Genomic DNA, 56,027 nt, shown 5'->3' with positions numbered 1-56,027 from the left:
CGCGCGCGAACTCGATCTGATCGCGTCGAATCAGGCGCATTTCCGCACCGCGTTCGTGTGCGAACGCGTCGGCGCGCGCACGAACTGGCCAGGCGTGACCGGCTTTCTGACTTTACCGCTGCTCAAACTGATTGCGCCAGACTTCATGGAGCGGGAGATTTTCACGTGCGGGCCCGCGCCGTATATGCAGGCGGTACGCACGCTGCTGGACGAGGGCGGTTTCGATCGCAGCCATTATCACGAGGAAAGTTTTTCGTTCGAGACGGTCAGCGAAGTGGCCGCGCAATTGACCACCGCGCATGTCGCGGATGCATTGCAGAAGGCAGGCTCGTTCGTCACGCCGGAGAGTTTCGGCGAAGCGCGCGCTGAAGCGGCAGGCTTCGAACCGGCCATCGTACCGGTGCCCGCCGAAACGGAAACGCGCTTCAAGGTGAGCTTTGTCAAAAGCCATCGCGAGATCGAATGCGGCGGCGGCCAGCATGTGCTCGACGCGGCGAAGAAGGCGGGCGTGCGCTTGCCCGCGTCGTGCACGCAAGGCATGTGCGGCACCTGCAAGGTCAAGCTCGTGTCTGGCGAAGTCGCGATGAAACACGCGGGCGGCATCCGTCAGCGCGAAATCGATCAAGGTATGGTACTGCTGTGCTGCAGCAAGCCGCTGAGCGATCTGGTCGTCGATAAGTAAGATTTAACAAGGCGGAAGCGCCGGCGAAAACGCGCGCGAAGTCGCATGCGGACAACTGGATGTCGCAAAACAACGCTACCCGGTAATTCTGGTTGGCGATTCTAAATGCTCAATGGGTTGGTCGACGGCAAGCGGGCAAGCGGGCAAGCGGGCAAGCGGACAAACGGGCAAAGGGAGAACGGCGATGAGACTGATCAGAAAGATCTTCGTGGCGAGCGCATTGAGCGCGGCGCTGGCGGCAAGCAGTGTGAGCGTGTCGGCCGATACGAAGCCGACCATCAAGATCGGCTACGTGGAAGGCTGGGACGACAGTGTCGCGACCTCCAACGTGGCTGCACGCGTGATCGAAAAACGCCTCGGCTATCAGGTGCAACTCGTGCCGGTCGCGGCGGGCGTGATGTGGCAAGGCGTGGCGCGTGGCGACCTCGATGCGACGCTGTCCGCGTGGCTGCCGGTCACGCACGGTGCGTACTGGAACAACTTCAAGGAGAAGGTCGTCGATCTCGGGCCGAACTTCAACGACGCGAAGATCGGCCTGATCGTGCCGGACAACGCGGACGTGAAGACCGTCGGCGATCTGGAGGCAAAGAAAGCGGAGTTCGGCTCGCGCATCGTCGGCATCGATGCCGGTGCGGGCGTGATGCAGAAAACCTCCGAGGCGATCAAGGCCTATGGGCTCGACTATCAGTTGATGCCGAGTTCGGGCAGCGCGATGACCGCGGAACTCGCGCGCTCGGAAGCGGCGAGCAAGCCGATCATCGTGACCGGCTGGAAACCGCACTGGATGTTCGCGAAGTACAAGCTGAAATTCCTCGACGATCCGAAGAAAGTGTTCGGCGATGCGGAGCACGTGGATAGCGTGGTGAATCCGGAACTGGAGAAGAAGGCGCCGACGGTCGTCGCGTTCCTCAAGAAGTTTCAATGGAAGCCGGGCGAGATCGACAGCGTGATGCTGGCGACGCAGAACGGCGAGAAGCCGACTGCCGCCGCCGATGCGTGGATCGGCGCGCATGGCGATCGCGTGGATAGCTGGGTGAAGTGATGCGCGGTTGAACGTGAAAGCCGTATGAAGGGGTTGCCGCTCGACTGAAGAAGCGGCAGTGCCGCTGCGATTTACACGCATGCCGGGCACAGAGCAAGACGCCGCTTTTCAGCGGCGTCTTGCGTTTACTTCGCGTCGCTCACTGCAACACTACGGTCCGGTCGCCGTTGATAAACACCCGCCGCTCGACGAACGCCTTGACCGCGCGTGCGAGCGTAATGCACTCGACGTCGCGTCCGGTGGCGAGCAGCCGCTCCGGGCTATACGAATGATCGACACGCTCAACGACCTGTTCGATGATCGGCCCTTCGTCGAGATCATCGGTAACGAAATGGGCCGTCGCGCCGATCAGCTTGACGCCGCGCGCGTGGGCCTGGTGATACGGCTTCGCGCCCTTGAAGCCGGGCAGAAACGAATGGTGGATGTTGATCGCGCGGGCCGCGAGCGCGCGGCTCGTGTCGCCGGACAGAATCTGCATGTAGCGCGCGAGGATCATCAGCTCGGCGCCCGACGTGTCGAACAGGTCGAGCAAACGCGCTTCCTGTTGCGGCTTCGTGTCGGCGGTAATCGGCAGATGATGGAACGGCAGGCCGTGCTGACGCGCAAGCGGTTCGAGATCGCGATGATTCGAACCGATGCCGACGATGTCCATTTTCAACTCGCCCATGCGCCAGCGGAACAGCAGGTCGGCGAGACAGTGTTCGAGCTTCGAAACCATGATCAGCACTTTCGGACGCGTGCCGACGTCGTGCATCGCCCATGTCATCCGGAAGCGTTCGGCAATCGGCGCGAATTCGCGCTTGAGCGCGGCGACGTGCAGCGTTTCGTGGCTCTCGACGCCATGAAAGACGCAGCGCACGAAGAAGCGTTTGCTGAGGTCGTCGTCGAATACGGTCAGTTCGTCGATATAGCCATGGTGCCGGTCGAGAAAGCCGACGACGGCGGCGACCTGGCCCGCCGCGCTCGGACACGCGACAGTGAGGACCCGTTGAGCGGGACGAAATTCAGCGGACATGCGCTCTCCATAGACGACAGGGCGACGCCACGGGACGCGGCATCCATCGTTGCAGTAGAGCAAAGCGGCGGGGCGCGCGGATAGAAGCTAACCGCCGTCGCGCTGGAACGGGAGCGTCAGACGCTGGCCAGCCGCCTCTTCAGCGTTTCGATCAGCGCGCGCACTTTCGCCGGTGGATGGCTGGTCGGCGGGAACACGGCCTGAATGCTCGCAGCGGAGGTCGACCATTGCGGCAGCAGGCGGATCAATCGTCCCGTTGCAATATCGCCGCCGATCGAAAAATCCGTCAACAGGCCGAAGCCGCCACCGGCTAGCGTCGCCGCGCGGCACGCGTCGGCCGTGTTGACCAGAAACGCGTTCTCGCAGCGCACGCTGTCCGCTGCGCCGTCGTCGTCACCGCTTCGATCTACGTCACCGCGCCGCAGTTCGAGCGTCAGTGGATGCGGTAACACCGTCAACGCGCAAAACGGCAGCGCCGACAATTCGGCCGGCGTTCGTGGCGAGCCCCACGTATCGACGAACGCCGGGCTCGCGACGATCCACTTGACGAAACTGCCGAGTTTCACCGCCCGGTAATTCGAATCCGCCAGCCGGCCCAGGCGGATCGCGACGTCGATGCCATCGGCGATCAGATCCACGTATTGATCCGTGCATAGCAATTCGACGTCGAGTTGCGGATGTTCGCGGCGTAGTTCGACCAGCGCCGGCGCGACGACCAGCGCGCCGTAATCGATCGGCGAACTGACGCGCAACGTGCCGCGCACCGGCGCCGTGTCTCCGTCTCCGCTGACCGCGTTCAGCGCTTCTTCGGTGGCTCGGAGAATCTTCACGCTCGCTTCGTAGAACGCGCGGCCCGCTTCCGTGACGCCGAGCCGCCGCGTGGTGCGCACCAGCAAGCTCGCGCCGACTTCGGCTTCGAGCCGCTGCATGTGCGTGCTGACCATCGTTTTGGCGAGTCCCAACCGGGCCGCGGCGGCGGTCAACGAGCCCGCGTCGACGACCGCGACGAAGATCGCCAGACGATTCAGATTTACGTCACGTACGTCGGCCATGAGCGATTGTCCATCTTCGATTGAATGTGTTTCCCGGATTATCGGGCTTCCGCCCGACGCCGCGTGCGCATTATCCTCGCTCTGTACCTGCTACGTCCTACCTCATCGAACTCCGGAGCCCGACATGCCTGCTGTCAAACCTGCGCAACCTATCCGACTGTATACGACGCTGCTTTCCGGGCACGGGCATAGGGTGAAGCTGTTTCTATCATTGCTCGACCTGCCGTTCGAAGTCGTCGAGCTGAACATGAAGGCCGGCGACAACCGCAAGCCGGACTATCTGGCGCTCAATCCGTTCGGTCAGGTGCCCACGATCCAGGACGGTGACGTGACGCTGTTCGATTCGAATGCGATTCTCGTCTATCTGGCGAGGCGCTACGGCGACGCGTCGTGGCTGCCGGAGGACCCGCTCGGCGCGGCGGCGGTGCAACGCTGGCTGTCGCTTGCCGCCGGGCAGATCGCTTATGGACCGTGCGCCGCGCGGCTCGTGACCGTGTTCGGCGCCCCGCTCGATCATCAGACGGCGAAGAATATCGCGGTCAAACTGTTCGACGTGATCGAGCAGGAACTGGCCGACAAACCGTTCGCGGCCGGCAATCACGCGACGATCGCCGACATTGCCGCGCATACCTACATCGCCCACGCGCCCGAAGGCGGCGTGTCGTTGCAATCGTATCCGAACATTCGTGCGTGGCTCGGTCGCGTGGAGGTATTACCGCGCTTCATCGCGATGCCGGCCACGAAGGCGGGTCTGCTCGCCGCGTGAACGGCGGCTATGTCGAAGCTGGAGTGTCACCATGTCCGCATTTGTTCCACTGAATGGCTGGGGCGTCGACGCATCGCCGTTTCATCACAGCGAGCTGGACGCGCAGCGGCGCGCCGGCGTGAGCAGCCAGGCGGAGTCGGCCGGGCGTCGCGGGATTCGCCGCTATATGCCCGAGCAGCATCGGCAGTTTTTCGCCGACCTGCCGTTCATGGTGTTCGGCGGCGTCGATGCGAACGGGCAGCCGTGGGCAACGGTGCGCGCGGGTGCGCCGAGCTTCGTGTCATCGCCGGATGCGCGAACGCTGCGTATCGACGGTGGCGTGCTGCCTGGCGATCCGCTCGCGGGACGCTGGAACGAGGGGGCCATGATCGGTGGACTTGGGCTGCAGCCGCAGACCCGGCGTCGTAACCGGATCAACGGCATGGTGAGATCCGTGGAAGGCTCAACGTTGGTCGTCGACGTGACGCAGAGTTTCGGCAATTGCGCGAAGTACATCCAGAGCCGTACGCCGACTTTCGTGGAGCGCAGCGCGTCTTCTTCTTCGACGCCACCCGAGGTGGCGACGCAACTCAGCGACGAGGACCGCGCGCTGCTGAGACGCGCCGATACGTTCTTCATCGCGAGCGCCAATCTCGCGGATGAGGCGGGGCTCGCGCGCGGTTTCGACGTGTCGCATCGCGGCGGTGCGCCGGGCTTCGTTCATGTCGACAACGCGAGTACGCTGACCACTCCGGACTACAGCGGCAATCGCTTCTTCAATACGATCGGCAACCTGATCCATGATCCGCGCGCCGGATTGCTGTTTATCGACTTCGCGACAGGCGATCTGCTTTATCTCGCGGTGCGGGCGGAAGTCGTGTGGGACGGCGCGGAACTGGCCGGGTTCGAAGGCGCCGAACGGCTGGTGCGTTTTCATATCGACGAAGTGCGGCGCAGTCGTGGTGCTTTGCCGTTCCGGTGGTCGGAGGTCGAGTTCGCTCCGCAGTTTGCGTCCACGATCCGGCGGGCGGTCAGCGGCGCTTCATCCTGGCGGCAACTGAAGGTGGCGGAGGTCGTCGATGAAACGCCAACGGTTCGCTCGTTCTACTTCGAAGCGCTCGACGATGCGCCGTTGCCGCCATTCAAGCCCGGCCAATTTCTGCCGCTGCGTATGCCGGTGGCGGGTCTGGGTGCGCCGTTGCTGCGCACCTATACGCTTTCCGATTCGCACGACGCGCGCCGATATCGGATCAGCGTAAAACGCGAGGGCGTCGCGTCGAACTGGATGCACGACAGGCTCGGCGTGGGCATGCAGATCGAAGCGAAACGGCCAAGCGGCACGTTTGTCTACGACGAAGCGAGCCCGCGGCCGGCCGTGTTCATTTCCGCCGGTATCGGCATTACGCCGATGATGGCGATGCTGCATCATGCGTTGCGCTCAACGGACAGCGACAACGCGCGGGCGAAACGCGTGTTCTTTTTTCACGGCGCGCGCAGCGATCGCGAACGGCCGTTCAGCGCGCGTTTGAAAGAGGTCGCGCGGCGTTATCCGGCGGTGTCGATGCATCTGTTCGATAGCGCCGGCGATGGTATCGCGGACGGCGTGTCGGCCGGGCGTGTGAGTATCGATGCATTGAAACGGGTTCTTCCATTCGATGACTACGACTTCTATCTATGCGGACCTGAGCGGTTCATGCGCGAGATGTACGAGGGACTGCGCGGGCTGAATGTCGCCGATGAACGGATTCGGTTCGAGTCGTTTGGGCCCGCAAGCGTCAAGCGTACCGGTGTCGAACGCGAGACGCTGGCAGCGGACTCGGGCGTGAATGAGGCTGACGCGGTGCCCGTGACTTTCGCGCGTTCGATGCGAACGGCTCGATGGACGCCTCGCGACGGCAGCCTGCTGCAGTTCGCCGAGGCTCAGGGCGTCGACGCGCCGTCGAATTGCCGGTCGGGAACGTGCGGTACGTGTTCGACGCGGCTGTTGTCGGGACAGGTTCGCTATGACGGGGAAGTCGACGCGGATATCGAGCCCGGCCACGCGCTTATGTGTGTGGGGCGTCCGGCGAGTGATCGCTCGGGGGCGGAAGCGGGGCTTGTGTTGGACTTGTGATCGTGCCGGTGGTGTTCAGTGCGGTGTATTCGACACGATGAGCGCCGCCACTCGCAACTGCACGATTCGATGTGAACTGGCGACCGGGCCGTAGCGTTCTATTACTGCCAACCGATACGATGCTTCTCATCGGTTTCCTTGTGACGCCGATCATCATCGGCATGCAGGTACTGGCTCGTCGTGGTGAGCGACGCATGCCCGAGGTTGTCCCGCACCAGACGCAGATCGACCTGCTGGTCCGCCATGTTCGATCCGGCGCTATGCCGTAACCAGTGCGCAGACGCGAGTTCGAGTTGATCGGCTCGCTGCGCGTACTCGTCGCCGCGATCACGCAGCGCTTGTGCCGCTGCGCCGAAAACCTGCTTGACGATCCGATGCAGTGCGGCGCGCGTCAGCGGTTTGCGTGACTGACCGATCGGCAGCACGAGCGGCGTGTCTTCATCCGGCGCAGGCAACGCGGGCAATCCCCGCTCGCGGCGATAGTCGGACAGCTCCGCCATCATCTCCGCCGTCGCCGGCACCAGCCGCTCCTTGTTTCCTTTGCCCAGCACCTCAAGCCACCAGCGATCGACTCCGCTCGCATCCCGTCGACAAAAGAAACGTCCCATCGTGTTGCTGCCGACCTCGGTGATCCGCAAGCCGCCCAGGTAGAGCAGGGTGAAGAGCCAACGCACGCGTGCGTAGTGTTCGCGCTCACGGTCAGTGTCTTTCGGCATTGCCTGAATCCACGTTTTGACTTCCAGCCACAGCTCGGGCGAAAGATAACGGGTGACGCGCGGCTTCGCGCGGCGCGCGCGCTGACGGGACAGCGACAACGGATTGCCGGCGAGATAGCCCGCCTGCACGAGCCACGCGAACATCACGTTGAGAATCACCAGCGCCTGACGTTGACTGGTGACGGACAGCGGTCCGTGAAACGGGCGCCAGCGCGGATCGCCGCGCGGATGTTTGCGCCCGCCGTTGGCGCTCCACTGCGCGCTGGGCTGCGGGTCGGCGAGAAAGCGCTGATAGACGAGCAGGTCTTCGTGGGTCAGCGACGACAGCGGCTTGCGCAGTTGAAGTACCGACCACAGCAGCAGACGCTCGGCTTCCTTGCGGTAGTTATCGAAGGTGGTTTTCGTGTCGACGAAGCGGGCGAGCCATGCGCGGATAGCGTCGAGATCGTCATTCGCCGCGATCTGGGCGGTGACGTTGCGCGCGCGATTGGCACCGGTGCGGCCGTCAAGGTCCGGTGGGACGACGAGGGCGTCGATTGGGCAGGGGGGCGGCAGGAGGGTGTTCACGCGGTGGCTTGAGCGGGCTAGAGGTAAGGCGCGTTCGCTGCGCGGGGCCATCATAATATTTCAACATTATAACTGTAATGTCAAAATCTCAAGAGAAGACTATTGTGTATTTAACAAAATACGTTGTATTACCGACGTTTTGCGGGGCGCGTGACGCTCTTTGACCTCTCGACGCGTCCGTCGCCTCTGTGCTCCCGCTTAAGCCTTCAGCAAACGCGGCACCGGCGGCGGCGCCGCTACGCCTCGCGTAACGTGCGCATTTGCGCCGATTTAGTGACGAAAGAGAGCGAGCGTCGCCGCAACTGGGGCACGCGAGCAGGGGAGGGAAGGTCTTCGGAGGAGCGAAGAAAACGACGAACAGAGCCACGCGGCGCGCGAACATCAGCACGAACAGGCCACAACGCGGACTGCGCGCAACTCAAAGAAAACGCGGCCGCGGCGAAAAATCTGGCGGCAAAGAAATCTTGCCGCTCGCTCGCCTCAAAAGACCCGCAAAAAAGACCCGGCTACCGATCCCACACCTCATGCGGCACCGGCAACCCTTCAAGATCGGCCGCGGTCAACGGACCATCGGGCTCGATGCCGTGACTCTCCAGCATCAGCATCACTTGCCGCGTATGCTGCGCAGCGTGCCACGCAGTACGTTCGAGCACCTCGTGAAAAGGCCGCGTGCCGTAATAAGTCTGCACCGTGTAATCGACAGTGGGATCCTTTTCGGCCGCCCACCAGTCCAGAAACCGTGCATGTACGCCTTCACCCCACACGGCAATGTCTTCGCCGCTCCATTCCTCCGGGGGAAGCTCATCGAAGGATTCGAAGCGTAACGGAATGCCCTGGGACGCCTGCATGCCCATCTCTGCCACGCGGAACATATGAAACGCGAGTCCGCCAGGTGTGCGATTGCGGTTGCGAAACGGCGTCTTTAACTGATCGGGCTGGAACTGGCGCACGTAACGGGCATTTGCGCTCATCAGCAGATCCAGTTTCGCGACCAGTTGCGCCGGGGGCAGCGGGTCCATCACGCGGGTCTTCAGATCGAGAAACTTGATGACGTCATGGATGGATTGGCAGAAGGTATAGCGCTTGCCGATCGACACCACCGGCACGCTGCGAGCACCGAGTTCCACGAGTTGCGCGCGCGCGTCGGGATCGTTATGCACGTCGAGCGATTCGAATTCGATGCCCTGCTCGGTGAGGAACTCCTTGGTGCGCAAGCAGGATGAACATCCGGGTTGCCAGAACACCTTGATACGCGCTGCATTCAATGTTTCGGTCATGATCTTCCCCTGAAACCGGCGCCCAAAAAATTCGATCAGTCAGCCTGACTTCGACAGGATTTGATGCCACTTCAACAGCATCAGGTTGACCACGGTTGCAAACACGAACAGCAGGATGGCGAGCGCCATGATGGTCTGCGTATCGTTGCGGCCCATGGCAATCATCAGCATATGACCGATGCCGCTTTGCGACGCGAACATCTCGCCGATCAACGTGCCGAGCAGCGTCAGCGAGAAGCCGATGCGCAATCCCGCGAGCACTTCGGGTACGGCGGCGGGCAGCAGCACGTAACGCGCGTAGGCCACCGGCGACAGCCGGCAGGCCCGGGCCGTACGCCCGAACACGGGACGCATGTTGCGCACGGCGCCCGTCGTGAAGACCGTAATCGGAATGATGCCGTGGATCACGCCGAACGTGACCTTCGCATACAGGCCAAGGCCGAACATCAACAGCACGACCGGATAGAGCGTGATCTTCGGGATCGCGTAGAGCGCCATCAGAATCGGCTCCATCACGTCGCCCGCAAGACGTCTCGCTCCGAGCACCAGGCCGAGACATACGCCGCCGACGCACGAGATTGCGAAGCCCAGCGCAAACGCGACCGCCGTGATGCGCAGGTTCTCGGGGAAATCGTCGTCCCGCAGGATCGAGTTGAGCTTGACGAACGTCAGCCACGGGCCGGGCAGCACGTCGGCGCCCAACAATGAGCTGGCGATCTGCCACAGTCCGAGCAGAACGACGACCAGCAGCACGCTATCGCTCCAGCGCGAGTGCGAACGTTTCGGCTTGAGAGCCGCGGTGGCGATGGAACTCATGTCGTCTTTCTCCGCGTGCGGCTGTACAGACGCATCTCAGCCATATGCAGCAGCATGTTCAGTGTGCCGACAAATATCAGCAGCAACAGCATCAGGCCGTACATGGTCGGGTTGTCGAAGTTGTTGTACGCGTACGCAATGCGGAACCCGAAGCCCGAGCCGGCCAGCACGAACTCGCCGGCGATCACCGCGATGAACGCATACACGACGGTCAGTTTGATGCCGGTAAACACGAACGGCAGACTCGACGGCAATGTGATCAGGCGGATTTCGTCGAGTGGGCTCATGCGCATCGCGCGCGCCGAACGCAGCAGGACGCGCGGTACGCGTTCGAGTCCGTTGAGTGTATTGGCCGCCATGGCGACGACGCCGAACAGAAAGCCGATCGCCACCAGCGGCCAGCGATTCAGCCCGAAGATCACGATCAGCACCGGATACACGACGAAGATCGGCACGGCGTAATAGGAGAGCAGCAACGGGTCGATCACGCGCCGCACGCGCGGCAGTTTGAACAGAGCCACGCCGAAAGCGAAGCCGCCCGTCACCGCCAGTACGACCGCGAGCGTCGCATTGGCAAGCGTCTGCAGGATGTCGCGCGTGTAGTCGCCGGACGCGAGCAGGGTCCACGCGCCTTCGGCCATCTTCGACGGTGGAATGAACGAGACCGGATCGATCCACGCGCGTCGGCTCGCAAATTCCAGCGCCGCGACGAACAACACGACGAGAGCAAGACGCCAGCGCGCGGCGCGATTCATGTCTGGCTCCCCAGCGCCTTTAGCGCTTCGCCGCGCAGCAGTCCCCACACGCGTGCGGTCAATTCGCCGAAACGCGGGTCCAACGCCGTATTGCTGTCGCGTTGCCGTGACCAGCCCGTTTCGATCGTTTCGATGAAGCGTCCCGGGCACGCTGACATTACGCCGATGCGGTCGGACAGCAGCACGGCTTCGTCGATCGAATGGGTGATGAGCATCACGGTCGCGCCCGTTTCGCGCCACAGGTTGAGCATTTCCTCGCCCATCAGCAGACGCGTTTGCTGATCGAGCGCGCCGAAGGGCTCGTCGAGCAGCATCAGGCGAGGGCGCATCACCATCGCGCGCGCAATGCAAACGCGCTGCCGCATGCCGCCCGACAATTGAACCGGGTACGAATGCGTGAACGCCTTGAGTCCCATGAAAGCCAGCGCGTGCTCCACGCGTTCGCGGATCTCGTTCTCCGCGACGCCCGCGCGCCGCGCGCCGAACGCGGCGTTGTCGTACACGTCGAGCCACGGGAAGGTCGCGTCTTCCTGAAACACGACTGAGATACCTTCGGGCACCTTGTCGCGCACGGCCGCGCCTTCGAACGTGACGGTGCCCGCGCTCGCCGCGTTGAGCCCGGCAATCACGTCGAGCAGCGTGGACTTGCCGCAGCCCGACGGCCCGACGACTGAAAAGAACTCTCCCTTCTGAAGACTGAGGCTCACGGGGCCGAGCGCATGATAGGGCGGCTTGCCCCGGTCGCCAGCGTAGATTCGCGTGACGTCGGTAAGGACGGCGTGAATCTCGGGAGAAGCTCGCTCAACAACGCTGCCGGACACCACGGAAAAAGGCACGGGCTTCATCAGTCAACCTCACTTGGAGCGTTCGCTCGCCGGCAGCATGGATTCGTTGACGACCGTATGCCAGTCGAACGGACCCGGTTCGACGGCCTTGATCAACACGAGGCCTTTCGCGACTTCGTCCATGCTCGCGTAGTTGAAGCGGCCGGTGCTCCAGTAGTGCGGGTCGGTATCGAGGCAGTTGTCGATCGCCGACTTCGCCACCGCCGGGTCGATCTTGTAGGCCTTCGCGAGAATCTGCGCGGACTCTTCGCGATGCGCGACGATGTACTCGACGCCTTTTCTGCGTGCCTCGATGATGCCTTTGACGATCTCCGGATGAGCCTTCAGATAATCGGTGCGCACCACGCCGACCGTCTGCGTCTCAGCGGGCACGATATCGGTCGAACGGAACGCGATCTTCAACTGGTCCTTGCGTTGACTGTAGGCAGGCTCGGTCATGTACGCGACGTCGACGGCATGCTGCTGCAACGCGATCATCATCGTGCCCGAGGCGCCGACCGGCTTGCGTTGCACCTGGCCGGTAAGCCCCGCGCGCTCAAGGCCGACGATCGTGATCATCTCGGTCATCGACTTCGGACTGCTGTAGCCGATGGTCTTGCCCTTCATCTGCGCGATGCCGTTGACGTTCGAGTCCTTGAGCTGGACCCATAGCAGATCGGCGACGCTTTGCACGCCGCTATGAACGATGGTGATCGGCAAACCCTGCCTGATCGCGGCAATCGCGGCCGGCAACGCGACTTCGCCATAAGGTATCTCGGAGGCCATGGCGTTGCGCACGGAGGTGCCGCCGCCTTCCGATGTGATGAAGCCGGTGACGTCGACACCATTCTGTTTGAAGTAGCCCTTGTCGAGCGCTACCGCGAAAGGCACCCCGTACATGCCATCGATCCAGTGAGTGACGGTCAGCGTGGCCGCCTGACTGGTCGCGACGCTTGCCGCCAGAAACGGGGAGAGCACCGCCAGCCGCGCGAATCGGTAGATACCCTTCATCAGTTGTCTCCAGAACACCGTTTTGATTGTATGCACAAAGTGTAGGATACTTTTTAGGACACCCTGTGATGCGGCGCTATGGATGTTTACGCGAATCCCTTTGCGTACCGGTCCTATACGGGTGGGCTAAGGGTATTCCTGACGCGTCAAAAGCAAAAAGCTTCTGGTTTTGTCCTACAGTTTTAGCCAATACTAGGTGCAACGGCTATTTGCCCATCTCTCCTGAACCATGTCGACTACGAATGACGAGACCGTCGAGCACTCCGACCGCGCGTTGCAAGCGGTGCTCGAACCAGCGCTGCGCACCGGCGAAACCGTCGATCGAACCGCCGCGCTGATCCGGCAGCAGATCGTCGAAGGGCGCCTCGTGCCCGGCCAGCGTCTGATCGCGCGCGATCTGGTGGAACAGATCGGCATCAGCCGCGGCCCGCTGCGTGAAGCGTTTCGACGGCTCGCGGCCGACGGCCTCGTCGATCTGATTCCGAATCGCGGCGCGACCGTGCGCCGTTTGTCGAATGACGAAATCGCGCAGGTCTACCAGATTCGCGAAGCGCTGGAGGGCTACGCGGCACGGCGCGCCGCGGAGCTGATCGATCACGGCGACAACCGGGCGCGCTTCACCGAGATCGTCGAGCGGGGGCGGCGGCATTTCACGGCGCCGGATTTTCCGGCGTTCATCGTCGACAACCGCCAATTCCATCGGATCATCGTCGACATCTGCGAGAACCCTCAGTTAAGCGAACTGATCGACAAGTATCAGTTGCCGATCTTCATGCTGCAGTTGCGCGAACGCATCGGCGTGGACCAGATAGTGCGCAACTCGCTCGCCGAACATGAACTGATCGCGAGCGGCATCCTCGCGGGCGACCCCGAGCGGGCGGCGCAAGCGATGCGCAACCATCTGCGGCACTCGGCCGACGAACTGATCAAGATGCCGCGTTAGCTGCACCGACGTGTTCCAGCGGAGCGGCAACGCGGCGCAAGCGTTGGCGGTTCGGTGCAAATCGGCTTGTCACCTATCACGACCACGAGGCAGACATGGGAACAACCCTCTTCGACAAAATCTGGAACCAGCATGTGATCACTGAGTTGCCGGGAGGGGAGAGCCTGCTGCACGTGGACCGGCATCTGATGCACGAGCTCACGAGCGTGGCGGCGGTTCGCGCTTTGGAGGCGCGCGGCGCCACCGTCCACGATCCTTCGCTGACGTTCGCCACGGTCGATCACGTGATCTCCACGCGTCCGGGCCGCACGGCGGGCGACGCCGGATGGAGCACGATCGCCATCGACACCTTGCGCGAACAGACGACACGCCTCGGAATCGACCGCTTCGATATCGACGACGGCCGCCAGGGCATCGTCCACGTAATCGGCCCCGAACTCGGGCTGACGTTGCCGGGCCTGCTGCTGGTCTGCGCGGATAGTCACACCTGCACGCACGGCGCGCTCGGCGCGATCGCATTCGGCATCGGCTCGTCGGAGCAGGTGCATGTGCTCGCCACGCAGACGATCCGTCAGAAGCGGCCCCGAACGATGCGGGTGCGCTTTGACGGACAGACGCGGCCGGGCGTGGAAGCGAAAGACATGATCCTGTATCTGATCGGCGTGCTCGGCACCTCGGCGGCAACCGGCTATGCGGTGGAGTACACCGGCCCCGCGATCGAGGCATTGGACATGGAAGGGCGCCTGACGCTCTGCAATCTGTCGATCGAACTCGGCGCGAAGATCGGCATGATCGCGCCGGACGACGTGACGTTCGCCTATGTCGCGGGACGCGAGTACTCGCCCGAAGGCGCGACGCTCGAACGGGCGCTCGACCACTGGCGCTCACTGGCGAGCGACGCCGACGCCGCGTCCGACCGCGAGATCACGATCGACGCCACGCTGATTCGCCCGCAAGTGACGTGGGGCACGAGCCCCGAACAGGTGATGGCGATCGACGGACGCATTCCCGATCCGGCCGACGAGCCCGATCCGACACGCCGGGAAACGCTCGAAAAAGCGCTGTCGTATATGCAATTGCAAGCGGGCGACCGGCTCGACGAAACCTCGATCGACCGCGTCTTTATCGGCTCATGCACGAACAGCCGGCTGAGCGATCTGCGCAACGCGGCGTCGATCGTCAAGGGACATCACGTTGCGCCGCACGTGCAGGCGTGGGTGGTGCCGGGTTCGATCGACGTCAAACGTCACGCCGAGCGGGAAGGGCTGGATCATATTTTCATCGATGCCGGCTTCGAGTGGCGCGAGCCGGGCTGTTCGATGTGCGTCGGCGCGAACGGCGATCTGGTCGGCCGGGGAGAGCGCTGCGTCTCGACGTCGAACCGCAACTTCGTCGGCCGTCAGGGGCCGGGGGCGCTCACGCATCTGGCGAGTCCCAGCGTGGCGGCCGCGAGCGCCATCGCCGGGCGCATCGCGATGCCGTCGACGGAGCGTGCCGCATGAAGGCCTTTACCGTTTGCGAGGGCATCGCCGCGCCGCTCACGCGCGACAACGTCGATACGGACATGATCGTGCGTGTCGAACGCATCGCGCAGCTTAGACGCGGGCAGTTCAAACCGTGGGCGTTCGAGATGCTGCGCTACGACGCCAATGGCGCCGAGAACCCGTCGTTCATTCTGAACCAGCCGCCGTTCCGTGACGCGCGGATCGTGTTGTCGGGTAGCAATTTCGGCTGCGGGAGTTCGCGTGAGATGGCCGTGTGGGCGCTGGAGGAGTTCGGCATACGCTGCGTGATCGCGCAAAGTTTCGGCGATATTTTCTACGCCAATTGTCTGCAAAACGGCTTGCTGCCGGTTCGTTTGAGCGCGGCACAAATCGCGTCGCTGATTCCTGCCGCGAGTCGTGGGGAAGCGCTGCGGGTCGATCTGCATACGCGGACCGTCGCTGCACCCGGCGAGCCGCCCATTGCGTTCGATTTCCCCGACGAGCGGCGCGACGCGCTACTCGAAGGTATCGACGAAATCGATCAGACGCTCAGGCACAACGCGCGCATCCTGGCATTTCAACGCGACGACGCGTCGAAGCGTCCGTGGGTCTACACGCGCAAATAGGGATCAACATTGGAGTTCGACCATGCAGACGACGGTACACGCAGGCGCACGACTCGACCGATTGCCCACCTCGCAGTTTCATCGGCGCATCCTGTGGCTGATCGGCGCGGGCATGTTTCTCGACTCCTTCGATATCTATCTGGCCGGCGGCGTGTTGGGCGCGCTCGCACGCAGCGGCTGGTCGAACATGCAGTTGAACGCGGCGTTTCTTTCGTCGACCTTTGTCGGCATGTTGATCGGCGCGTTCACGGCCGGCATTCTCGGCGACGCCAAAGGCCGCAAGTTTACCTACCAGTTCAACCTGATGATCTTTGGACTCGCGTCGATCGCCGGATCGCTTGCGCCGAGCATGAACTGGCTCATCGTGTGTCGCTTTTTCATGGGGCTCGGACTGGGTGCGGAAATCGTGGTCGGCTATGGGTCGATCGGCGAATTCATTCCGCCGGGCGTGCGCGGCAAATGGTCCGCGTATCTGTCGTTGATCACGAATTCGGCGCTGTTCTTTTCGACCTTCCTCGGCTATCTGATCATTCCGTCGATTGGCTGGCGCGCGATGTTTGCGATCGTCGGCGTCGGCGCGCTCGGCGTTTGGGTGCTGCGTAAGAAGATGCCCGAATCGCCGCGCTGGCTCGAATCGAAAGGGCGCTTCGACGAGGCCGAAGCGATCCTGTCCGGGATCGAAGCGGAGACCGCGCAACGACAACCGTTGCCGCCGATCGTCGAAACGGCGCGCGTGAAGATCATGACCACGACGCTAGGCAGCCTGTTTCGACCACCGCTGTTGCGACGCACGCTGCTCGCCGTGGTGGTGCAGATCGCGGTCAACGTGGTGATCTACGGCTTCATCGTTTGGGTGCCGACTTTCCTGATGAAGCAGGGACACGGCATGGCGTCGTCGCTCGGGTATTCGACGTTGATGGCGCTGGGCGGACCCGCCGGCGCGCTGGTGGGCGTGCTGATCGCGGATCGGGTCGGCCGCAAGAACGGGTTGATCGGCATCGGACTGCTGGCGGCGGTCGTCGGTTGGCTATATGGCAATTCGACCAGCGTGGAAATGTCCACGTTGCTCGGCTTCATCCTGTTCACGCTGACGTATCTGATGGTCGCGCTCGGCATCGCGACGTATATCCCCGAACTGTTCGCTACGGAAAACCGCATGCGCGCCAACGGCATTGCCGGATGCGCGGGCCGATTGTCAGGGATCGTCGCGCCGCAGATCGTCGTGCTGATGTATGCAACCGGCGGCATCAAGAACGTGCTGTCGATGATCATCGGCGCACTGGTCCTGATGGCGGTGGTGCTGGCCGCGTTCGGCGTCGAAACGAACCGCCGCTCGCTCGAAGAAATCGCCGTCGTTCCCGACGATCCCTCCGTTCCTCATTCCGTCGCCGATATTCCCGGCAACTGACTTCATCCACATTCAAAGGTAACTGCTCATGACCGCCAATTCCCGCAGAAAAGCGCTCAAAGCCCGGCTCGCTTCAGGCGAGATCGTCGTCGCCCCCGGCGTATTCGACATGATCTCAGTGCGTCTTGCCGACACCATGAAGTTCGACTGTCTGTACATGACGGGTTTCGGCACGGTCGCGTCGTATCTCGGCGAGCCGGACGCCGGCCTCGCGACTTACACCGACATGCTCAACCGCGTCAGCGCGTTTTGCGCCGCCGCGCAGACGCCGCTCGTCTGCGACGCGGACACCGGCTACGGCGGCCTGCTGAACGTCGCGCATACGATTCGCGGCTACGAGCGTGCGGGCGCGGCCGGCATCCAGCTGGAAGATCAGGAATTTCCGAAGAAATGCGGGCATACGCCGGGGCGTCGCGTGATTCCGCTTGAAGACATGGTGAAGAAAATCAGGGTGGCCAGCGAAGCTCGCGAGGACAAGGACTTTCAGATCATCGCGCGCACGGATGCGCGCACGACGCTCGGTCTCGACGAAGCGCTGCGGCGCGGCGAGGCGTATGCGAAGGCGGGCGCGGACGTGGTGTTCATCGAGTCGCCGGAAAGCGTGGAGGAATTGGAGAAGATCGGCAAATCGTTCGATCTGCCGCTGCTCGTCAACATCGTCGAGGGAGGCAGGACGCCGCAACTGACGCCGGCCGAGTTGCAACGGCTCGGCTTTGCGCTGGCGATTTATCCGTCGGCGGGATTTCTCAGCGTCGCGCGTGCGTTGGAAAAGGCCTATGGAGAAATCAAGGCATTGAAAGGCACCACGGGCGTCGAAGGCGAGATGATGCCGTTCAAGGACATGTGCGAACTGATGGGATTCCAGGCGGTGTGGGATTTCGACAAGGCACACGCGGATTGATCGAGACGGGGCGGTCCGGCCAACCCGGCTGTGAGTTCGTCGGCCGGATTAGCCGCGTCGACGTGCTTTATAGGAGAATGCGCGATGGACTTCCCTTATAAAAGCACGGACATGGATACGGTGGCGGAAGCGGGCGGGCGCTCGGGCGAGACGGTGGAGCGCGTGGCAGCCGATCTGCGAAGCCAGATTCTGGAGGGCCGCTTTGCGCCGGGTCAGCGGCTCATTTCACGCGACATCGTCGAACTCACCGGTGTGAGCCGAGGCTCATTGCGCGAGGCGTTTCGCCGTCTCGAGGCGGACGGGCTGGTCGAACTCGTACCGAATCGCGGCGCGATCGTGCGCAAGCTGTCGCGCGACGAGGTCATGAAAGTGTTTGAGATCCGCGAAGCACTCGAAGGATTTTCGGCGCGGCTGGCCGCTACGCGAATCAATCTGGACGGCAATCGCGAGCGCTTCATCGCGGTGCTGGATCAGGGACGCGTGCATGCCGTGCGACCCGTGTTTCAGGAGTTCATCAAGGATAATCGCGCGTTCCATCAGGAGATCGTGCGCGTGTGCGGCAATCCGCAACTGGGCGAACTGATCGATAAATATCAGTTGCCCGCGTTCATGATTCAGCTGCGACAGACAATTGGCGTCGAGCAGCTGATCGGCAATTCACTGGCCGAGCACGAGGATATAGCCGCCGCGATTCTTGCCGGCGATCCCGACGCGGCTTACGAAGCGATGAAGCGGCATCTCTGGCATTCGGCGGAGTTGATTCTTAAGTTGCCGGGGATGGTGGGGAATCGGGTTGGGGGGTGATTGGGGGGGCGTGGGTGGGGATGGCTTGGGGATTTGGTGGGCATATGTGATTTGACATAAGATAAATTATCAACAATTGCGATGTAGCGGCTACGTTGTAATGTCCGCTAACGGAACCCGGATACATGTCACGAAAAGAAAGCTGCGTCAGCGCCCGACCCGCAATAGCCCATATCCATCCCGGGATGTTGCGCTGGCTCGGTCGGCGCCGACCTCCGGCCGTCACACGGCAAACAGCAAACAGCAGACACCCCCAGCAGACGACCGCAAAAGTCTCACCTACAACTTCTCGACGGCGTCCTTCCACCAGATCCGGGACTCTCTACCAGCGCTGATGAACCTGCGGCGCGATATACCGTTCATACACATCCCGAACGCGCTGCATGACCTCATCGGACAGTGGCGCGAGATTCGCAGCCGCAACGTTCGACGCCGCTTGCGCCGCGTTTTTGCTGCCGGGAATGATCACGGAGACAGCCTCCTCCATCAGGATCCAGCGCAGAGCCAGTTGCGCCATGGATGCGTCCACCGGGACCAGGCCGCGCAATTCGTCGACCGCTTTCAACGCGATGTCATAAGGCACTCCGGAGAACGTTTCGCCGACATCGAACGCCTCGCCATGCCGATTGAAAGCACGATGGTCGTCCGACGCGAAAACCGAATCCGCGGACATCTTGCCCGTCAGCATGCCGCTCGCCAACGGCACTCGCGCAATGACCGCGACGTTTTTCCTTTGCGCCTCCCGAAAGAACAACCCGGCGGGACGTTGCCGGAACATGTTGTAGATGATCTGCACCGAAACCACATTGGGATACTCGATTGCCTTCAGCGCTTCCTCGACCTTTTCGACCGACACGCCGTAATAGCGGATCTTGCCGGCAGCAACGAAGTCGTCCATCGCGTCGAAAACCTCGGGATGGTAGTAGACCTCCGTCGGCGGGCAATGCAGTTGCACCAGGTCCAGCGTATCGACGCCCAGATTCGACAGGCTCCGGTCGATGAACCCTTCGAGTTCACGCCGGTTCGTATAGCCACTGGTCACATGCGGGTCGAGCCGGCGCCCGAGCTTGGTCGCGACGATGGGACGCTCGCCGCCTCGTTCCCGCAACACGTCCCGGATGATCCGTTCCGACCGACCGTCGCCGTAGACGTCGGCGGTATCGATGAAAGTTACGCCGCTATCGAGCGCCGCGTTGAGCGCGGCCTTGGCGTCGTCTTCGGCGACGCCGCCCCACGAGCCGCCGATCGCCCATGCTCCGAAACCGATTTCCGACACATCCCAGCCGGTACGGCCGAATTTTCTCTTGGAAAGCGTCATGGAAGTGCTCCTCCTGTGTTTTGTGAACTGACGTGCGTGGCGCTTCAATGAGCCGGCACTGCATCGGTGCCGGCCGCGTTGCGGTGGCGGTGTGTTCGCAGTGTAACAAGCAGGCGGTTGCTGGAGAGGCGGTGTATGCGCCGGAGGCCCATACCGCCGACAGCGTCTGTCGGTCGGAGCGGCGCCGTGGCGTTTGAACGCGTCGACAGATTGGCGCCGAATGTTCTATTTACCTCCCGGGTAATCGACGTGCACGGCTGCTCGCGCAGACCATAGCGGCATCCATAGCGTCGATCCACTTATCTCATGCCACGGAGTGCTTCCATGACTGCCTACGCGATTGCCCATTTGCATCATGTCGAGCTGTGCGCCGACATCGTCGAATACCTCGAGCGGATCGACGCAACGCTTGAACCGTTTGGTGGCCGCTTCATCGTTCACGGCGCCCGGCCCGAGGTATGCGAAGGCGAGTGGCATGGCGATCTGATCGCCATTGCGTTTGCCGATCTCGCGGCCGCGCGCGGCTGGTATGGATCGGACGCGTATCGGCGAATCCTGCCGTTACGCCTGGGGCATGCGAACGGTCCGGTGATTCTGATCGACGGCGTGGGTGAGCACCACAAGGCGACTGACATTCTTGGGTGAACGCCCCGCCCTCGCCGCCCGTTATCCGCCCTGTTCGGCCGCAACCGACAGACGCGCGCCATACGTCAGTCATGGCTCGACATCTTTCCTTCAGAACGGACCCGCGAATAGCGCAGAACCCTTGCAACCACTAAGCGCCGCAAGCGCCAATGACTTTGGACTACGCATTGGCACATCTCCTGCATAAGACGCTACGCGATCGCGTTCCAAGTGGCTCACTCTTCACCAGGAGAACGGCAATGACAACGCTATTAGTGATCAAGGATCTCACCATGGACGACGATCTCGATCCGAGTGCGATGGCACTCGTGCGTGGTGGAATTATCGGCGGATGCACGGTCCTCGATAAAACCAATCTCAACACGTTGATCAGCTCGATCGCGTCGCGAATGCAGGACATCGGGCACGGCGCGAAGTGTTATTAGTCGCAAGAGAGTGGCGAGGTACGCGAGTGCCCGCAGCCACTCTCCCCTCGAGATCCGACACCCTCAAGACACCCCGCTCGGCGGCCGGCGTCCACTCGACACCGACGACACAACTCGCCTTCCGACCCGCCCCACGCTCCGCCAACAATTCCGCAGCCACACCCAGACCACGTCCGGCATGAACCTTCCCACCAGCAACACCAGCGCGAGCAACGCCGGCACCCAGCGCAAATCGGTCGGCACCGGTTCGCGGTGAGCAAAGCGCGCTTCCATCATCGCATCGCCCATAGCCGTCGCGGACCAAAGGCGCTGATAAGCCAGCCCGGTTTGCCCGGCCACGAAGCCCAGATACTGACCGTGCAGCTCCGACAACTCCTCATGCGACTCCGCCAAGGTCTTGCGCCCCGGCAAGGGCGGCACCTGCACCACGTCGTCGGCCTGCCAGTAGCCGATCCGGTTGCCGTCGCCGTCGGTTCTCGGAATCGCCGCTGGCTGATCGCCGCCGACGCCGATCAGCCAGCCCTTGATCTGCGCCGGATTGAGATCGCGCATCAGTGCTCGGGTCGGCGGAATCGGCGGCGCTTCGTGACCATCGGTGACGAACACGATGGCCGCGCCGTGGCCGACCTCCTGCGCGACGCGCACCGCCGAATACACGCCGCCCTCGGCAATGCGGCTCCAATTGGTCCAACGCATGCGCGCGTCGATCCCGTTGAGCGACACCAGCAACGCGTCGTAGTTGCTGCACACCTCGATCGGCGGCAACAGCAGCAAAGTCCGCTGACCGGTGAATACGCTCCAGCCCACTTTCGATCCGCACGGCAAACGTGTCAGCGCGTCGCGCGTCGCGGCCTGCGCGAACTTCAGCCGGCTCACCGGCGCGCCGTTCAGAACGACGTCCTCGACGTCCATGCTCTGCGTGATATCGAGCGTCACGATGTAGTCGAACGTATTGCGCGGCAGCGTTACATCCGGCAGCGCGACCGCGGCGATCAACGCGACGAGCGCGAGCGGCGTCAACGCATGGCGCAATCTCGCGAAACCGCGCCGGCCGGTCGCGGCGCTCACGGCAAGTCCTTGCTCTCGGGGTCGCGCACTTTCACGTTGTGCTGCTCTTTCACGTCGGGTTCTTCGAGCGCGGTCGGCGTTTCGGGCGCAAGCCAGAGCGCGCGCTCCAGGTTATAACGCGCGTCCCAATCGTCGGGCGCGGCGCGCAGCAGAAGGCGGTAGCGCGCCTTCGCCTCGCCGATCATCGCGAGCGACTTCACGCCGTGGCCCGCGCCATCGCCTTTTCCTTCGCGCAAATACATGTTGCCGAGATCGAACATCGCGGTTCGGCCGAGGTCGTCGGGATGCTCGTGGATCAGGCCTTCGTAGAGGCGCGCCGCCGCATCGTAGGCGCCCGCTTTCGACAGCGCCGTCGCGCGCGCGAGCAGAATTTGCGGCGCGTCGTCGGCGGCGCTCCTGTGCGGATCGCCGCTCGCGACGCTCGCCGCCGCGATGGCCTGGTTCACCCGCGCGGCGTGCTGAAGACGTGTCCAGTCATACGCGACGAACGCCGCGCAGCCCAACGCGACGGTCGCGAACACGGCGTGAATGAGCGTGCGCGTCATGCCCAACTCCTTACCTGAAATACGCGCAACGCCATCAGCATGACCACGCAGAACAGCGCGACGGCGAAGCAATACGGACTCCAATCCTGGCGAGGCAGATACTCGACGAACGACGTGCGCGCGTTTTGCTGCCGGTTGATCTCGGCGACGGCGGCCATCATCGCCTTCGCGTCGCCCGCCTGGAAAAGCCGGTACGGCGTCGGCAGCGACAGAAAATACCGATGCAATTCCGCTTCGGCCGACGACCCGGCAGCCGGCAGCGCGGAGTTCAGGTCAGGGCTATAGACGGTGCTGCGCAGGTAGATGAAGTAAAGCGCGATCTGGTTGCGCAGCAGTCCCGCCTGAATGCGTCGCCGCATCGTTTCATCGAGCCGCGCGCCGCCGTCGGAGACCAGCACGATCGCGCGACGCCCCGACGACGGGCGGCCTTCGAACTGATCGAGCGCGGCGAGCATCCCGCGGTCGAGCTGTGTGTCGGGCATGCCGCGGCCGATCGCCGTGGCGGCGATGGTCTGTTCGATTGCCCGATGGTTGTACGTGAACGGCATCGCCAGCACGGGGCTGGTGCCGAACATCATGAACGCGAGCCGGTCGTTGGGCCGCTGGCTCACGAAGCTCGTCAACGACGCGCGCGCCACCTTGTTCTTCGATTCGCCGCTGGGCGCCTCGACGCCCGCGCTGCCCATCGTTTCGTCCATGCTGGCGCTGCGATCCATCAGGATCAGAATCTGCGCGCCGCTGCCGGTTCGCAGCACCTGCATCTGCGAGCGCCCCGGCCCGGCGAGTCCGACGACGATCGCCGCGATCGCCAGCACGGCGCAGCCGCGCACGAGCCAGCCGACCCATCGGCCGACATGATCCGCCGGCAGCCACGCGACGCTGGAAAACACCAGCGTATCGCTGCGTCGCGGCAGCCACGGCAGCACCGCCAGCGGCAGCAACGCGAGCATCCAGGGCGCGGTGAAGTCGAGAGCCAGGTTCATCGTTGAGCGCGCCGTTCGGCCCGATACAGCGCACGGCACAACGTCTGCAGCGGAAACTCGGCGCCACTCGGCGCGGGCTTGAAGAAGCGCTCGGACGATGCCTGATAGAACTGCTCGAGTTGCGCGCGCAGCGGTTGCAGATACGGCGCGCGCGCGAACAGACCGGACAGCTCGCCCGCATGCACGACCTGTCCGGCGGTTTCGTTCAACGCATGGTGGAGGCAGAACCACGCGTCCTGCGACGTGGCGGTTTGCGGACCTGCCTGCGGATCTGCTTGTGGATCTGCTTGTGGATCTGCTTGTGGATCTGCTTGTGGATCTGCTTGTGGATCTGCTTGTGGATCTGCTTGTGGATCTGCTTGCGGAACTTCGAGCCGCCGCATCCGCCGCCATGCACGCGCAAACGGCAGCCGCTGGGCCTCGCGCCGGTCGCGCCACCACCACCAGCCGGCCCACGCGAGCAACGTCGCGAACAACAGACCGAGCGCCCACGCGATCTGCCGATGCAACCCGGCCGTGGGCAGCAACGGCGCCTGGCGATCGGGCCGCAGCGCTTGCAGCGCGCCGTCGCCGAATGCCTCGGGCGGGGTCAGCGGCGCGACGCTCGCCGGCCATTCGGCCACCAGCAATTGCGCGCCGCTGGCGGACGTCAGCGCTATTGCGGGCAGGACGATTTTGGTGAGCGTCTGCGGCGCGTTGACGACCTGATAGTCGATCACCATCCAGTGACGGCCGTCCGCATCGGTTTCGAGCGACGCGGGCCGCCGTTCGAGCCACACGCCGGTGCGGCCCACCGACGGCGCCGTGACCGTGCCGACGTCATGGCCGCCGGCCTGCAGCAACACGCGCTGCGTGAGGATATCGCCCAGCACGTAGCCGAACGCACGCGGCTGTTCGACCAGCGCGGGCACTGTCGTGGCGGCGCTGCTGTCGATGACGCGCATGGCCAGCAGCAGCGCGATCGACGCGTGTGCGCGCCAACCGCGAGCAAGCGTTGACCGGCGCGCGCACAGGCTCATACGCTCGCCTCCAGAAAATAGCGCGACATGGCTTCCGGATCGAACCCGCCTTCGATATAGAACGGCCGCATGCCGCGCGCGCCGAACAGGCCTGCCAGTTCCGCACGGCGTCGCGCGACGCCTTCACGCCAGCGTTCGCGCACGCCGTCGCGCAACCAGACCCTGCGCTCTTCACCGGACTCGGCGTCGCTGACGGCGAGCAGCGGACCGTTGCGCGGCGGCGAGACTTCGGCCTCGTCCCAGACGACTATCGGCACCACGCACGCATGCACCAGCATGTCGAGCACGGCCGGCACCTGTGCGAGCGGCCAGTGGAAGTCGGACACGACGAATACCAGCGCCTGCCTTCCGGCGAGCCGCGTCACGCAACGCCGCAGCCCTGCGCCCCCTGCCCGCCCGGCCGCGCGGCCGGCGCACGCGCGCAACTTGGTGGCGAGCAGATTGCCGGTGCCCCGGCCGTAGCGCTCCGGCATGAAGAGATCGTCGCGCGCGTCGGCATCGAAGGCCATCATGCCCAGCCGATCGCCGACACGGAACGTGCTGTAGCCGAGCGCCTCGACGAAGTCCGCGGCCACCTGCAACTTGCTCTGACCGGTGCCGAACTGCATCGACGCGGACACGTCGACGATCACCACCACCGGCACGGCCACGCGCTGCAGGTTGACCCGCACCAACCATTCCGAACGCGCCGCGCGCACGCTCGCGCGCAGGTCCAGCCGACGCGGATCGGGGTAATCGAACAGACGGCCGTGCATCGCGAACTGCTGACCCGAGCCGAAGCTCGAACCGGGATGCGATCCCGGCCGGGCTCCGCCGGCGCGCATCGGCAAACGGTAGTGGAATTCGGCTATGCCGTTCATGGGGTGGATGAGGTTCGTGGCGTTCGTGGTTCAGGGCGCTTCGGCGCGAATGACAACGGGTAGCTCGCTGTGGGTGGCCGGTGAATCACACCGGTGAATCAGACCGGCGGATCAAGGCACCGCAACCCTCGCCATGATCTGCGCGATCAGCGCATCGGCCAGCTCCTGGCGGCGCAGTTCATAGATCGGCGTGAAGAACACGCGATGCCCGAGCGCCGGCATCAGCACTTCGTGAATGTCCTCCGGAATCAGATGCGAGCGTCCCGCGAGCCACGCGACCACGCGTGCGGCCCGCAACAGCGCGCTCATGCCACGCGGACTCGCGCCGGCGAGAATCAGCTGCTGCATGTCTACGCCGTCGAGCGTGATGCCGAAGCGCAGCGGCGTTTCGGTCGCCTGCCAGATGTCCAGCGCATAGCGCTCGATCGTCGCGCTCGCCTGCACGTCCTGCTGGATCGCCGCGCCGACGCTGTTCAATTGCTCCCACGGCACGATCGCGGGCGTCAACTGCGTGAGCAACGCGTCGACGTCATGGAACATCGTGTCGAACACGAGCGCGCGCCGCACCTCGGGCTCGGCGGGCGTCGGCATGTTCAGCTCGAACAGGAAGCGGTCGCGCGCGGCCGAGGCCAGCTCGAAGGTCTCCTCTTTCTCGACCTTGTTGCGGTCGGCGAACACGGTCATATGCGGGAAGCGGTGTTCGCGGTCGAACGCCCACACCGAACGCTCGGCCATCGCGCGCAGCAACAGCGACTGCACCTGCGGACGGGCGCGATTGATTTCGTTGAAGAAGAAGGTGGTCAACTGCTCGCCGTGGCGCAACAGCGGGCCGGGGTCGATGCGCGGCTTGCCGTCGCCGTCGACATACGTGTGATAGACGAGATCGCCCGGCATCAGATCGATCGTGCCTTCGACGCGCTCGAACTCGCCGCCGACCACGCGTGCGAACGCGCGCAACACCGTCGTCTTGCCCACGCCGACGCCGCCTTCGAGCAGCACATGGCCCCGGGCGAACAGTGCGACGTTGATGAGCCGCAGCGTCTGCTGCTGGCCGATGACGACCTTGGCGACTTCGTTTTCGATTTGAAGTGCATGAAGCCGCCAGTCCTGAAGCTGTTCGCCAGAACTCATCGATGCGATCCCCTTCGTTTAACCGGCCAGACTACGGCGTCGTGGACGCCGTGCGGTGAGCCGGTGGGACGTGTGTGTCCGTCTGCTTGTGCCCGTTTTGTGTTCGCTTGTACCCGTCGATTCATCCCGCTCTGCGATCCACCCTCGCCGGCCTGCGTTCAAGCACGCTTTGTGCCGATCGCGCGAACACGCCCAGCGGGCCGGACCCCGACGGGATCGTTGTCATCCTGTCACGACAGCCGGGTACAGACTGTGCCATCGACTCATCGTCACGGCGCAGTACGCTGCCCCGTCGAACGCTTCGACGCGTCATCCACCAGCAGCCCGACGAGCGCCGTCGCGCCGCGACGCCACGACAGGTCCGTATTGCCGCGAATATCGACCGAGCGCTGGAACAATGCCTTGCCGCTGACGACATCTTCCACGCGCAGATTCAGATTGAGGATCAGGTTGCTGACTTTCTGAACCCAGCATATGCCCACCTGTTCGACGCCCAGCTCGCGGCCCACCTGCCTCGCGCAGCCGTCGCACGTGCTCAGGTCTTGCGTCGCGCCGAGACGGGCGATCAGTTCGGAAGCGCGGCCGTTATCGGCGACACGGTAGCGCTGGCTCGCGTCCAGCTGCGCGCGCACCGCATCGCTGATCATCTCGATGCGAGCCTGCTGGATGCGATTGATTTCCGCGTCGTTGTAGGCGGCGTTATCGTCGATCAGCGTGCAGTTCATCACCGCGATCGACACCGGCTCGGCGCGTGCCGGCGTCACCGCGAACAGGCAGCCAGCGCCGCCGATGCAAACGCAGAGGACGCGTACACCACGCATGAACGCCCTGCGCCACGCAAGCAATGAGTTCATGTCAGGACCCCACGCCGATCGGAAAACTCGCATAAGGCGCGTACTCGCGCTCCAGATGCGTCGCCGCATGATCCAGCAGAAACTGGCGGAACACGACGCTGGTCGGCGACAGCTGTTTCGAGCGCAGATGCACGATCTGCCATGTGCGTTCGATCGGCGTGCCGTTCACGTCGAGCAATGCGATCTCGCCGGTGCGCAGTTCCAGCAGCAGCGTATGCAGCGAGATCAGGCTCACGCCCATGCCCGCCATCACCGCCTGCTTGATGGTTTCGTTGCTGCCGAGCGTGACGATTTTCGCGGGCGTGAACAGATGCTGACGGAACATCACCTCGGCGGCCATGCGCGTGCCCGAGCCGTGCTCGCGCAACAGAAACGTATCGCCGCGCAGTTCCTGCAGATCGAAGCGGCGCGCGCCGCACAACGGATGATCCAGCGGCGCGATCACCACCTGAGGGTGGCTGGCGAGCGGCTCGGTGGTCGTATCGAGTTCCGGCGGCGGGCGCCCCATGATGGCGAGATCGATCGCGTTGTCCTGCAGCAGACGCAGCAACGCGTCGCGATTGCCGACCGAAAAGTGCACGTCGACCTTCGGGTAGAGATGCGAATAAAGCGCGAGCAGCTTGGGCGCGAAGTAAGTCGCCGAACTGACGATGCCGACCGCGATCGAGCCGCTGTCCGCCTGCTTGAGCGAGGTCATCGCATCTTCGGCGTCCTTGATCTCGCCGAGAATGCGGCTCGCGTGATGCGAGAGCATCTCACCCGCCTCGGTCAACGTGAGCTTGCGCGCGACGCGCTCGAAGAGGCGCAGGCCGATCGCGTCTTCGAGTTGATGAATCTGCATCGAGACGGCCGGCTGGGTCAGATGCAGTTCCTCCGCCGCGCGCGCGAAACTCGTATAGCGGCTCGCCACGACGAAGATCTGCAACTGCCGCAAGGTCAATGAGCGGATGAAGTTCAGATTGACCCGACTCGTCGCGAAGCGCGCGGTCTGCATGTGAACTAGCCGCTCTGCTGGCCGAAGGCGTCGAGCGCGCGGGCCGAGTAGACCAGCGCTGCGCCCGCGTTCAGCGCGATTGCCACCGACAACGCCTCGGCCACCTCTTCGCGGCTCGCCCCCGCGCGCGCGGCGGCGGCGCTATGCAGCGTGAGGCAGCCATCGCAACGGGTGGTGACGGCCACCGCCAGCGCGATCAGCTCGCGCGTCTTCGCGTCCAGATGGCCGGTGCGCGCAGCGGCGCCGTCGAGCGCCTGAAAGCCGGCGAGTGTGGCCGGCGTGGCCGCGCCCAGTGCGCCGATGGCTTCCATCAGTTTCGGGGCGTAGTCTTTGGTGTCGATCAGCATGCAAGCACTCCCTGCAAAAGCGAACTGTCAAACGATGGCGGGCCGGCGCGTCTGCACGAGCACGCGGGCGGACCGCGCCGGAAGTTGAGCTAACGGCGGACCAAGGTCGAGCCAAAGGTCAAGCTAACGACTGGCCCTCGGCGCATTGGACGATTTCAACGGCGCCTTGTCCGGCGTCGGCAATTTGCGCAGCACCGACTGGAAGCTCAGCGACTCCGTGTGCGCCGGATGCGTGAAGTCGTTGTTCGCACCGGGCACGTCGGTGCGAATCAGCAGCACCTGGCCCGGCACGTCATCGGCGAGCAGGAACGTGTAGCGCTTGGCCGTGTATTGCGGGAAGCGCTGCGCGTTCGGGTCGTTCAGGTACGGCTGCACGACGATGCGATGCGCGTTCACCGACTTGCCGCCGCTTTCGGTCGTCACGCTTTCGATGCGCGGTCCCGCCGCGAGCGCAAGTCGCAGCCGCTGCTGAAAATAGCGCCGCTGGCCGCCCGTCAGACCCTGCATCTCCGTGATATCGCGCTCCAGAAAATAGATGATCACCGGATTGCATTGCAGGCCGCCGTTCGGTAACGGCACGCTGCCGCTATGGTCCGACACCTGGGCGTCGCCCTTCACGTTGTCCGCACTGACCACCAGCACCTTCACCACATCCGCATTGCGCGACGGCTGTGCGGAGTCGACCATCGCGTAGTCGAGTTCGGTCTGCGCGGCGACACCGTGCAGATGATCGGTCGTGAAGATCAGGCGTTCGGCCGGCGTGATGCTGTCGGTGCCCGGTGCGTCCGCGGCGTGCGAGGCGGCCGGTGCGATGCACAACGTTCCCATCGTGAGGCATGCCGCCGCCGCGCGAAGCAGGGCGCGTCGCGCACCCGTCATGGCGAAGCGTCGCCGGATTTCGGCGACGGCGTGTCGATCGGTTTGAGCAGTGGCACTTCGTAGCTGGTCAGGATGCTGTCGATCTTGTCGTGGTTCGCGCCGATCCATTGATCCACCTTGTCTTTCCACGCCTTCTCGCCGTAACGCACGCCCATCGAAATCGTATAGTCGAAGCGGATACCGGGGCCTGCCGGAAACGGCACGAGCTTGACGGTATCGCCGGCACGCTTGGCGAAGTAGCCCGCGATCGGCCCCCACAGAAACACCACGTCGACGTTGCCCGCGCGCAGGTCCTGCTCGATCATCTGACCGGGGTATTCCTGCGGATCGCCACTTTGCACCCGGTACGAAACCGCCTGATCGATCAGGTTGTGCGCGAGCAGCCAGTCCACCGCGGGCGTCTGCGAGAAGATGCCGAAGTGCAGTTTCGCCAGCTGTTCCGGCGGCAGCTTGAGCAGGTCGTCGGGCGTATTGATGTTGGCGAACTCGGGGCGCTTCGGGAACACCATCGCGTAGGTCGAGTGCAGATACGGCTGCGTCGTCGAGGTCATGTCGTAACCCTTCGGCACGCCGATGATCAGGTCGCACTTGAAGCGGTCGCTGCCCTCTTCCTTCTCGCGCAGCGTGTGGCGCACGAAGCCCATACGCTGCGGAAAATAGGTGTATTCGAGCTTGTAGCCGAAGTCGCTCGCCATCTGGCTCGCGATCCGGTTCTCGTAGCCCTCGCCCTTGTTGTTGGACAACGGCATGTTGTTCGGGTCCGCGCACACTCTGAGGACGCCGTCCGCGCCGTCGTTGTTGGGCAGCGAGGGGCCGTCCGCCCTGACCGCGGCGCTCGCGAACGCCGCGCAACACAGCGCGGCTGCGCTGAGCGCGGCGTGCACCGACATGCTTCTGGTATCACGCATCGTGAGCCTCCGAAAGAGTTGCGGCGCGGGCCTCATTTGGCATCGATGGCCTGCAGATCGCCGGGCTTGATCTGGCCGTCGGAGCGCCCTTTCAGATACGCATAAAGGTTTTCCCAGTTCTTCTGCATCATCTGGCTCGTGCTGAAATCGGGCATGCCCTTCTCTACCCGGCCGCCGAACACCGTTCGATGAAACTCTGTCTTGTCGAGCGTCTTGAACGCGTCGATCAGCGACGGTCCCACCATGCCCTGCTGCTGCGCTCCGTGGCAGCGTTCGCAGGCGAGCGCGCGCCAGGTTTTCCATCCTTGCAGCGTATTACTGTCGACCTTGCTACCGTCGACCACCTTGTATGCGACCTGCGCAATCGAGGGATTGTTCTGCGCATACCCAACGGGTAGCAGGACAAGTGCCGCGGGCAGTGTCGCGAGCAACAAGATTGATCGGCCTTTCATGCACATGTCTCCTTCGAGATGAGCGGCGCCCCGATGCGCATCTTCGACGCATCGATGAAACGGGCGCGCGCGGGATGATTCGTTCGACCGGCAGGGGACCCGAGGGACGGCCGGTGCGCTCTCGTGCGACGAGCGCGCCAGCCGTGCGGGTCAGTCCGCTGCGGTCATTCAGCTCTTTTCGCCAGGGATCGCGAACACGAAGAGCGTGCCGCCGAGCGCGGTGTACTTCGCCAGTTCACGATAGCCGCCAACTGCGCCCAGACCTTCGTTCGACTTTTCCAGCCCGGCCGCCATGCCGATGCCGGCCCAGCCGCCGATGCCCGAGTACACACCGACGAACTGCTTGCCGCCGTACTCATACGTGAAGACGTTGCCGATGATTCCCGACGGCGTCTTGAAGCGCCACAGTTCCTTGCCGTCCTTGATGCGAACCGCCTTGATGTAGCCTTCGAGCGTGCCGTAGAACGCGACACCGCCGGCTGTGGCGAGCACGCCCGACCACACCGAGAACTTCTCCGGCTTCGAGTAGACGATCTTGCCCTTGCTCGCGTCCCACGCGATGAAGTTGCCCATCGCGTTGTTCTCGTTCGGGCCCGGATACATCGACAGCGTGGCGCCGACATACGGCTGTCCCGACACGTAGTCGACATCGAACGGCTCGTAGTCCATGCAAACGTGGTTGGTCGGCACGAGGAACAGGTTCGTCCCCGGATCGAAGGCCGCCGGCTGCTGGTCTTTCGAACCGAGCGCCGCCGGGCAGATGCCCTTCACGTTGTGATCGGAGCCGGCTGCCTGAGTCGAGTAAGCCGCATTGCGAATCGGCAGACCGCTCTTCAGATCGACGCGATCGGCCCAGTTCACCGCCGGGTCGTACTTCTGCGCGACGAGCAACTGGCCGGTTTCACGATTGAGCGTATAGCCGAAACCGTTGCGGTCGAAGTGGACGATCGAGGGCACCTTCTTGCCGTCGATGTTCAGGTCCGACAGGATCATTTCGTTGACGCCGTCATAATCCCATTCGTCGTGCGGCGTCATCTGGTAGACCCATTTCGCGGTGCCGGTATTCAGGTCGCGCGCGAAGATAGACATCGACCATTTGTTGTCGCCCGGACGTTGCGTCGGATTCCACGTGCCCGGATTGCCCGTGCCGTAGTAGATGAGGTTGAGCTTCGGGTCCCACGCATACCAGCCCCACGTGGTGCCGCCGCCCAGCTTCCACTGGTCGCCCTTCCACGACTTCAGCGACGAGTCCGCGCCCACCGGCACCATCTTGCCGTCGGTATAGGTCATCGTCTTTTGCGGATCGAGCAGCATCTCGTTGTCGGGGCCCGTGCTATAGGCCGTCCAGACCGGCTTGCCGGTCTTGATGTCGTACGCGATCAGACGCCCGCGCACACCGAATTCACCGCCCGAGATACCGGTCAGCACCTTGTCGCCGAAAACGTGCGGCGCGTTGGTGTTGGTTTCACCCGCCTTCGGATTGCCGTTCTGCGCGGTCCACACCACGTCGCCCGTCTTCGCGTTCAGCGCGACGAGTTTGGTGTCGGCCTGTTGCAGGAAGATCTTGCCGTCGCCGTAAGCGAGACCGCGGTTGACGGTATCGCAGCACATCACGGAGACGACCTGCTCGTCCTGTTTCGGTTGATACTGCCAGGCGAAAGTCTGGTCCTTCAGGTTGATCGCGATGACCTTGTTGGGGAACGGCGAGTGGATATACATCGTGTCGCCGATCACGAGCGGCGAGCCTTCGTGGCCGCGCAGCACGCCAGTGGACATGGTCCACGCAACCTGCAGCTTGCCGACGTTGTTCTCGTTGATCTGTTTGAGCGGGCTGTAGCGGTGATTTGCATAATCGCCCGCCTGGGCCGCCCAGTTGGATGGATTCTTCATCAGGCCGTCGAGCTGCGGATCGGCCTGTGCGACGATAGAGCTAAAGGCTGCCGATGCGAGGATCGCGAGCCCAAGAACCGTGGTGCGTAAGTTCATGTCTCCTCCAGAATTGTCCTGCTGTTCAACTCACGAATGACCCACGCTACCTCGCACGCATCGTGCGCGCCTTCCGAGTGCAGGTAACGATCAACGCCCTATCCCGATTCGACGTCGGGCTTCGCGGCGCATGAAAGGCCAACGCATATTCCATGCCGGTTTGTCGGGACGGTCGCCGGCGTGGCGCACGCGCAGCCTGTAACGCGAGTCGCGCGTCGCGCGGCGCGGCTTGCACGCTGCGCGTTCATGACGACGGGGTGACACGCGTGACCCGGTTCCGCGACGCGCTGCGACACATACTGTGTCACGTCCGCGATACGAACCGTGTCCTTTGCGAGTCACGCCTCGCGGGTCGCGGCGCGGCGCAATTGGCGCGGCACTTGCAGCAGTTCGTCGTTCGGCGGGCGGTTCCCGCATCCGAGGAGCAAGGTCATGGCAAAGGCAGAGCAGGTCTATTCAGACGACGAGATCCAGCAACGCCTCGTCGGTCCGCTGCAACACTGGTATCTCGAGGACGGCTGGCTGCGGCGCAAGTACCGCACCGAAGGCTGGAAAGGCACGCTGATGGTGGTCAACACAGTGGGGCATCTCGCGGAAGCCGCGTGGCATCATCCGGATCTGACGGTCTCCTACGCATTCGTGACCGTGAAGCTCAAGACACATACCGCGAAGGGCATCACCGACAAGGACTTCGCGCTCGCGACGAAAATCGAATCGGTGATCCATTGGCAACCCGGCCTGGAGGACGGCCCGCTCGAAGGCACGCCGTCCGACGATCAGCGTTTCCGCTATATCAAGTACGACGCGCCTAAAACCGCGCAGGGGGAATGACGCGGAGGCTTGCGGCGAGCCGCCGAGACACCGAGTGACACAGTGCACCTTCGGCGTCACACAGCGTCCACGCACGGACGGGACACGATGGAGTCCGAAGCGCTGCCGGCGAACTCCTACGCATGGGTTGGCTTCGCGCAGCTTCGTTTCGCGCCGGCGCTGCGCGACGAACGAAAGCTCGGTCGACCACCGCCGTACTCCCGCACGCATGACATCGCTCGACGATCACCGCGCCCAGCCCGCGCGCGACTCGCCATCGGCCGCACGTTGGCGACGGCGGCCGGGGCCCGCGCCTGGTACGCCTTCTGCTTGAACTCGCCGGCGCACTGCCGTCATGGCCCGCGCCGCAGTCCGGCGCCCTTCGGCCAAACCCTGTTCAGCGCACCCACAAGGACACTTGCGATGCCGCTTCAGCTTCGCCGCCTCCCGCCTCACACGGCCGTCACGATCGATGCGCCCGCGCGGCTGCATCTGGGTTTTCTCGACCCGAACGCATCGCTGGGACGCGCGTTCGGCAGCCTGGGACTGGTGATCGACACGCAGGGTACGCGCCTCGAAGCGCGGCACGCGGAGCGCGAGCAGATCGGCGGCGCCGTGAGCGACGCGGACCGCGTGCGCATCGCGCATTGTCTCGCGCGCTTGCAGGCCGCGTACGGACCCGCGCCGGTCGCGATCGACGTCACCCACATGCCGCGCGCGCACACCGGCCTCGGCTCCGGCACGCAACTGGCGCTCGCGGTCGGCACGGCGTTCGTGCGGCTGCTCGGCCATCCGGCGAGCAGCGCCGAACTCGCGGCGTTGCTCGGGCGGGGCGCGCGTTCCGGCATCGGCATTCTGGGCTTCGACGCGGGCGGCCTGCTGCTGGACGGCGGACCGGCCGGCATGCATCAGCGAGGCGTGCCGCCGCTGCTCGCGCGCCAGCCGTTCCCCGACGAATGGCGCGTGCTCCTCGTGAGCGACCACGCCCGCGAAGGTTTGCACGGCGCCGAGGAGCGGCGCGCCCTTGCCTCGCTCGCACCGTTTCCGCAGCACCTCGCCGCGCACCTGTGCCATCTGGTGCTGATGCGAATTCTGCCAGGCGCCGCCGAGCGCGACTTCGCGCCGTTCGCGCAGGGCTTGACCGAACTGCAGCAGATCATCGGCGAGTATTTCGCCAGTGCGCAAGGCGGCGTGTTCGCCAGCCCCGACGTCGAGCGCGTGCTGCGCGCGGTCGCCGCCGAGCGAGCCGTGGGCCTCGGCCAGACCTCGTGGGGCCCGACGGGCTTTGCGATCGTCGCAAGCGCAAGCGATGCCGAGCACGCGCTCAGCACCGCGCGCGAAGCGGCGCGCGCGCTGCCGCATATCGAATGCACGGTCGTCACCGGACGCAATAGCGGCGCGGCGATCCGCTGCGCCGGCGCGCACGCGCGACGGAGCGACGCCGCATGACTTCCTCCCGGATCTCCGCCCGTCGCGGGCCGCGCGCGCGGCGTCGCTGCCGGCGCGGTCCGCGGGATTGCCACTAAAACCGAAACGAGCCTGCCGCCATGTCCGAAACCATTGAAAGGCCCTACATCCTGCACATGTTCACGGCCACTCCGCAGATGAGTCCGTTCGACGTCAACATGGCCGCCGACGCCGGCTACCAGGTCATCGTGCCGTACTGCAACGTTCAACCGGCGATGGTCGCGAACCTGACTCAGGACGCGATCTTTTCGCGGGGTCCGAAAGGCGTGTCGCGCACCGGCATCTTCATCGGCGGACGCGACGTGATGCAGGCCGCCGACATGCTTGATTCCGCGCGCAAGGCGATGGTGCCGCCGTTCGAGGTGTCGGTGTTCGCCGATCCGAGCGGCTCGTATACGACGGCCGCCGCCGCCGTCGCGCTGGTCGAACGGCATCTGGGCAAGCAGCACGGCATGGAACTGGGCGGCAAGCGCGTGCTGATTCTCGGCGGCACCGGCGCGGTGGGCCGGGTGGCGGCGGCGATGGCCGCGTCGCGCGGCGCCGACGTGACGATAGCGAGTCATCACGATCAGGCGCGCGCGCTCGGCGTGTCGGCCGAAATCAACCAGCGCTTCGGGATCGTGACCAACGGCATTAGCGTCGCGACCCCGGACGAATTGCGCGATGCGCTGGCCGACGCGGAGATCGTGCTCGCCACCGCCGTGGCGGGCGTGCAGGTGATCGGCCCCGACGACCTCGCGTTCGCGAAGCGGTTGCTGATCGCCGCGGACGTCAACGCCGTGCCGCCGGAAGGCATCGCCGGCGTCAACGTGATGAACGACGGCAAGCCGATCGACGGCGTGCCCAATGCGGGCGCGGTCGGCATCGGCGCGCTGGCGATCGGCAACGTCAAATACCAGGTCGAGCATCGGCTCTTCATGCGCATGCGCACCGGCGGCAAACCGGTCTACCTGGGTTTCCCGCAAGCATTCGACGAAGCGCGCGCGGTCGCCGCCGGCCTGGGCTGAGCCCACTCGTGACGATGCTTCGGCACCCGCCCGCCCATGTCCACGCGCATACGCTTGCGCCGTTCGTCGCGGTAGCCGGACTGTCCGCGCGCCTGCTCGCGCAATCCGCCGCGCGCGCGGGCTTGCGGGTCGCCGCGCTCGACCTCTTCGGCGATCGCGATACCCGCGAGGCCGCCGAACTGTGGTGCGAGATCGGCGCAGGCACAGGCGCGTTGACGATCGACCGCGAACGGCTCGTTGACGCGTTGCAACGCGTCGCGCGTCTGCCGCATTTTCTCGGCTGGATCGGTGGCGGCGGGCTGGAGCCGCTGATCGCGCAACTGTGCGATGCACCGGGTTTGCCCCGCTTCATCGGCAATACGGCTCAGGCGAGCGCCGCCGTGCGCGAGCCGCGCCGCTTCTTCGCGCTGCTCGACGAGCTCGCAATCCCGCATCCCGCTGTGTCGTTCACGCGGCCCGAGACGCCTGAAGGCTGGTTGTTCAAACACGCGGACGGCTGCGGCGGCACACACATCGAAGCGGTTGAGGCGCCCGGCGCGGAGCGCGCGACAGCGCACGAGCCCGCGCAAGGCTCGCCGGGTTACTACCAGCGAATGGGCAACGGCCGGTCCTTATCGACGCTGTTCATCGGCGCGCACGGCCGGGCGCAGTTGCTCGGTTTCGCCGAGCAACTCACCTGCACGCTCGGCGCTCTCGCGTTCGTGCACGCCGGCTCGATTGGTCCGATCGACGTGCCGCCGCCGGTCGCCGCGCGCGTGCAGGCCGCCGTCGACGCGCTCTGTGCACGAACGGGTCTCGTGGGCCTCAACAGTTGCGACTTCCTGCTCGACGGCGACGCGTTCGAAGTGCTCGAAATCAACGCGCGGCCTTCGTCCACGATGGCGCTGTACGAGACCGCATCGCCCGATGCGTGGCCGCGCGGCTTGCTCGCGTGCCATCTCGATGCATGCCGCTTCGGCCGCCTGCCGTCGGGCGCGAGCCTGGCACTCGCGAGCCGGCCGCGCTGGCGCGTGGGTCAACGCGTGCTGTTCGCGCCGAGGGCGTTCACCGTTTCGGCCAACTTTTCCGACGCCTGTCTGCGCGACCCTCAGTGTTGCGACGTGCCGATGCCCGGCACGCGCATCGACGCGGGGCAGCCTGTTTGCACGCTGCTCGTGCGCGCTGCGTCGGTGGACGCGGTGCCGCGCGCGCTCGATGCGCAGCGCGCCGTCGTCCTGCAACGAATCGAAACCTGCGATGAACCCGACCATGTCTGCCTCCACACCCACGCCTGACAATTCCCCACCAACCGTCGCCCCCAGCGTCAACGCGCTGAGCGAGCGGCTCGTCGCCCGGCTGCTCGACGATGCAGCGCGCCTCGGCGTCTCGATCACGCGCACGCCGGGCGGGACCGTGATCGCCGACGCCGGCGTCGCCGCGCCCGGCAGCATCGAAGCCGGCGTGCTAATCGCGCGCATCTGCATGGGCGGCCTCGGCCGCGTCGGCGTGCGCTCGAACTTCGACGCCGCGCCGCTCTGGCCGACGATGATCGAAGCGCGCACGTCGTCGCCGGTGCTGGCCTGCCTCGGCAGCCAGTACGCGGGCTGGAGTCTGTCGGCCACGAAGGAACAGACCGGCGGCAAGAAGTTCTTCTCGCTCGGCTCCGGTCCGGCGCGCGCACTGGCCGTCAAGGAGCCGCTGTTCGCCGAACTCGGCTATCGCGACCGCCACGAGCGCGGCGTGCTGGTGCTCGAGGTCGACCGGATGCCGCCGCAGTTCGTGATCGACAAGGTGCTGCACGATTGCGGCCTCGCGCCCGACGGCCTCACGCTGATCGTCACGCCGACACAGTCTGTCGCGGGAACGGTACAGGTCGTGGCGCGCGTGCTCGAAGTGGCGCTGCACAAGACGCACGTGCTCGGCGTGCCGCTCGACGAAGTGGTCGAAGGCGCGGGCTCGGCCCCGTTGCCGCCGCCCGCACCCGACGGTATTCAGGCGATGGGCCGCACCAACGATGCGATTCTCTACGGCGGCCGCGTGCATCTGACCGTGAAGCATGACGAAGTCGCGCGGCGTCTCGCTGACAGCCTGCCCGCCGCGAATTCGCGCGACTACGGCCGGCCGTTCGCGGATATCTTCACGTCGTTCAACTTCGACTTCTACCAGATCGACCCGGCGCTGTTCGCGCCCGCCGAAGTCTGGGTGAGCAGCCTCGAAAGCGGCGCGACCTATCACGGCGGGCGAATCGAAAGCGCATTGCTGCAGGCTCAATGGGGCGGCAAGGCGGCCGCGCCATGACGCTCACGCGAGCCAGCGCGGGTCCGCACGCGGCCGCGGACACAACGACGGACGCAGCGCCCGACGCGAATCCCCACGTGACGCACGCAGGCGTACGCATCGCGATCCTCACCGACGAAACCGGCTGGCACACCGGCCGCCTGAAGAAAGCGTTCCGCGCGCGCGGCGCGCAAGCGCGCTGCGTCGATCTCGCGGATTGCCGTATCGACACCACGTGGCAACCTCACGGTCTCGTGGTGCCGGGCTTCGGTCACACGCTGCCGGATGCGGTCTTCGTGCGCGGCATTGCCGGCGGCACCTTCGAGCAGGTGACGCTGCGGCTCGGCATCCTGCACGCGCTGCGCGAGTCGGGCGTGCCGGTTTACAACGACGCGCGCGCGATCGAGCGCAGCGTCGACAAATCGATGACCAGCTTCCTGCTGCACCGCGCGGGCGTGCCGACTCCGGCGACGTGGGCCGTCGAGTCGTCGGCCTTCGCACAGCGCGTATTGATGCGCGAAGCGGCCGCTGGCCGTCAGGTGGTGCTCAAGCCGCTGTTCGGCTCGCAGGGTCACGGACTCAAACGGCTCGGCGCACGCCGGGGCGGACTCGCGCCGTTGCCGTCGCTGGGTCCGTACCGGCAGGTCGCTTATCTGCAGCGCTATGTCGCCGGCGAGCGGCCCGGCTTCGACTGGCGCGTGATGGTGATCGGCGGCCGCGCGGTGGCGGCGATGCGGCGCGTGGGCGGCAAAGGCTGGATTCACAACTTCGCGCAAGGCGCAGTCTGCGAGCCGGCCGACCTCGCCGCGCCGCTCGCGCAAACGGCCGTGCAGGCGGCCGCCGCGCTCGGTCTCGACTATGCCGGCGTGGACCTGATCCCCAATCCCGACGACGCCGCGCGCCCGCTCGTGCTCGAAGTCAACGGCGTGGCCGCATGGCGCGGCTTGCAGTCGGTCACGCCGGTGGACCTCGCGGCGGCGCTCGTCGACGATCTGCTCGATCGCAAGCTGGCGGCGCAGCGGCGTTTGCTGGACCAGACGGACCCAGCCGCCGTGGACGTGGCTGTGGCCGCATTGCGCGGACGTCATGCCTGAGCCCACCACCGCGCTCGCGCCCGGCCAGATTCGCGCGGCGTTCCTGCGTGCCTGCGCACTCGACGTCGCCACGCCGAAGCCCGGCAACGTCAGCATCCAAAGCCCCGGACACGGGATGAACGCGGCGCAGTTCCTCAGCAGCGCGCAGGCCACGGCTGACGCGCTGCTCGCGCGCGGCGCGCCGGTCGGCCGACGCATTCTCGAAGCGGTCACGCTCACACGCGAGGCGGTTGGCTGCAACACCAATCTCGGCATCGTGCTGCTGGTCGCGCCGCTCGCCGCCGCGCTGGACGACATCGGGCCGGCACTGTCGGCGCAGGCGTGGCGCGCGGCCACCGGGCGCGTGCTGGCGGCGCTCGACGTCGACGACGCCCGCCTCACCTATCGCGCGATCGCCCTCGCCAATCCGGGCGGACTCGGCGACGTGCCCGAGCAATCGGTCCATGCGCCGCCGACCATCGGCCTGCGCGCCGCGATGCAACTCGCGAGCGAACGCGACAGCATCGCGCGCCAGTACGCGAACGGCTTTCACGACATCTTCGAAACGGGGCTCGCCGCCTATCGCGAAGTACCGGGCGGCGCGTCCGGGGCGGCGATGCTCGACGTGTTCCTCGCGTTCCTCGCCGGCTGGCCCGACTCACACATTGTGCGCAAGCACGGCATGGCGCTGGCGCAGAGTGTCACGCTTGCGGCACGCGAGCATCGCGCGCGCCGTCGGCAAACGTCGCTCGATACACCACCGCACGCGGACGCGTCCGCGCAACTCGATGCATGGGACACCGAACTGAAAGCCCGTGGAATCAATCCCGGCACCAGCGCGGATCTGGCGGTGGCGACGCTGTTGGTCGCCGCCTGTCTCGACGATAGCGGCTGACGCATCCGCTTCATGTTGTGTGGGCCGTGTAGGCCGTGCACTGGCACGGAACATGTTAGTTAGTACCGCCGTGCATCAATACGCCGCCGTGCGATGCAGGTTCTGGACGATCGCAGGCGGCGGCTAAACAGCAGGTCCGTAACCACTCATCGGAGGAACAGAATGGCCAAGATCAACCGCGTCATGATCGGAGAGTCGCTCGTCGGCGACGGCAACGAGGTCGCGCATATCGACTTGCTGATCGGACCGCGAGGTTCGGCTGCGGAAATCGCGTTCTGCAATGCACTGACCAACAATAAGGATGGCTTCACATCTTTGCTCGCAGTCGTCGCACCGAATCTTCTCACCAAGCCGAATACGATCCTCTTCAACAAGGTGACGATCAAGGGCGCGAAGCAGGCGGTCCAGATGTTCGGCCCTGCGCAGCACGCGGTTGCCCTTGCGGTCGCCGACAGCGTCGAGGACGGCACCATCCCGAAGGACGAGGCCGACGATCTGTTCCTGTGCGTCGGCGTCTTCATTCACTGGCAGGCGGATGACGACAAGAAGATCCAGCAGTTCAACTACCAGGCCACGCGCGAGGCGATCAAGCGCGCGGTCAACGGCGAGCCGAGCGCCGCGGAAGTGGTGGCGAAGAAAGGCAGCGTCGCGCACCCGTTCGCACCGAACTGACCACGCACGGCACGGGAGGATACGCGGCGCTTCGGGCCGCCTCCTCCCGTCCCCAGCGGCCCTTGCCGCCTCCGTTCGCGAGGCCCACAGCAGACCCGTTCGTGAAGCAGTCTCAATGCTCCCGCAGAGGCATGAAATGACCATCAGATGTCGCGCGCTGCTCGCCTTCACCTGCCTGGCGCTGGCAGGACCGCTTGCCCGGGCGGCCGGCGATGCGCCCAGCTCGCCCGCTCCGGCCGGCGGCTACAACTACCCGACTCAGGGCCGCGTCGAATATGTGCTGACCTGCATGGACGACAACGGTCACGATTTCGCCAACGTCTATAAATGCTCGTGTGTGATCGACAAGATGGCTGCGGCGCTGCCCTACGACGAATTCGTCGACCAGTCGACCTTCTCGAAGTACGCGACGCTCGGCGGTGAAGGCGGCGCGGAATTCCGCGTCGATCATGCGAAGTCGCAAACGAAGAAATTCCGCACGCTGCAAACGACCGCGTATCAGGCATGCGGACTCGGTCCGCAGAAGACGCCCACGATCGCGAAGTGATGCGCCGCACCACGCAGGCGCGGCGTGCGCCGCGTGTGCGTCGTGCGACTGCGGCGCATCCACCGTTGCGCCGCTTAGGCCGCTGCCGTTCAGTTCGGTATCAGTCCCTCTCCCAGCGACGCGTAGCTGACGACGCCGACCCCGTTCGTCGGCGGATCGCTGCGTCGGCGTTCGATCTGCACGCCCACCGCCGCGACGTCGTCGAACTTGGCCGGCTTCGCGAGCGAGACCCGCACCCAGTGCGCGCCGAAGTCGGCAATCAGCAATTGCGCGATGTTCTCCGCGAGCGCTTCGAGCAGACGAACCCGATGCGACGCGAACAGATCGAGCAGCGCGTCGCGCACGGCCGCATAGTTGATGGTGTCTTCGATCCGGTCCGTCGTGCACGCGCGGATCGCGGGTACGCCGATCGCGAGGTTCATGCGCACGGGTTGCGGAACATGTAGCTCGCTGCTGTCGATACCGATGACCGTCTGGCCTGTGAAGTTTTCGATGAAGACGATGTCCATACGCTCCGGCAACGCGCCGGCGTCAGCGATGTCAGGGAAAGCGGCAAGGCGAACGGTATCGATACGATCCATGGTGTACTCCGCCGCGACGCGGCTCCGGGTTAATACGGGTTAGTCCTGCTGATTACGAACGGCGGCGACGGCTTCGGCACACTGTGTGCCGAAGCTGCAACAACGCGGTCGAATAAGGCGGCCCACGACGCAACGAACAGAGAAAAGCAAATATCGGGCACAGTGCGTTGAGATAATGCGACTTCTTGTTGAACCAAACCGACATCGGGCGTAGAGTTTTAAATACCCGCCTGATAAAGGCCGGTCGCGCAGGTGCATGCGAACACAGACGAATTCGCAGCGCCAGGGGAATACAGGATTGATAAAGCGGCATTCGCGGCGCGCTAATAGCGGGTCCGAAATGACGCAACGGAGACAAACCCCATGTCGTTGCTCGCTGACAGCAGTACGCACGTCCGAGAGGTGTTGAACGTCGTCCATCATCAGTTGACGACCCGCCCGACGAGCGAACCCGTCGCCCAATCGTGGACGCGCTGCATCAACGAATTCCAGCTTGACCCTTCCCGTTTCGTCACGCCACCGGTCCTCACGCAGTACGAATTAAGTGCGCGCCGCGAAGCGCTCGGCGATCTGATCGCCTGTTCGAAGCTCGAAATGACGACGCTCTATCAGCAACTGGCCGACCCCGAACTCGCGGTCGTGCTCGTCGATGCGGGCGGCGCGATCGTGCATCAGGTGTCGTCGGTGCCGTTCGCCGAAGCGGTCGCCGACGACGGCTTCCGGGTCGGCGCGCTCTGGAGCGAACGCGAAGCCGGCACCAACGGCATGGGCACCTGTCTCGCCGAGCGCGATTGCATCGCCGTGTGTCAGCACGAGCATTTCTATCCGCGCTATACGTCGCTCACCTGCTCCGCCGCGCCGATCTTCGACGACAGCGGCGAGATTGCCGGCGTGCTCGACGTCACGAGCCGCTCGAAGTTATTGCAACAGCACTCGCTGGTCCTGGTCGGCATGTCGCGGCAGATGATCGAAAACCGTTTGCTCGACGCGCGTTATCGTCACGCGAACATGATCCACTTTCACAGCCGGCCGGAATTCGTCGGCACGCTGCACGGCGGCAAGCTCGCAGTGGCGGACGACAGCACCGTGCTCGCCGCCAATCGCAGCGCGCTGTTCCAGCTTGGCTTCCGGTCCCTGAGCGAACTGCGCGGTCGCCGCATCGAAGAAGCGTTCAACGCGTCGCTCGAAGACATGATCGCGCGCAGCATTCGCGGCTCGTTCCATCCGGTCACGGTGTACAGCGCGAACGCGACCAACCGCTTCTTCCTCGTCGCGCAGACCTCGCAAAATAACAGCGGGCGCGTCGCGCGCGTGCTGTCGAACGAGGCGCCCGCCGCGCGCACCAGCGCGCCCGAAAAGCGCCCGCCGCCCAAGCTCGACGAGATCGCGCACCTGGAGTTCGGCGACCCGCGCATGGCTTCGCAAATCCAGCTCGCCGCACGCGTGATTCAACGCAAGATTCCGATCGTGCTGCGCGGACAAACCGGCACCGGCAAGGAAGTGTTCGCGCAGGCGCTGCATAGCATCAGCCCGCACGCCGAGGGGCCGTTCGTTCCGGTCAACTGCGCGTCGCTGCCCGAGAACCTGATCGAGAGCGAACTGTTCGGCTATCGCGCCGGCGCGTTCACCGGCGCGCAACGCGAAGGACGGCGCGGCAAAATCGTGCAGGCCAACGGCGGCACACTCTTTCTCGACGAGATCGGCGACATGCCGCTCGTGTTGCAGGCGCGGCTGTTACGCGTGATCGAGGAACACGAAGTCACGCCGCTCGGCGCCGAAACCACCGTCAAGGTCAATTTCCAGTTGATCAGCGCGAGTCACCGCAATCTGCTCGAACTCGTGCATAGCGGATTGTTCCGCGAGGATCTGTATTACCGGCTCAAGGGTGTCGAACTGAATTTGCCGCCGCTGCGCGAGCGGCTCGACAAGCTGCCGCTGATCCACCATCTGCTTGCGAACGAGACCGACGATCCGCCCGAGCTGAGCCCGGAAGCCGAACATGCGCTGCTCACTTACGCATGGCCCGGCAACATCCGGCAATTGCGTCACGTGTTGCAGATGGCGATCGCGCTGTCCGACGGCCAGCCGATTCGTTGCGAGGACCTGCCGCCCGAGATCACGCAGCGGACCTCGGCGGCCGACATGCCGACCGCGTTGCGCCTTCACAGCGCGGACATGGACGCGCATCTCGCCGACGACGCCGACATCTCCGCGCTCAACGCGATCCAGCTGAACGAGCGCGAGACCGTGCTGTCGCTGCTCGACGAGCACCGCTGGAACGTCAGCAACGTTGCGAAGGCGCTCGGCATCAGCCGCAACACGCTGTACCGCAAGATGCGCCGGCTGCATATCCGGCTCTCGCATGAGGGCTCGTCGTCCGACGGAATGCCGCTCGATCTCGACGCATGACGCCAACGCAGCCCCCGACGCCCGCGCGCGATCTCGCGGACTTCAAGCCGGACGCGCGCTTCGCGTGGTGCGTGACCGGCTCCGGCCATCTGCTCGAAGAGTCGATCGCGCTCGCGCTGCAATTGCCGGGTGTAGACCTGTTCCTGTCCGCGGCCGCCGAGGAAGTGCTGCCGCTATACGGCTGGCCGATCGACAAGCTGCGCGAAAAGTTTCGCGTGCTGCGCGACAACAGCGCGAGCGGCGTGCCGGTCGGCATGCTCTATCACGGCGTCTATCACACGGTCGTGATCGCGCCCGCCACCAGCAACACGGTCGCCAAATGCGCGTATGGCATCTCCGATACGCTGCCGACCAACATGTACGCGCAGGCCGGTAAGCAATGTATTCCAGGCATCGTCTTTGCATGCGACACCGAACCGACCGTGATCACGGAGAGCCCCGACGAATGGGTCGAACTGCGGCCGCGGGCGATCGAACTCGACAACGTTGAGCGACTGTCGCGCTTCGAACATACGACGCTCGTCCGCTCGCTCGACGAACTGAAAGCGGCGCTCGATCAACGCCTGTCGACTCTCGCTCTCGCATGGACCACATCCTCTTCCTGACTGGCCGGCTTGCCGAACCGAGCCTGCTGCGCGTGCTCGACAGCATGGCGCCCACACCGTTCAGTTGGGAGGTCCGCGAGATCGGGCTGCAGGTCGCGGCGTTAATGACGGCCGACATGATTCAGCGTCGCGTGCCTACGCCGCTGAACGCGCAACGGGTGATCGTGCCCGGCCGTTGTCGTGGCGATCTCGATGCGCTCGCCAGTCACTATGGCGTGCCGTTCGAACGCGGACCCGACGAGGTCAAGGACCTGCCGCAATTTTTCGGCCGCAAGGCGAAACCATTCGACCTGAGCCGCTACGAGACCGAGATTTTTGCGGAGATCGTCGATGCGCCGCGCCTCGACGTCGACGGCATCGCGAGCCGTGCGCGCGAGTATGCGGCTCAGGGCGCGGACGTGATCGACATCGGCTGCCTGCCTGAGACGCCGTTTCCGCATCTCGAGGACGCGGTTCGCCGGCTGAAGGCCGAAGGCTACCGCGTGAGCGTCGATTCGATGCGCACCGACGAGTTGGTGCGCGGCGGCCGCGCGGGCGCCGACTATCTGATGAGCCTGAACCTCGACACGCTATGGATCGCCGACGAAGTGCCGTCGACGCCGATCCTCGTCGCGCGCGAACCCGGCGACCCGGCCTCGCTCGACGCCGCGATCGAGCAACTCGCCGCGCGCGGCCGCGCGTTTCTCGCCGATCCGATTCTCGACCCGATTCCGTTCGGGCTTGCGGCGTCGATTGCGCGCTACGTGCGTTTGCGCGAACGCTATCCCGACATCGCGATCATGATGGGCATCGGCAACGTGACGGAGTTGACCGAAGCCGACACCAGCGGCATCAACGCGGTGCTGCTCGGCATGGCCGCCGAATTGCGGATCGGCGCGGTGCTCACGACGTCGGTGAGTCTGCATGCGCGGCGCGCGCTGCGCGAAGCGGACGTTGCTCGCCGCGTGATGCACGCCGCGCGCGAAGCCCAGGTGCTGCCCAAAGGCATCAGCGGCGATCTGGCGACGGTCCACGCGAAACGCCCGTTTCCGTATAGCGCCGACGAGATCGACGAATTCGCGCGTGGCGTGCGCGATCCGAATTTCCGCGTGCAGATCAGCGCAGACGGCATCCACGTCTACAACCGCGACGGCCACCGGCGCGGCGACGACCCGTTCGCGCTCTATCCGCAACTCAGTCTGGAGAACGACGGCGGGCACGCGTTCTATATGGGCGTGCAACTCGCGCGCGCGGAGATTGCGTGGCGGCTCGGCAAGCGTTTCGACCAGGACCAGCCGCTCGATTGGGGCTGTGCGGTCGACCGGCCCGAAGAAGACCTGCTCGCGTGGCGCGCCCCCGGCGAGACGATGAAGAAAGACTGACGAACGCTCACCGGCCCGCGTAGAGCGGGTCATTCCATCGCCGCTACGCCCGCGCGTTCTTCAACCGTCTCCAGTTCGTCACGCAATCGCGCGATTGCCTGCGTGCGGTCCGACGCACCGAACACCGCCGATCCCGCCACGAACACATCGGCGCCCGCTTCGGCGATCCGCGCGATGTTCGACGCGTTCGCGCCGCCGTCCACTTCGATCAGCAACGGCCGCCCGGTACGCTGCATCGTCGCATCGACCCGCTCGCGCAATTGCCGCAGCTTGTCGAGCGTGTGCCCGATGAACGCCTGGCCGCCGAAGCCCGGATTGACCGACATCACCAGCACGACGTCGAGCATGTCCAGCACATGATCGAGCACCGCGAGCGGCGTCGACGGGTTCAGCGCGAGGCCGGCGCGCGCGCCGTGCGACTTGATCAGCTCGATGGTCCGATGCACATGCAGCGACGCCTCCGGATGAAAACTGATCGAATTCGCGCCCGCCTCGGCAAAGGACGCGACGAGCGGATCGACGGGCATCGTCATCAGATGCACGTCGAACGGCACCGTTGTATACGGCCGGATCGCGGAGCACACCAGCGGGCCGACCGTGAGGTTCGGCACGTAGTGGTTGTCCATCACGTCGAGATGGAGCCAGTCGGCGCCGGCGGCGGTCACGTCGCGGACCTCGTCGGCGAGCCGGGCGAAATCCGCCGACAACAACGACGGGGCAATCAGGAAGTCGCGCATCGGCGTCTCCTCGCAAGGGCTAGGTAGCGAAAGTTCAGCGGCGGTCTCAGTGATACCGGCGCGCCATCGTGTCGAGCGACAGCGGCTTGATCCGTGCCGCCTGGCCCGCGCAACCGAACGCCTCGAAACGCTCGACGCAGATCGCGCTCGCCGCCGCCGTCGCGGCCTTCAACGCCGCGCGCGGATCGAACTCGGAGCGCGCGTTGGCGAGCGACTTGCGCATCGCGCCGCTCATCGCGAGGCGGATGTCGGTGTCGATGTTGACCTTGCGCACGCCGTGCTTGATGCCGCGCCGGATTTCCTCGACCGGCACGCCGTAGGTAGTCGGGATCTCGCCGCCGTATTGGCGGATCACCGCCAGCCATTCCTGCGGGACCGACGACGACCCGTGCATCACCAGATGCGCATTCGGAATCCGCTCGTGAATGTCGACGATGCGGTCGATCGCGAGAATGTCGCCGGTCGGCTCGCGGCTGAACTTGTACGCGCCGTGCGAGGTGCCGATTGCAATCGCGAGTGCGTCGACGCCGGTTGCGTCGACGAAACGCCTGGCTTCTTCGGGGTCCGTGAGCAGGTCGTCGCGCGCGAGCTGTCCTGCCGCGCCGACGCCGTCCTCCTCGCCCGCCGTACCGGTTTCGAGCGAGCCGAGGCAACCCAGCTCGCCTTCCACCGACACGCCCACCGCATGCGCCGCCTCCACCACGCGGCGGCTCACGTCGACGTTGTAGTCGTAGGCCGCGGGTGTCTTCTGGTCCGGCAGCAGCGAGCCGTCCATCATCACCGACGTGAAGCCCGAGCGGATCGCCTGCTGACAGACCGCCGGACTCGCGCCGTGATCCTGATGCAGCACCAGCGGAATATCCGGGTGCGCCTCCAGCGCGGCGAGCACCAGATGCCGCAGATAAGGCTCGCCCGCGTACTTGCGCGCGCCCGCCGACGCCTGCAGGATCACCGGGCTGTCGGTGGCCTCGGCGGCTTGCATGATCGCGTGAATCTGCTCCATGTTGTTGACGTTGAACGCGGGCACGCCGTAGTCGTGTTCGGCCGCGTGATCCAGCAGTTGCCGCAGGGTGATGAAGGCCATTGCACACACTCCAGAGATGAAATCGAATTCGGATTCGAGCGGATCGAAGCGTCAGTGCGCGCCGTGTGCGCTCTGCACGACGCGGCGCGCTTCGTCCACCAGCGCCTGCGTGGTCAGATTGAAGTGTTTGAACAGCGCCGCGGCGGGAGCGGATTCACCAAACGAATCGACACCGACGACACCGCCATCGAGCCCGACGTATTGCCGCCAGAACGCCGTGACGCCCGCCTCGATCGAAACGCGCGGCACACCCGGCGGCAGCACCGCGTCGCGCCATGCGCGCGTCTCGCGATCGAACGCCGTGGTGGACGGCATCGACACGACTCGCGCGGCAATGCCCGCAGCTTCGAGCGGCGCGACGGCTTCAAGCGCGAGCGCGACTTCGGAGCCGGTGGCGATCAGCACGATGCGCGCGGGTTGCGCGTTCCCCGCGTGGTCCGGCCAGTCGCGCAACACATAACCGCCGCGCGCGATCGCGCCGATCTGCTCGGCCGAACGCGTGACGAACGGCAGATTCTGCCGGCTCAGCAGCAAACACGACGGCCCATCCCGTTCGACCGCGCTAACCCACGCCTGAGCGGTCTCGACGGTGTCGCACGGACGCCAGACGTCCAGCCCCGGAATCAGCCTGAGGCTCGCCGCATGTTCGACCGCCTGGTGGGTTGGGCCGTCCTCGCCGAGCCCGATCGAATCGTGCGTGAACACGAAGATCGTGCGGGTCTTCATCAATGCGGCCATCCGCAGCGCGTTGCGCGAATAGTCGGAGAACGTGAGGAAAGTGCCGCCGAACGGCAGGTGGCCGCGATGCAGCGCGATGCCGTTCATCACCGCGCTCATGCCGAATTCGCGCACGCCGTAGTGCAGATAGTTGCCGCCTTGCAGACCGCGGTCGTTGGTGTGCACGTCGACCGCGCCCTTCCAGTCGGTCAGGTTCGAGCCGGTCAGGTCGGCCGAGCCGCCGAGCAGTTCGGGCAGACTGCGCGCGAGCGCGGCGATCGCCTGTTGCGAGGCCTTGCGCGTCGCGATCGACTCGGCCGCGCAGTCGGCTTCGCGCAGCAGCGCGCGAACCGCATCGCGCCAGGACGCGGGCAACGTGCCCTGCACGCGCCGTTCGAACTCGGCGGCCTCGTTCGGATAGTGCTTGCGATAGGCGTCGAAACGTTCGCTCCAGTCGGCTTCGGCGGCCTCGCCGCGCTCGCTCGCGTCCCAGCGTGCGCGGACTTCGTCCGGAATCTCGAACGGCGCGTGCGGCCAGCCGAGCGCACGGCGGGTTTGCGCGACCTCGTCGGCGCCGAGCGGCGCGCCATGCACGTCGTGCGTGCCGGCCTTCGACGGCGAGCCCTGGCCGATCACCGTCTTGCAGCAGATCAGTGTCGGCCGGCCGGCGTCGCGCGCGGATTGCAATGCGTGGTCGACCGCGTCGACGTCGTGCCCGTCCACCTCGCGCACCACATGCCAGCCATACGCGGCGAAGCGCGTCGGCGTATCGTCTGCGAACCATTGGTGCACATGACCGTCGATCGAAATGCCGTTGTCGTCGTAGAGCACCGTCAGCTTGTCGAGCTTCAGCGTGCCCGCAAGCGACGCCGCTTCATGCGAGATGCCTTCCATCAGGCAGCCATCGCCGACGAACACGTACGTCCCATGATCGACGATCCGATGTCCGGGCCGATTGAATTCGCGCGCAAGAAGCGCTTCGGCGAGCGCCATGCCGACGCCGTTCGCGAGCCCCTGGCCGAGGGGCCCAGTGGTCGTTTCGACGCCCGGCGTGACGCCCACTTCGGGATGCCCCGGCGTTCTGCCATGCAACTGACGGAAGCGCTTCAACTCGTCGATCGGCAGGTCATAGCCGCTCAGATGCAGCAGTCCATACAGCAGCATGGAGCCGTGGCCGTTGGACAGGATGAACCGATCGCGGTCGGGCCACACGGGGTTGCGCGGGTTGTGCTTCAGATGCCGGTCCCACAACGCGACGGCGATCTCGGCCATGCCGAGCGGCATGCCGGGATGCCCGGACTTCGCCGCTTCCACAGCGTCGATCGCGAGCATGCGCAGCGCGTCGGCCATCAAACGTGTGGCAGCAGGTGTGGCCACCGATTCTGCGAGAGCACTCATCGAATCTCTCCTTCCAGTATGAAAATCCTGTTCGCCGGCAGATGCCGGGCGCGCGTCAGGCGCGCGAGCGCCGGTCGATCAGTTGCAGAATCATCGGCGTGAAGATCAGCTGCATCGCGAGTCCCATCTTGCCGCCCGGCACGACGATCACGTTCGGGCGCGACATGAACGAGTCGTGCAGCATCGTCAGCAGATACTGGAAGTCGATCCCCTTCGGCCGCGCGAAGCGGATCACCACGAAGCTCTCGTCCGGCTGCGGAATCTCGCGCGCGGTGAATGGATTCGACGTGTCCACGGTCGGCACGCGCTGGAAGTTCACATGCGTGCGCGAGAACTGTGGGCAGATGTAGTTCACGTAGTCGGGCATGCGCCGCAGGATCGTGTCGACCACCGCTTCATGCGAGTAGCCGCGCATGTTCTGATCGCGGTGCAGCTTCTGGATCCATTCGAGGTTGATGATCGGCACCACGCCGATCAGCAGGTCCGCATGCCTTGCGATGTCCACCTTGTCGGTCACGGCCGCGCCGTGCAGCCCCTCGTAGAACATCAGGTCGGTGCCGGGCTCGACGTTTTCCCACGGCGTGAAGGTGCCGCCGTCCTGCTTGTAGAGCTGCGCTTCGGCGGCGTCGTGCACGTAGTGGCGCAACTGCCCGGTGCCGTTCTCGCCGTAGTTCGTGAAGAGCGTCTCCAGCTCTTCGAGCAGATTCGCCTCGGGACCGAAATGGCTGAAGTTCGGCGCGCCGTCGTGTTCATGCTCCTTCATGGCCGCGCGCATACCGTTGCGGTCGTAGCGATGAAACGCGTCGCCTTCGACAATCTGCGCGTTGATGTGCTCGCGTCTGAAGATGTGGGTGAAGCTCTTCATGACGGTCGTGGTGCCGGCGCCGCTCGAGCCGGTCACCGCGATGATCGGATGTTTGACTGACATGCTGTTGTCTCCGGATGGCAATGTTCTGGCCGCCTTCTCAACGGGCGGTGTGTCTGGCCTGCTAGCCGCGCGTCAGGCCGTGAAGTCCGGCAGAAACAGCGAGCGCGGGCTGAACAGCGGCGACGTGAACGGCTTGTCCTCGCCGCGATCGTATTCGCCGTGATAGCGCGCAATGCGTTCGACTTCGTTCTTCGAGCCGAGAATCACCGGCACGCGTCCATGCAGCGCATGCGGATGTACATCGAGAATGCGCTCGCGCCCGGTGATCGACAGGCCGCCCGCCTGCTCGATGAGAAAACTCATCGGGTTCGCTTCGTACAGCAGGCGCAGGCGCCCTTCCATCGCCGGCGTCTTCGAGTCGCGCGGATACATGAAAACGCCCCCCCGCATCAGGATGCGATGCACCTCCGCGACCATCGACGCGATCCAGCGCATGTTGAAGTCGCTCGCGCGGCAGCCGCTGCGGCCGTCCTTGCACTCCTGCACATAGCGGCGCACGGGCGGCTCCCAGAAGCGCTCGTTCGACGCATTGATCGCGAACTCGACCGTGTCTTCGGGAATGCGGATGTTCGAATGCGTGAGCACGAAGTTGCCGATGTCGCGTTCCAGCGTGAAGCCATGCGTGCCGTTGCCGACCGACAGCACGAGCATCGTCGACGGTCCATACACCGCGTAGCCGGCCGCGACCTGTTCGCAGCCCGGCCGCAGGAAGTCGGCCTCGCCCACTTCGTTTTTGTCGGCGCCGTTCACGCGCAGCACCGAGAAAATCGAACCCACCACGCCGTTGATGTCGATGTTCGACGAACCGTCGAGCGGATCGAATGCGAGCAGATAGTCGCCGCGCGGATAGTCCGGCGGAATCGCGTACACGTCCTCCATTTCCTCCGACACCATCGCCGCCAGCAAGCCATCCCACTCGCATTGCTGCACGAAGATTTCGTTGGTGGCGACATCGAGCTTCTTCTGCTCCTCGCCGTGTGTGTTGACGGTCTGCGCGGACCCGTAGTGGCCGCCGAGCGAGCCTTTCGTGAGCATCGCCGAGATCGACTTGATCGCGGCCGCCACGTCGATCAGCAGCGCGGAGAGTCCCGCCGTCGCCGGGCCGTTTTCGGGCGATGGCTGGCGGTCGAGCGTGTCGATCAGGAACTTCGAGAGGGTCGTGCGTCCGTCCTGCATGGCGTTTCTCCTGGATGATGTCGTGACTCAACCTGATGGCGCCGAGTCGGCGCGCGATGTCGGTGCGTACGGCGGCGCTTCGTCGAACACGCGGCTTGCGCGGACGTCGGCGGCGTCGATCAGCGTGAGTGCGGCGGCGTCGATCGGTGCGCCGCCATCGAGCGCGCCCGCGAACAGCCGGTTGGCCTGACGCAGCCGCGCGCGGTCGAGCGCATTGCGCACCGAGCGGGCATTGGCGAAATTCGGTTGACGGATGCGGCGCGCGAGATAGTCGGCGAATGCGTGCCGCGACGCGGCGTCGAAGCGGTAGTGCATCGTCGCGAGCATCCGCTCGGCGATGTCGAGCAGTTCCGTTTCGGCGTAGTCGGGAAACGTGATGTGATGCGCGATGCGCGAACGGAAACCCGGATTGCTCTCGAAGAACACTTCCATTCGCGACGCGTAGCCGGCCAGAATCACGACCAGATCGCCACGCTGATTCTCCATCGTCTGCAGCAGGATTTCGATGGCCTCCTGGCCGTAATCGCGCTCGTTCTCCGGGCGATACAGGTAATACGCTTCGTCGATGAACAGCACGCCGCCCATCGCGCGCTTGAGCACGTCGCGCGTTTTCGGCGCCGTATGGCCGATGTACTGGCCGACCAGATCGTCGCGCGTGACGGACACGAGATGATTGCGGCGGATGTAGCCGAGCCGGTGCAGCACCTCGGCCATGCGCAGCGCGACGGTCGTCTTGCCGGTGCCGGGGTTGCCGGAGAAGCACATATGCAGGGTCGGCGCACCACCGGCGAGGCCGAGCGAATCGCGCGCGCGTTCGACCAGCAGATGCGCGGCCACCTCGCGGATGCGCGTCTTCACCGGCGTGAGGCCGACCAGATCGCGGTCGAGTTCGCCGAGCACGTCGCCGATACCCGAGTCGCGATAGAGCGCAGCGAGATCGACTTGCGGCGCTTCGGGGCGCGCGTCGAGTGTGTCGTCCGCGTCGTGCCTCTCGTGCGAATCGTGCGCGTCCCCGGTTCGCGCGGCGGACGGCAGGATCGCGTCCGCGATGGCAGCATCGTCTCTCATGGCTTCTCCTTGTGGCGATTCATCGAGCGGGTCGGCGTGACCCGCTTCACGCGGCGTGCTGCGCGTTCGCCGCGTGCCTCGCGTCGTGCGTGAGCATTCAACTGGCCGGGCCGTAGCGTTCGCCCGACGGCCGGTCGCCCGCATAGCTCGACAGGCTGTAGCGCTGCACGCGCCCATGCACGTCCTGACGGTGCAGACGGAAGCCCGGCTCCACATCCGGCCGGTTGACGATGAACGACAGCCGCATCGTCTCGAAGCTGCGCACCGAATCGAACGCGTTGACCTTGATGTAGTGCTGCGGACGTGCCGCGCGGCAGGCTTTCACTTCCTGCAATACGCCCGCGGCGTCGTGCAGATCGAACATCGGCAGGCCCCACATTTCCCAGTAGGTGTTGCGCGGATGCGGGTCATCGGTGAATTCGACCGAACATGCCCAGCCCTGGCTCAGCGCGTAGTCGATCTGCAGGCTGATCTCTTCATCGCTCAGCTCGGGCAGGAAGGAGAACGTTCCTTGTGTAATACGCATGACGAACCTCGTTGATCTATGTCGCGTTCAGAAGAACGACGCCAGCAGTCGCTCGCGCGGTGCGGTGGCACCGCGTGCAGCGCTGCGTGACGAGCGGCGGCCGCTATCGAGCCGGCGCGCTGGCGTCGCGTGGGTAACTTGCAGACGGCGTCGTGTCGGCTTACGCCGCCGTCGGTGTGGCGGCGAAATCGGGCGTATCGGTCGACGCGTAGTTGAAGGTCACGTCGCGCCACGTATCGAGCGCCTGCTTGAGCGGCGTGCACCAGCGCGCGGCCGCTTCGAGCACCTCCGGCCCTTCGTTGAGAATGTCGCGACCTTCGTTGCGCGCCTTCACCATCGCTTCGAGCGCGACGCGGTTCGCGACCGCGCCCGCCTGGATCCCGGCCGGATGGCCGATCGTGCCGCCGCCGAACTGCAGGATCGCGTCGTCGCCGAACAGGTCGAGCAACTGGTGCATCTGCCCCGCGTGAATGCCGCCGGAGGCCACCGGCATCACCTTGCGCAAGCCGGCCCACGGTTGATCGAAGAAGATGCCGCGCGACAGATCGACCGCGTTGTGCGCGTCGCGGCACACGTTGTAGTAGCCCTGCACCGCGAGCGGATCGCCTTCGAGCTTGCCGACCGCCGTGCCCGCGTGCGCATGATCGACACCCGCCATGCGCAGCCACTTCGCGATCACGCGAAACGAGATGCCGTGATTGCGTTGCCGTGTGTACGTGCTGTGCCCGGCGCGATGCAGATGCAGGATCATGTCGTTCTTGCGGGCCCAGCGCGACATCGACTGAATTGCGGTCCAGCCGATCACCAGATCGATCATCACGATGCACGAGCCGAGTTCCTTCGCGAATTCTGCGCGCTCGTACATGTCCTCCATCGTGCCGGCCGTGACGTTCAGATAGTGGCCTTTCACCTCGCCGGTTTCCGCTTGCGCGCGGTTCACCGCGTCCAACGAAAACAGAAAGCGGTCGCGCCAGTGCATGAACGCCTGCGAGTTGATGTTCTCGTCGTCCTTCAGAAAATCGAGGCCGCCGCGCAAGCCCTCATACACCACGCGCCCATAGTTCTTGCCCGACAGGCCCAGCTTCGGCTTGACCGTCGCGCCGAGCAGCGGCCGCCCATACTTGTCGAGCCGCTCACGCTCGACGACGATGCCGGTCGGCGGCCCCTGGAACGTCTTCAGATAGGCAACCGGGATGCGCATGTCTTCGAGACGCAGCGCCTTCAACGGCTTGAAACCGAACACGTTGCCGATAATCGACGCGGTGAGGTTCGCCACCGAGCCCTCTTCGAACAGATCGAGTTCATAAGCGATATACGCGAAATACTGCGGCTCGTCGGCACGCGCGTTCGGCACAGGGTCAACGCGATAGGCTTTGGCGCGATACATATCGCACGCGGTGAGCCGGTCGGTCCACACCACGGTCCACGTGGCTGTCGACGATTCGCCCGCCACGGCGGCCGCCGCCTCTTCGGGGTCCACGCCCGGTTGCGGCGTGATGCGAAACAGCGCGATCA

At 64.9% G+C, this 56,027-nt stretch carries 55 protein-coding genes (2 of these 55 running past the window's edge); 24 read left to right on the top strand and 31 right to left on the bottom strand.

Going from position 1 to position 56,027, the window contains the following annotated elements:
- Window positions 1-682: the 3' portion of an FAD-binding oxidoreductase gene (locus BGI01S_RS12555; protein ID WP_042325724.1), read on the top strand. It extends 572 nt beyond the left edge of the window; only the last 682 of its 1,254 coding nucleotides appear in the window; its start codon lies beyond the left edge, outside the window; its stop codon occupies window positions 680-682.
- 184 nt (window positions 683-866) lie between these two features.
- Window positions 867-1,724, top strand: coding sequence for a glycine betaine ABC transporter substrate-binding protein (locus BGI01S_RS12550; protein ID WP_042325722.1), 858 nt, complete (start codon window positions 867-869; stop codon window positions 1,722-1,724).
- A 139-nt stretch (window positions 1,725-1,863) separates the two neighbouring features.
- Here the strand turns inward: BGI01S_RS12550 and purU are convergent, their stop codons facing one another.
- Both purU and BGI01S_RS12540 read right to left on the bottom strand, forming a co-directional pair.
- Window positions 1,864-2,739, bottom strand: a complete 876-nt coding sequence (gene purU / locus BGI01S_RS12545) for a formyltetrahydrofolate deformylase (protein ID WP_042325720.1) — start codon at window positions 2,737-2,739, stop codon at window positions 1,864-1,866.
- Window positions 2,740-2,855: 116 nt separating this feature from the next.
- Window positions 2,856-3,791 carry a LysR family transcriptional regulator gene (locus tag BGI01S_RS12540; protein WP_042325718.1) on the bottom strand — a complete coding sequence of 312 codons (936 nt, stop codon included), beginning with the start codon at window positions 3,789-3,791 and terminating at the stop codon, window positions 2,856-2,858.
- Window positions 3,792-3,915: 124 nt separating this feature from the next.
- Between BGI01S_RS12540 and BGI01S_RS12535 the strand changes: the two genes are divergently transcribed.
- On the top strand, window positions 3,916-4,557 hold the full coding sequence (locus tag BGI01S_RS12535) for a glutathione S-transferase family protein (protein ID WP_042325716.1): 642 nt from the start codon (window positions 3,916-3,918) through the stop codon (window positions 4,555-4,557).
- 31 nt (window positions 4,558-4,588) lie between these two features.
- On the top strand, window positions 4,589-6,649 hold the full coding sequence (locus BGI01S_RS12530; RefSeq protein ID WP_042325714.1) for a 2Fe-2S iron-sulfur cluster-binding protein: 2,061 nt from the start codon (window positions 4,589-4,591) through the stop codon (window positions 6,647-6,649).
- A gap of 101 nt (window positions 6,650-6,750) precedes the next feature.
- Here the strand turns inward: BGI01S_RS12530 and BGI01S_RS12525 are convergent, their stop codons facing one another.
- From BGI01S_RS12525 to BGI01S_RS12500, 6 genes are all read right to left on the bottom strand, one after another.
- Window positions 6,751-7,986 carry a tyrosine-type recombinase/integrase gene (locus BGI01S_RS12525; RefSeq protein ID WP_408638637.1) on the bottom strand — a complete coding sequence of 412 codons (1,236 nt, stop codon included), beginning with the start codon at window positions 7,984-7,986 and terminating at the stop codon, window positions 6,751-6,753.
- 452 nt (window positions 7,987-8,438) lie between these two features.
- The gene (locus tag BGI01S_RS12520; RefSeq protein WP_042325713.1) at window positions 8,439-9,209 is read right to left on the bottom strand and encodes a glutaredoxin domain-containing protein; all 771 of its coding nucleotides are present in this window, start codon (window positions 9,207-9,209) and stop codon (window positions 8,439-8,441) included.
- 39 nt (window positions 9,210-9,248) lie between these two features.
- The gene (locus tag BGI01S_RS12515) at window positions 9,249-10,025 is read right to left on the bottom strand and encodes an ABC transporter permease (protein WP_042325712.1); all 777 of its coding nucleotides are present in this window, start codon (window positions 10,023-10,025) and stop codon (window positions 9,249-9,251) included.
- Window positions 10,022-10,780: an ABC transporter permease gene (locus BGI01S_RS12510; protein WP_042325711.1), complete on the bottom strand. Its 759-nt coding sequence runs from the start codon at window positions 10,778-10,780 to the stop codon at window positions 10,022-10,024. The genes BGI01S_RS12515 and BGI01S_RS12510 overlap by 4 nt, the downstream gene beginning before the upstream one ends.
- Window positions 10,777-11,487 carry an ABC transporter ATP-binding protein gene (locus BGI01S_RS12505; RefSeq protein ID WP_232624466.1) on the bottom strand — a complete coding sequence of 237 codons (711 nt, stop codon included), beginning with the start codon at window positions 11,485-11,487 and terminating at the stop codon, window positions 10,777-10,779. Before BGI01S_RS12505 ends, BGI01S_RS12510 begins: the two co-directional genes overlap by 4 nt.
- Window positions 11,488-11,634: 147 nt before the next feature.
- Window positions 11,635-12,615, bottom strand: coding sequence for an ABC transporter substrate-binding protein (locus tag BGI01S_RS12500; RefSeq protein WP_084585345.1), 981 nt, complete (start codon window positions 12,613-12,615; stop codon window positions 11,635-11,637).
- 229 nt (window positions 12,616-12,844) lie between these two features.
- Here BGI01S_RS12500 and BGI01S_RS12495 point away from each other — a divergent pair, with 229 nt between their 5' ends.
- The 6 genes from BGI01S_RS12495 (at window position 12,845) to BGI01S_RS12470 (ending at window position 18,781) form a co-directional block, all read left to right on the top strand.
- Window positions 12,845-13,558, top strand: a complete 714-nt coding sequence (locus tag BGI01S_RS12495) for a GntR family transcriptional regulator (protein WP_042325708.1) — start codon at window positions 12,845-12,847, stop codon at window positions 13,556-13,558.
- Between the two features lie 95 nt (window positions 13,559-13,653).
- Window positions 13,654-15,060 (top strand): 3-isopropylmalate dehydratase large subunit, encoded by a 1,407-nt coding sequence (leuC, locus tag BGI01S_RS12490; protein ID WP_042325706.1) that lies wholly within the window; start codon window positions 13,654-13,656, stop codon window positions 15,058-15,060.
- Window positions 15,057-15,668, top strand: coding sequence for a 3-isopropylmalate dehydratase small subunit (gene leuD, locus BGI01S_RS12485; protein ID WP_042325705.1), 612 nt, complete (start codon window positions 15,057-15,059; stop codon window positions 15,666-15,668). The genes leuC and leuD overlap by 4 nt, the downstream gene beginning before the upstream one ends.
- A 22-nt stretch (window positions 15,669-15,690) precedes the next feature.
- Entirely contained in the window at window positions 15,691-17,076 is a 1,386-nt protein-coding gene (locus BGI01S_RS12480; protein ID WP_042325703.1) for an MFS transporter, read from the top strand.
- Window positions 17,077-17,104: 28 nt separating this feature from the next.
- Entirely contained in the window at window positions 17,105-17,977 is an 873-nt protein-coding gene (locus tag BGI01S_RS12475; RefSeq protein ID WP_174447401.1) for an isocitrate lyase/PEP mutase family protein, read from the top strand.
- A gap of 84 nt (window positions 17,978-18,061) precedes the next feature.
- Entirely contained in the window at window positions 18,062-18,781 is a 720-nt protein-coding gene (locus tag BGI01S_RS12470; protein ID WP_042325698.1) for a GntR family transcriptional regulator, read from the top strand.
- Window positions 18,782-19,103: 322 nt separating this feature from the next.
- Here the strand turns inward: BGI01S_RS12470 and BGI01S_RS12465 are convergent, their stop codons facing one another.
- Entirely contained in the window at window positions 19,104-20,099 is a 996-nt protein-coding gene (locus BGI01S_RS12465; protein ID WP_042325697.1) for an aldo/keto reductase, read from the bottom strand.
- 324 nt (window positions 20,100-20,423) lie between these two features.
- Here BGI01S_RS12465 and BGI01S_RS12460 point away from each other — a divergent pair, with 324 nt between their 5' ends.
- Window positions 20,424-20,744, top strand: coding sequence for a DUF1330 domain-containing protein (locus tag BGI01S_RS12460; RefSeq protein WP_042325694.1), 321 nt, complete (start codon window positions 20,424-20,426; stop codon window positions 20,742-20,744).
- A 239-nt stretch (window positions 20,745-20,983) separates the two neighbouring features.
- Window positions 20,984-21,169, top strand: coding sequence for a hypothetical protein (locus BGI01S_RS12455; RefSeq protein WP_042325692.1), 186 nt, complete (start codon window positions 20,984-20,986; stop codon window positions 21,167-21,169).
- 63 nt (window positions 21,170-21,232) lie between these two features.
- Here the strand turns inward: BGI01S_RS12455 and BGI01S_RS12450 are convergent, their stop codons facing one another.
- From BGI01S_RS12450 to BGI01S_RS12390, 13 genes are all read right to left on the bottom strand, one after another.
- Window positions 21,233-22,237, bottom strand: coding sequence for a vWA domain-containing protein (locus BGI01S_RS12450; RefSeq protein WP_042325690.1), 1,005 nt, complete (start codon window positions 22,235-22,237; stop codon window positions 21,233-21,235).
- Window positions 22,234-22,782 carry a hypothetical protein gene (locus BGI01S_RS12445; protein WP_042325688.1) on the bottom strand — a complete coding sequence of 183 codons (549 nt, stop codon included), beginning with the start codon at window positions 22,780-22,782 and terminating at the stop codon, window positions 22,234-22,236. The genes BGI01S_RS12450 and BGI01S_RS12445 overlap by 4 nt, the downstream gene beginning before the upstream one ends.
- A complete protein-coding gene (locus BGI01S_RS12440) occupies window positions 22,779-23,765 on the bottom strand; it encodes a vWA domain-containing protein (RefSeq protein WP_042325686.1) in 987 nt (328 codons plus the stop codon). Before BGI01S_RS12440 ends, BGI01S_RS12445 begins: the two co-directional genes overlap by 4 nt.
- On the bottom strand, window positions 23,762-24,709 hold the full coding sequence (locus tag BGI01S_RS30800; RefSeq protein ID WP_232624476.1) for a calcium incorporation protein MxaA: 948 nt from the start codon (window positions 24,707-24,709) through the stop codon (window positions 23,762-23,764). Before BGI01S_RS30800 ends, BGI01S_RS12440 begins: the two co-directional genes overlap by 4 nt.
- Before the next feature lie 71 nt (window positions 24,710-24,780).
- Window positions 24,781-25,644: a DUF58 domain-containing protein gene (locus BGI01S_RS12430; protein WP_042325683.1), complete on the bottom strand. Its 864-nt coding sequence runs from the start codon at window positions 25,642-25,644 to the stop codon at window positions 24,781-24,783.
- A 111-nt stretch (window positions 25,645-25,755) separates the two neighbouring features.
- Window positions 25,756-26,775 carry an AAA family ATPase gene (locus BGI01S_RS12425; protein ID WP_042325681.1) on the bottom strand — a complete coding sequence of 340 codons (1,020 nt, stop codon included), beginning with the start codon at window positions 26,773-26,775 and terminating at the stop codon, window positions 25,756-25,758.
- Window positions 26,776-27,044: 269 nt separating this feature from the next.
- Window positions 27,045-27,629 carry a DUF3280 domain-containing protein gene (locus BGI01S_RS12420; RefSeq protein WP_157004158.1) on the bottom strand — a complete coding sequence of 195 codons (585 nt, stop codon included), beginning with the start codon at window positions 27,627-27,629 and terminating at the stop codon, window positions 27,045-27,047.
- 1 nt (window position 27,630) lies between these two features.
- Window positions 27,631-28,623: a LysR family transcriptional regulator gene (locus tag BGI01S_RS12415; RefSeq protein ID WP_042325678.1), complete on the bottom strand. Its 993-nt coding sequence runs from the start codon at window positions 28,621-28,623 to the stop codon at window positions 27,631-27,633.
- Window positions 28,624-28,628: 5 nt separating this feature from the next.
- Window positions 28,629-28,934, bottom strand: coding sequence for a carboxymuconolactone decarboxylase family protein (locus tag BGI01S_RS12410; RefSeq protein WP_232624477.1), 306 nt, complete (start codon window positions 28,932-28,934; stop codon window positions 28,629-28,631).
- A gap of 159 nt (window positions 28,935-29,093) precedes the next feature.
- A complete protein-coding gene (locus BGI01S_RS12405) occupies window positions 29,094-29,849 on the bottom strand; it encodes a hypothetical protein (RefSeq protein ID WP_042325677.1) in 756 nt (251 codons plus the stop codon).
- Window positions 29,846-30,757, bottom strand: coding sequence for a substrate-binding domain-containing protein (locus tag BGI01S_RS12400; protein ID WP_042325676.1), 912 nt, complete (start codon window positions 30,755-30,757; stop codon window positions 29,846-29,848). Before BGI01S_RS12400 ends, BGI01S_RS12405 begins: the two co-directional genes overlap by 4 nt.
- Before the next feature lie 32 nt (window positions 30,758-30,789).
- Window positions 30,790-31,209, bottom strand: a complete 420-nt coding sequence (locus tag BGI01S_RS12395) for a c-type cytochrome (protein ID WP_042325673.1) — start codon at window positions 31,207-31,209, stop codon at window positions 30,790-30,792.
- Between the two features lie 168 nt (window positions 31,210-31,377).
- On the bottom strand, window positions 31,378-33,195 hold the full coding sequence (locus BGI01S_RS12390; RefSeq protein WP_042325671.1) for a methanol/ethanol family PQQ-dependent dehydrogenase: 1,818 nt from the start codon (window positions 33,193-33,195) through the stop codon (window positions 31,378-31,380).
- A 432-nt stretch (window positions 33,196-33,627) separates the two neighbouring features.
- Between BGI01S_RS12390 and BGI01S_RS12385 the strand changes: the two genes are divergently transcribed.
- From BGI01S_RS12385 to BGI01S_RS12345, 9 genes are all read left to right on the top strand, one after another.
- Complete coding sequence (locus tag BGI01S_RS12385; protein WP_042325669.1) at window positions 33,628-34,026, top strand: 4a-hydroxytetrahydrobiopterin dehydratase; 399 nt, start codon at window positions 33,628-33,630, stop codon at window positions 34,024-34,026.
- 402 nt (window positions 34,027-34,428) lie between these two features.
- Entirely contained in the window at window positions 34,429-35,454 is a 1,026-nt protein-coding gene (locus BGI01S_RS12380; protein WP_042325666.1) for a beta-ribofuranosylaminobenzene 5'-phosphate synthase family protein, read from the top strand.
- A gap of 98 nt (window positions 35,455-35,552) precedes the next feature.
- On the top strand, window positions 35,553-36,479 hold the full coding sequence (locus BGI01S_RS12375; protein WP_042325663.1) for an NAD(P)-dependent methylenetetrahydromethanopterin dehydrogenase: 927 nt from the start codon (window positions 35,553-35,555) through the stop codon (window positions 36,477-36,479).
- 14 nt (window positions 36,480-36,493) lie between these two features.
- Window positions 36,494-37,753 carry an ATP-grasp domain-containing protein gene (locus tag BGI01S_RS12370; RefSeq protein ID WP_042326003.1) on the top strand — a complete coding sequence of 420 codons (1,260 nt, stop codon included), beginning with the start codon at window positions 36,494-36,496 and terminating at the stop codon, window positions 37,751-37,753.
- Window positions 37,728-38,756, top strand: coding sequence for a methenyltetrahydromethanopterin cyclohydrolase (gene mch / locus BGI01S_RS12365; RefSeq protein WP_042326001.1), 1,029 nt, complete (start codon window positions 37,728-37,730; stop codon window positions 38,754-38,756). Before BGI01S_RS12370 ends, mch begins: the two co-directional genes overlap by 26 nt.
- Window positions 38,753-39,829: an ATP-grasp domain-containing protein gene (locus tag BGI01S_RS12360; protein WP_084585356.1), complete on the top strand. Its 1,077-nt coding sequence runs from the start codon at window positions 38,753-38,755 to the stop codon at window positions 39,827-39,829. Before mch ends, BGI01S_RS12360 begins: the two co-directional genes overlap by 4 nt.
- Window positions 39,822-40,703 (top strand): triphosphoribosyl-dephospho-CoA synthase, encoded by an 882-nt coding sequence (locus BGI01S_RS12355; RefSeq protein ID WP_042325662.1) that lies wholly within the window; start codon window positions 39,822-39,824, stop codon window positions 40,701-40,703. The genes BGI01S_RS12360 and BGI01S_RS12355 overlap by 8 nt, the downstream gene beginning before the upstream one ends.
- A 162-nt stretch (window positions 40,704-40,865) precedes the next feature.
- On the top strand, window positions 40,866-41,375 hold the full coding sequence (fae, locus tag BGI01S_RS12350; RefSeq protein ID WP_042325660.1) for a formaldehyde-activating enzyme: 510 nt from the start codon (window positions 40,866-40,868) through the stop codon (window positions 41,373-41,375).
- Window positions 41,376-41,511: 136 nt separating this feature from the next.
- On the top strand, window positions 41,512-41,922 hold the full coding sequence (locus tag BGI01S_RS12345) for a hypothetical protein (protein WP_042325659.1): 411 nt from the start codon (window positions 41,512-41,514) through the stop codon (window positions 41,920-41,922).
- A gap of 89 nt (window positions 41,923-42,011) precedes the next feature.
- Here the strand turns inward: BGI01S_RS12345 and BGI01S_RS12340 are convergent, their stop codons facing one another.
- A complete protein-coding gene (locus BGI01S_RS12340; RefSeq protein ID WP_042325657.1) occupies window positions 42,012-42,503 on the bottom strand; it encodes a dihydroneopterin aldolase in 492 nt (163 codons plus the stop codon).
- A 363-nt stretch (window positions 42,504-42,866) separates the two neighbouring features.
- Here BGI01S_RS12340 and BGI01S_RS12335 point away from each other — a divergent pair, with 363 nt between their 5' ends.
- From BGI01S_RS12335 to BGI01S_RS12325, 3 genes are read left to right on the top strand one after another with little or no spacing between them, the layout of a single operon-like run.
- Complete coding sequence (locus BGI01S_RS12335) at window positions 42,867-44,912, top strand: sigma-54-dependent Fis family transcriptional regulator (protein WP_042325655.1); 2,046 nt, start codon at window positions 42,867-42,869, stop codon at window positions 44,910-44,912.
- Window positions 44,909-45,517, top strand: a complete 609-nt coding sequence (locus BGI01S_RS12330; RefSeq protein ID WP_042325652.1) for a flavoprotein — start codon at window positions 44,909-44,911, stop codon at window positions 45,515-45,517. Before BGI01S_RS12335 ends, BGI01S_RS12330 begins: the two co-directional genes overlap by 4 nt.
- Window positions 45,496-46,878, top strand: coding sequence for a DUF6513 domain-containing protein (locus BGI01S_RS12325; RefSeq protein ID WP_042325650.1), 1,383 nt, complete (start codon window positions 45,496-45,498; stop codon window positions 46,876-46,878). The genes BGI01S_RS12330 and BGI01S_RS12325 overlap by 22 nt, the downstream gene beginning before the upstream one ends.
- Window positions 46,879-46,907: 29 nt before the next feature.
- Here BGI01S_RS12325 and rpe read toward each other — a convergent pair whose 3' ends face one another.
- The 8 genes from rpe to BGI01S_RS12285 all read right to left on the bottom strand — a co-directional run.
- Window positions 46,908-47,615 (bottom strand): ribulose-phosphate 3-epimerase, encoded by a 708-nt coding sequence (gene rpe / locus BGI01S_RS12320; protein ID WP_042325648.1) that lies wholly within the window; start codon window positions 47,613-47,615, stop codon window positions 46,908-46,910.
- Between the two features lie 46 nt (window positions 47,616-47,661).
- Window positions 47,662-48,699 (bottom strand): class II fructose-bisphosphate aldolase, encoded by a 1,038-nt coding sequence (fba, locus tag BGI01S_RS12315; protein ID WP_042325646.1) that lies wholly within the window; start codon window positions 48,697-48,699, stop codon window positions 47,662-47,664.
- A 51-nt stretch (window positions 48,700-48,750) separates the two neighbouring features.
- Complete coding sequence (gene tkt / locus BGI01S_RS12310; protein WP_042325645.1) at window positions 48,751-50,814, bottom strand: transketolase; 2,064 nt, start codon at window positions 50,812-50,814, stop codon at window positions 48,751-48,753.
- Window positions 50,815-50,869: 55 nt separating this feature from the next.
- The gene (locus BGI01S_RS12305; protein ID WP_042325642.1) at window positions 50,870-51,742 is read right to left on the bottom strand and encodes a phosphoribulokinase; all 873 of its coding nucleotides are present in this window, start codon (window positions 51,740-51,742) and stop codon (window positions 50,870-50,872) included.
- 72 nt (window positions 51,743-51,814) lie between these two features.
- Window positions 51,815-52,918, bottom strand: a complete 1,104-nt coding sequence (locus BGI01S_RS12300) for a class 1 fructose-bisphosphatase (protein WP_042325641.1) — start codon at window positions 52,916-52,918, stop codon at window positions 51,815-51,817.
- Between the two features lie 27 nt (window positions 52,919-52,945).
- Window positions 52,946-53,986 carry a CbbX protein gene (gene cbbX / locus BGI01S_RS12295; protein WP_232624395.1) on the bottom strand — a complete coding sequence of 347 codons (1,041 nt, stop codon included), beginning with the start codon at window positions 53,984-53,986 and terminating at the stop codon, window positions 52,946-52,948.
- 97 nt (window positions 53,987-54,083) lie between these two features.
- Window positions 54,084-54,512, bottom strand: coding sequence for a ribulose bisphosphate carboxylase small subunit (locus BGI01S_RS12290; protein WP_042325639.1), 429 nt, complete (start codon window positions 54,510-54,512; stop codon window positions 54,084-54,086).
- 160 nt (window positions 54,513-54,672) lie between these two features.
- Window positions 54,673-56,027, bottom strand: partial view of a ribulose-bisphosphate carboxylase large subunit gene (locus BGI01S_RS12285; protein ID WP_042325636.1) — the 3' portion only. Its footprint extends 136 nt past the window's final position; 1,355 of the gene's 1,491 nt are visible here — the last part of the coding sequence; its start codon lies off the right edge, out of view; it ends in the stop codon at window positions 54,673-54,675.

Origin of the sequence: Paraburkholderia ginsengisoli NBRC 100965 (genome assembly GCF_000739735.1) — a bacterium.
Lineage (GTDB): Bacteria > Pseudomonadota > Gammaproteobacteria > Burkholderiales > Burkholderiaceae > Paraburkholderia > Paraburkholderia ginsengisoli.
This window is presented reverse-complemented; position numbering and strand designations above follow the sequence as displayed.

Excerpts from the sequence above, each read along its gene's own strand:
- BGI01S_RS12550 (WP_042325722.1), top strand. The coding sequence starts at position 867 with ATGAGACTGATCAGAAAGATCTTCGTGGCGAGCGCATTGAGCGCGGCG.
- purU (WP_042325720.1), bottom strand. The coding sequence starts at position 2,739 with ATGTCCGCTGAATTTCGTCCCGCTCAACGGGTCCTCACTGTCGCGTGT.
- BGI01S_RS12540 (WP_042325718.1), bottom strand. The coding sequence starts at position 3,791 with ATGGCCGACGTACGTGACGTAAATCTGAATCGTCTGGCGATCTTCGTC.
- BGI01S_RS12535 (WP_042325716.1), top strand. The coding sequence starts at position 3,916 with ATGCCTGCTGTCAAACCTGCGCAACCTATCCGACTGTATACGACGCTG.
- BGI01S_RS12530 (WP_042325714.1), top strand. The coding sequence starts at position 4,589 with ATGTCCGCATTTGTTCCACTGAATGGCTGGGGCGTCGACGCATCGCCG.
- BGI01S_RS12525 (WP_408638637.1), bottom strand. The coding sequence starts at position 7,986 with ATGATGGCCCCGCGCAGCGAACGCGCCTTACCTCTAGCCCGCTCAAGC.
- BGI01S_RS12520 (WP_042325713.1), bottom strand. The coding sequence starts at position 9,209 with ATGACCGAAACATTGAATGCAGCGCGTATCAAGGTGTTCTGGCAACCC.
- BGI01S_RS12515 (WP_042325712.1), bottom strand. The coding sequence starts at position 10,025 with ATGAGTTCCATCGCCACCGCGGCTCTCAAGCCGAAACGTTCGCACTCG.
- BGI01S_RS12510 (WP_042325711.1), bottom strand. The coding sequence starts at position 10,780 with ATGAATCGCGCCGCGCGCTGGCGTCTTGCTCTCGTCGTGTTGTTCGTC.
- BGI01S_RS12500 (WP_084585345.1), bottom strand. The coding sequence starts at position 12,615 with ATGAAGGGTATCTACCGATTCGCGCGGCTGGCGGTGCTCTCCCCGTTT.
- BGI01S_RS12495 (WP_042325708.1), top strand. The coding sequence starts at position 12,845 with ATGTCGACTACGAATGACGAGACCGTCGAGCACTCCGACCGCGCGTTG.
- leuC (WP_042325706.1), top strand. The coding sequence starts at position 13,654 with ATGGGAACAACCCTCTTCGACAAAATCTGGAACCAGCATGTGATCACT.
- leuD (WP_042325705.1), top strand. The coding sequence starts at position 15,057 with ATGAAGGCCTTTACCGTTTGCGAGGGCATCGCCGCGCCGCTCACGCGC.
- BGI01S_RS12480 (WP_042325703.1), top strand. The coding sequence starts at position 15,691 with ATGCAGACGACGGTACACGCAGGCGCACGACTCGACCGATTGCCCACC.
- BGI01S_RS12475 (WP_174447401.1), top strand. The coding sequence starts at position 17,105 with ATGACCGCCAATTCCCGCAGAAAAGCGCTCAAAGCCCGGCTCGCTTCA.
- BGI01S_RS12470 (WP_042325698.1), top strand. The coding sequence starts at position 18,062 with ATGGACTTCCCTTATAAAAGCACGGACATGGATACGGTGGCGGAAGCG.
- BGI01S_RS12465 (WP_042325697.1), bottom strand. The coding sequence starts at position 20,099 with ATGACGCTTTCCAAGAGAAAATTCGGCCGTACCGGCTGGGATGTGTCG.
- BGI01S_RS12460 (WP_042325694.1), top strand. The coding sequence starts at position 20,424 with ATGACTGCCTACGCGATTGCCCATTTGCATCATGTCGAGCTGTGCGCC.
- BGI01S_RS12455 (WP_042325692.1), top strand. The coding sequence starts at position 20,984 with ATGACAACGCTATTAGTGATCAAGGATCTCACCATGGACGACGATCTC.
- BGI01S_RS12445 (WP_042325688.1), bottom strand. The coding sequence starts at position 22,782 with ATGACGCGCACGCTCATTCACGCCGTGTTCGCGACCGTCGCGTTGGGC.
- BGI01S_RS12440 (WP_042325686.1), bottom strand. The coding sequence starts at position 23,765 with ATGAACCTGGCTCTCGACTTCACCGCGCCCTGGATGCTCGCGTTGCTG.
- BGI01S_RS30800 (WP_232624476.1), bottom strand. The coding sequence starts at position 24,709 with ATGCGCGTCATCGACAGCAGCGCCGCCACGACAGTGCCCGCGCTGGTC.
- BGI01S_RS12430 (WP_042325683.1), bottom strand. The coding sequence starts at position 25,644 with ATGAACGGCATAGCCGAATTCCACTACCGTTTGCCGATGCGCGCCGGC.
- BGI01S_RS12425 (WP_042325681.1), bottom strand. The coding sequence starts at position 26,775 with ATGAGTTCTGGCGAACAGCTTCAGGACTGGCGGCTTCATGCACTTCAA.
- BGI01S_RS12420 (WP_157004158.1), bottom strand. The coding sequence starts at position 27,629 with ATGAACTCATTGCTTGCGTGGCGCAGGGCGTTCATGCGTGGTGTACGC.
- BGI01S_RS12415 (WP_042325678.1), bottom strand. The coding sequence starts at position 28,623 with ATGCAGACCGCGCGCTTCGCGACGAGTCGGGTCAATCTGAACTTCATC.
- BGI01S_RS12410 (WP_232624477.1), bottom strand. The coding sequence starts at position 28,934 with ATGGAAGCCATCGGCGCACTGGGCGCGGCCACGCCGGCCACACTCGCC.
- BGI01S_RS12405 (WP_042325677.1), bottom strand. The coding sequence starts at position 29,849 with ATGACGGGTGCGCGACGCGCCCTGCTTCGCGCGGCGGCGGCATGCCTC.
- BGI01S_RS12400 (WP_042325676.1), bottom strand. The coding sequence starts at position 30,757 with ATGCGTGATACCAGAAGCATGTCGGTGCACGCCGCGCTCAGCGCAGCC.
- BGI01S_RS12395 (WP_042325673.1), bottom strand. The coding sequence starts at position 31,209 with ATGAAAGGCCGATCAATCTTGTTGCTCGCGACACTGCCCGCGGCACTT.
- BGI01S_RS12390 (WP_042325671.1), bottom strand. The coding sequence starts at position 33,195 with ATGAACTTACGCACCACGGTTCTTGGGCTCGCGATCCTCGCATCGGCA.
- BGI01S_RS12385 (WP_042325669.1), top strand. The coding sequence starts at position 33,628 with ATGGCAAAGGCAGAGCAGGTCTATTCAGACGACGAGATCCAGCAACGC.
- BGI01S_RS12380 (WP_042325666.1), top strand. The coding sequence starts at position 34,429 with ATGCCGCTTCAGCTTCGCCGCCTCCCGCCTCACACGGCCGTCACGATC.
- BGI01S_RS12375 (WP_042325663.1), top strand. The coding sequence starts at position 35,553 with ATGTCCGAAACCATTGAAAGGCCCTACATCCTGCACATGTTCACGGCC.
- BGI01S_RS12370 (WP_042326003.1), top strand. The coding sequence starts at position 36,494 with ATGCTTCGGCACCCGCCCGCCCATGTCCACGCGCATACGCTTGCGCCG.
- mch (WP_042326001.1), top strand. The coding sequence starts at position 37,728 with ATGTCTGCCTCCACACCCACGCCTGACAATTCCCCACCAACCGTCGCC.
- BGI01S_RS12360 (WP_084585356.1), top strand. The coding sequence starts at position 38,753 with ATGACGCTCACGCGAGCCAGCGCGGGTCCGCACGCGGCCGCGGACACA.
- BGI01S_RS12355 (WP_042325662.1), top strand. The coding sequence starts at position 39,822 with ATGCCTGAGCCCACCACCGCGCTCGCGCCCGGCCAGATTCGCGCGGCG.
- fae (WP_042325660.1), top strand. The coding sequence starts at position 40,866 with ATGGCCAAGATCAACCGCGTCATGATCGGAGAGTCGCTCGTCGGCGAC.
- BGI01S_RS12345 (WP_042325659.1), top strand. The coding sequence starts at position 41,512 with ATGACCATCAGATGTCGCGCGCTGCTCGCCTTCACCTGCCTGGCGCTG.
- BGI01S_RS12340 (WP_042325657.1), bottom strand. The coding sequence starts at position 42,503 with ATGGATCGTATCGATACCGTTCGCCTTGCCGCTTTCCCTGACATCGCT.
- BGI01S_RS12335 (WP_042325655.1), top strand. The coding sequence starts at position 42,867 with ATGTCGTTGCTCGCTGACAGCAGTACGCACGTCCGAGAGGTGTTGAAC.
- BGI01S_RS12330 (WP_042325652.1), top strand. The coding sequence starts at position 44,909 with ATGACGCCAACGCAGCCCCCGACGCCCGCGCGCGATCTCGCGGACTTC.
- BGI01S_RS12325 (WP_042325650.1), top strand. The coding sequence starts at position 45,496 with ATGGACCACATCCTCTTCCTGACTGGCCGGCTTGCCGAACCGAGCCTG.
- rpe (WP_042325648.1), bottom strand. The coding sequence starts at position 47,615 with ATGCGCGACTTCCTGATTGCCCCGTCGTTGTTGTCGGCGGATTTCGCC.
- fba (WP_042325646.1), bottom strand. The coding sequence starts at position 48,699 with ATGGCCTTCATCACCCTGCGGCAACTGCTGGATCACGCGGCCGAACAC.
- tkt (WP_042325645.1), bottom strand. The coding sequence starts at position 50,814 with ATGAGTGCTCTCGCAGAATCGGTGGCCACACCTGCTGCCACACGTTTG.
- BGI01S_RS12305 (WP_042325642.1), bottom strand. The coding sequence starts at position 51,742 with ATGTCAGTCAAACATCCGATCATCGCGGTGACCGGCTCGAGCGGCGCC.
- BGI01S_RS12300 (WP_042325641.1), bottom strand. The coding sequence starts at position 52,918 with ATGCAGGACGGACGCACGACCCTCTCGAAGTTCCTGATCGACACGCTC.
- cbbX (WP_232624395.1), bottom strand. The coding sequence starts at position 53,986 with ATGAGAGACGATGCTGCCATCGCGGACGCGATCCTGCCGTCCGCCGCG.
- BGI01S_RS12290 (WP_042325639.1), bottom strand. The coding sequence starts at position 54,512 with ATGCGTATTACACAAGGAACGTTCTCCTTCCTGCCCGAGCTGAGCGAT.